This is a genomic window from Mesorhizobium sp. M1E.F.Ca.ET.045.02.1.1, assembly GCF_003952485.1.
Lineage (GTDB): Bacteria > Pseudomonadota > Alphaproteobacteria > Rhizobiales > Rhizobiaceae > Mesorhizobium.
The window spans coordinates 287,357-345,027 of record NZ_CP034447.1 but is presented as its reverse complement, the minus strand read 5'-3'; the positions used below and the strand labels follow the sequence as shown (position 1 = coordinate 345,027).

Here is a 57,671-nt window from a genome sequence, read left to right as displayed (position 1 = left end):
TTGGGCATCAAGCCACGCACGATCGCTTTTCATTTGGACAATGCCAAGAAGAAGCTAGGCGTGCGAACCCAAAATCAGGCTATAGCCCTTTTGGGGTCCGAAGGGTCCTCAATTCTCTGAGAAGCTTTTTGATCCGGTTGTGCTCGGTCCATTCGATCGCGCGGTTTGTATCGAGCGTTGACGGATGCCGAGATCTTCTGTTCCGCCGGCTCGGTCAGGGCGATGCAGCCGTATTCTTCCAGTCCGCGCCGGTGATCTTGTCGACCGTGAACTATCCGCAAGCCATTGATCTGGCATGTTGATTGAGGCGGATAGCGGCTTTGGAATTGCAGGATTTGCGGTTTATGAGCGCTGTTTTCCTGCAATTCGGTTTTGCGATTCCCTTGTGCTGCGGAGCGTGATTCACTCGGTTCGGCGGCGGCGAATCGAGGGGACGGCGAATGTCCAAGCCACGCGAGAAGCGCGAGACGGGAGAGCAGGATCTGTTCCGCTCCAGGTTCGATCAGATCATCAACATGAAGCACGAGCTGGTGCGGCTGGCGCAGGCGATCGACTGGCCGGTGCTGGAGGAGCGTTTCGGCGCCGTCTATTCGGACGGCCCCGGCATGCCGCCGCTGCCGACCCGGCTGATGGCGGGGCTGGCGATCCTCAAGCACACCTTCAACCTGTCGGATGAGGTGCTGTGCGAGCGCTGGGTGGAGAACCCTTACTTCCAGTATCTCACCGGCGAGACGTTCTTTTGCCATACGCTGCCGTTTGACCGCTCCTCGATGACGCGTTGGCGCAGCCGTATGGGCGAGGAGCGGATCGTGGCGCTTTTGCAGGAAAGCCTCAGCATTGCGGTCAAGACCGGGGCGATGAAGCCGGCCGACACGCGCCAGGTCATCGTCGACACGACCGTGCAGCCGAAGAACGTCATGTTCCCGACCGACGCCAAGCTCATCCACCGGGCGCGCGAACGGCTGGTGCGGCTGGCCAAGAGGAAGGGGCTCCATTTGCGCCAGAGCTATGTGCGGGTCGGCAAGCTGGCGCTGATCAGCCATCAGCGCTATGCCCACGCCAAGCAGTTCAAGCGGGCGAACAAGGCGCTGCGCAGGCTCAAGACCTATCTCGGCCGGACCATTCGCGACATCTCTCGCCAGATCGCCGGCGATGCGGGGCTGGAAGCGCTCTTCAAATGGCCGCTCTACCAGGCGGCCACCGTTCTCGAGCAACGCCAGCGCCAGCGCGGCCGCAAGATCTACAGCCTGCACGCACACGAGGTAGAATGCATCGGCAAGGGCAAGGCGCATATGCCCTACGAGTTCGGGGTGAAGGTGTCGGTGGCCACCACGCTGTAGCGTTCCAAGGGTGGCCAGTTCGCCCTGCATGCAAAAGCACTGCCCGGCAATCCCTATGACGGCCACACGCTGGCAAGCGTCATCCCCGACATGGAAAAGACCATCGGCAACGAGATCGACCGCATCCTCGCCGACGCCGGCTATCGAGGCCACAACGCACCGCAGAGCCACAAGTTCAGGGTCTTCACCGCCGGCCAGAAGCGCCGCGTCACCCCAGCCATCAAGCGCCAGATGCGGCGGCGGTCGGCGGTCGAACCCGTCATCGGCCACATCAAGAGCGAACACAGAATGGGCCGCAACTACCTCGCCGGCCAGCAGGGCGACGCCCTCAACGCCATCCTGGCCGCCGCCGGCTACAACTTCTCCCTCCTGCTCAGGTGGCTGAAGGATTTTTTGTCGCTCTTGATCGCCCTGCTTCAACTTCGGCCGAAGTCGGTCGCCGCTTAGGGCCCGGATTGTTCACGGTCGACGATCTTAGTCTATCGGTGCTCGAGCGGGTGTTTCGTCGCTGACGAGCTAGTCGTGCGGTTTTATAGTTTCCGAGGATGGCCCGCTTGCATACCTGCCTGCCGGTAATCTCTAACCGTTGACTTAGGGCGATGGCTTTCGGTTATCCGGCTTGAAAGCGAAGAGGTGGACCATTCTGCGTCGAGCGCCGGCACGATATGGAGTGCTGCTCCGGGCTATTACCATCCAGACAGAGCGGAACCTTCTATCACGTCAGACGCTCGGACAATTGCCAAAACCCATTTCCTGGGAACTGAATTGTGCTCGCCACCGGGTCCATTTTGCCGGCGCGTCTGTGGTGCAGGTCCCGATCAGCCTGACCACTGGCTGCCACAGGAACTGCCTACTTGTATGACCGAGCACTGCGCATTTGTCAGCTGGCGAACAATTCCTTGTAGCCGCTCGTCACCATCCAGTTCGCACGGTCGAGATGACTACGAAGCGCCTTCCTGGCGCGCTCCGGTTCAAGTGCCGGATCAATGCCGAGGATCAGATGGGCCATTTCCTCTTCGGGCGCCTCATCGGCTGAGGCGTCCAGGAGCCTCATATAGATGGTAAAGTGCGCCCTGTCGTAGGCGGTAAGACGGTCAGACCAAGGGACTTCGTCGAGCAGTGTTGAGCTTTGAGTCCTATCTGTTGCCGTTGATCGATTCATGTCTGCCGCGAACCTCGCATGTTGATCGCTGGATCCAAGGCAGAATATCCCAAAATGGGATAATCCGAAACGGGGATTAGTCGCTGAGCCGGTCTCTACCTGACCGGTTCACCTAAATGCCCAAATCTCTTCGATCTCCCCGCCACCAGCGGTTTCTGGCCCAGTTGATCTCACTGCGCAAGGTCAAAGGGCTGACGCAGGCGCAGGTGGCTGAGAAGCTTGGTCGTCCGCAATCTTTCGTGGCGAAATATGAGGGTGGAGAGCGGCGTCTCGATATCATTGAGTTTCTCGACGTAACTGCGGCCCTCGACGCTGATCCGTGTGAGATTCTGTTGAGCCTGCGTGCGTAGTGGGCGCCCGCGCCCATCACCGCGCGTGCCGGGTGCCGGTGGGTCGATCCCCGCTTTTCTTGGCTCAGGGCGTCTCGACCATTCCGCTGCGCCTCCTAGCGTGTCGTTAGACTCTCGCAATTCTCTCTGTTGTGCCTTTCCCAGCAGGGGCCGCCGCATCCTTCTAGGCCCGCCGCGGCGTCCCGCAACCCTTAGCTAGCTGTGAGCTTTTCGGGAGGTTGTCCATCCGGTCCTTCGGATGCGGTGCGGCTCAGACGGCGGGTCCGTTCCTGTCATGACTCGCCGCCGCACCGCTTCCTGGGAAGCAGCCATTGGCGAGCGAAGGACAAAACGATGAGACAGCGAAGCGCTAGGCCATCGGCGCCGACTGGAAGTCTTCGCGATCATCTTCGAGCGCATCCGCGCTGGGTGATGCGTCGATGCATGGTGGTTACGCGACTTCGTTGCTTGAAGCGAAGCGACCGCACCGCCCATTTCGTCAATTGGCGAACAAATCCTTGTAGCCGCTCGTCACCACCCAGTTTGCACGGTTGAGATGACTGCGAAGAACGTTCCGTGCGCGCTCCGGTTCGCGTGCCGGATCAATGCCGAGGATCACATGGGCCATTTCCTCTTCAGTGGCGTTGTCGGCTGAGGCGTCCAGGAGCCTCATATAGGTTGTAAAGTGGTCCTTGTCGTAGGCTGTAACGCGGTCTGACCAGGGGACCTCATCGGCAAACGGCGTGTTCGATTTGGGCTGTAACATCGCTAATTCTATCTCCGGCCAATGGACCCGCGAAGCCCTCTGCCTGCTAAATGTGGATTACATATTTTAGTTGATAAACTCAAGCCGCCTGATCCGCTGGCTTGCGTGCATGGATATGCGCAAGTTGGTCGGACGGAATGTGCAGAGGATCAGGCAAAGGAAGCGTCTGACGCAGGAGCAGCTTGCGGAGATTTCCGGGTTCAGTCAGCAGTACATCAGCGGCTTGGAGAAAGGCCGAAGAAATCCGACAATTATCACGATCTATGAACTGGCATTGGCCCTCGGCGTCAGCCATATGGATCTGGTTCGGCCCGACAAACAGGCCTGATACACCCGCCCTCCAAGTAGCTAGCGGCCTGATGGCGCGCGCCGGGTGCTCGTGAACCCACGCTTTTCTTAGGGCCCCCCGGCAGCCCCTGCCATTTGGCTCGCCCTGGCGCGGCGCAACCTATTGGACAGTCGGCCGCTGCGGTTTTTGTCAGCCTTTCCTGGGGCCTGGGGGTTGGTCGGCATTGCCTTTTAGGCCGCCGCGACCTCCCGCAACCTTCGCTCTCGCTTCAGGTCCTTCTCTTGGTTACGGTCCTTCGGATGCGGTCCGCCTCTTTCAGCGGGCCTAATCGCTTTCTGCCGCCCACCCCACGGGGACAGGCACGCGAGACTAGTATGGAGCGTTGCGGTTAGCGCACGAACAGCAAAGGAACCGAAAAAACAGGCAACTGTCGCAGCATGGCTGAACCAGCCATCGTGTCGGCATCTAGGAGCCGCGTGTTCGCCTTGCGCTGACACGAAGCTCAGACATGACGTCCGGGAGACGATGCTGGCAAATAGTCTGGCTGAAGCATTCCACCCACAATGCCAAAGCCCGTCCCGATCCAAAGCGCTTCTAAGCACTCCATCTCAGGCGCAAGGCCGGTTGGCCAGTGCACCTTCTTGGTCCGCCGGAAGAGAACCCCGCCCGACAATAGCTTCATGAGGTCTTGCGCTGCAGTGTCGACCGTAAAAAAGGGCGCGCGAGGCGCCCTTCATTTTAAACCGGCAGTCGGGAAGCAGACTTCACTCTGATATTCAAAAGCGGTAGGTGACACCTGCGCCTATCAGCCAGGGATCGAGCTCCGCCTTCCCCGTCAGCTTCGCGCCGGCCACCGTGACGTCGAAGTCCGGCTTCAGGAAAAGCTTCTTCACGTCGAAGTTGACGCCCCAGTGCTGGTCCACCATGTAGTCGAAACCGACCTGCAGCGCCGTGCCGAACGTATTCTTCACCTTGAGAGCGTCGGCGCTGCCGGTGTCCTGGTTATAGAAGATCGTGTAGTTCACGCCGGCGCCGACATAAGGCTTGAACGCGCCGAAATCGGTAAAATGGTACTGCAATGTCAGCGTGGGCGGGAGCAGCCAAACCTTGCCGATATTACCCGCCGAGCGGATCGTTCCCTGACCTTCGATGTTAGCATAGGTGGTGCCGAGTATGAGTTCGGCGGCGATATTGTCGGTGAAGAAATACGAGATATCGAGTTCCGGCGTCACCGTGTCCGAATAGGAAAGACCGGAGCCGGGAAGCGTATCAACGTAGCCCAGATCTTTCGTAACGACGCCCAACCCCCGCAGGCGGACCTGCCAAGGGCTTGGCGCTTCGGTGACCGAGGCTCCCGTCTCCGCCAGGACGGTCTCTGCTTGCGCAGGCTCCGCGGCGACGGCCTGCTGTCCCACGATGATCGGGGCCACCGCCGCTGCTATTGCCCGCGCTACGCCCATTCGCGTTCTCGCCATGATATTCACTCCTTGATGTTCAGAAAGGATGCACTGCACTATTTCGTCTCCTGCTCGAATGAATTGTTGATGGAGCTCAAATGCTCCTCTTGCGTTGCAACGCGTTCCGCCATCTCCGGAAGGTGATCGTTGAAGCCGATTGCGCTGCGGAGAAAATTGGTGCCTAGACTGATGAATGCGGCTTGCTCCCGATTGTCCTTGCCGTAGCCGTGCCCGCCTGCGCTGGCCTCGTAGAAGTAAGCGGGATAGCCAAGAGCCTGCAGTTTTGCGGCCATCTTGCGCGCATGGCCCGGATGGACGCGGTCGTCGCGTTTCGTGGTGGCGATCAGGATAGGCGGATAGGGCTGTCCCGGCGCCGCGGCGTGATAGGCGGAGATTTCCTTCAGGAAAGCCCAATCGTGAGCCTTGTCCGGATCGCCATATTCGTCGATCCAGCTCGCGCCCGCCAAGAGCTTGGTGTAGCGACGCATGTCGATAAGCGGAATTGTGCAGAACAGAGCCCCGAAATGCTCAGGATAGCGGGTCAGCATGTTTGCGATCAGCAGGCCGCCATTTGAGCCGCCCTCGGCGGCAATCCGCCTCGGCAGGGTGATGCCCCTTCGCACGAGGTCGGCGGCAACGGCGGCGAAATCGTCATGCGCGAGACGCTTGCCCTCCCTGCGCCCGGCATCGTGCCAGCGGGTGCCGAACTCGCCGCCGCCGCGGATGTTCGCCTCCACACACGTGCCGCCGCGCTCGAGCCACAGCTTGCCCAGCGGGGAGTTGTAGTAGGGCAGGAGTGATATGCCGAACCCGCCATAAGCGGAAAGGTGAATCGGAGCATCTCCGTTCCCGTTCGCCGGACCAACCTGCGTATAGGGGATCAGCTCATGATCGATAGAGACTACCTCGTGGCGCGTGACCACCAGTCCGGATGCATCGAAATTCTCCGGGCTGCGCTTCAGGATTGCTGAAGCGCTGAGAGACGGCGCGGCATTGAGATCGAATAGCAAGAGCTGCGGCGGCGTGATCGGATCCTGAGCGCAGACCAGGACCTCTCCATTGGTCTCGTGAACTGCCGCATCGAATGACCAGACGTGGACAGTCCCTTCGGCGGGCAGGGTGTCCAGGACTCGGCGCGTCCATTCCTGGTGGCCGGGAGTGAACATCTCCAAACGCGGTACGAGATTGACGAGGTAAGAGTTAATGAGCTTCCCGTCATTCCAGAAGAATGACTGCAGGGAGCGCCTTTCCGCTGGTTGAAACAGGGTCTCAAAACGGCGTCCGCCTGCGAGGAAAGAGGAAAGCGAGATGACGATCAGCGCGTCGGCGGGATGGGTGGTGCCTCCCACCGTCCAGGGCTTGCGCGGCCTTACCGCCAGCCAGTCGCCGAAGACCCGCCACGACGCGTCGCGAGGAAGATCGATCTGCGTCCTCGGCCCGCTCCTGTCGCCGATCCAACTGATCTTCTCGAAGAAGGCCCGTTTCTCAATGAACCAAAGGCGTTCGCTGCGGCCGGTGCGGTCCGAATGACCAGACACCTTGAGGCTCTCGAACCCGGCCTCGAAGATTACCGGCGTGGTGAGGGGATCCGCGTCACGCTTCCACACTCGCACGGTGCGCGCATAGCCGGAGCGGGTGGCCATGCCATTACCAAGCGCACTGGAAAGCAGAAGCGTGTCAGGGTCTAGCCAACTAACGTAGCCTTTGGCCTCGGGGAGATTGAAACCGTCGGCGACAAAGCTCAGAGAGATCAGGTCGAATTCGCGATGCACGACCGCGTCGCTGCCGCCGCGCGACAGGCGCAGAACGGCTCTTTCCCGTCTCTCCGGCTCGATGGACGCGCCGTCCCAGATCCAATCCTCTCCGTCGCTAGCCGCGAGAGCATCCAGATCGAGCAGTAGCTCCCATTGGGGATCCGCCTTCATGTAGGCGGCAAGGGTGGTCCGGCGCCACAGTCCGCGTGGATTTCCGGCATCTCGCCAATAATTGTAGAGGTACTGACCACGGCGCGCGATCAGGGGAAGGTTGTCGCGATTGTCGAAAATGGCTGTCAGAGCCGCGCGGTCGCGCTCGAACTGCGTTTCACTGAAGTGCTTCAGGGTCTTTGCCGACTGGCCGGCGGCCCAGGCAAGTGCCCGCTCGCCCTCTACATCTTCAAGCCAGAGATAGGGATCGTCTTCGGGAGCATCCAGCGTTGGACGGACATCAAATGCGTTCATGTCCGGACAGCCTTCAGAAAGAAGGGATAGATGCTTCCGTCGGCTCGGGAACGCTCAGTGTCGGTAGCGGCGCCCACATGTTCGAAAAGCGTGATCATTGATGAGTTCTTCCAGTCGGTGCGGCATCGCAGTGCTTTTGCGCATAGGACCGCAACCGTCGTGCCAACTGGGAAAATCGTTTCGGAACAATGCGATCGCTCTGGAAGCGTTGTGTCACATGTCCGACATCGTCGAGAATCCGACAACGAGTGCTCCTCCTAATCACCGGATCAACCTCCGGCGCCAGTCGGTGACACCGTGCAGAACTCGAGCAGTGAAGCTCATTGGTGAACTTGGTTGACGCCCAACATCTTCGCTCTGGAGCGCTTCACGCACACGGATTCATGGCAGACACCATGAGGCGATCGATGCGGTTAGCGACCAAGCTGGCTGCCTGTGGGTTTCAGCCGCCAGCTGGAAGCAGCGGAGTTCTGAGGAGAAGGATGGGGCACCGCTTGGGCGACCTGATGGTTGCCCAAGCCCTGCCGCAATCTTGGCCTGCACCGTCCCCTTGATTGCATTCCTTGAAGTCTGTCGATCAAGCCAGGAAGCTGCATTCGGCGAACGAGTTGTGTGCGTCAAGTTCTGCAAAAAATGGCGTGGCATTCAGCGGTGACATTGGCGTGTCCGCCGCGCAGCCCCGTGTTTAGCGGAGCGGCGGACACGGCGGCCGCGTCTCCCGCGCGCATGCGGTGCTGCGAACCCGCCGTCGCATTTTGTCGCAAAAGGCGGACTGGGCGCTCAGTCGCGACGGTTTTTTGGCCCTGACCGGCCGGGGTGGCGCGATGCCGGCGGCGGGACAAAAAGGCTGGGAAGGGCAGGGGGTGTTTGTCCCCAAAGCGGATACCAATGCGGCGATGGAGGTGCAGGAGCTGAATCCGCTGGCCCTAGAATTTGCCGAGATCGATGCTGTCCTGGCGCGCTCGTCGAAGATTCTGAGCGGCGCCGACGTGTCTGCTCGAAAAGAGGAAACGTCACGACGTGACCGGCCGAACCTGATCTACGATCTCGACTGGAATGAAGAAGAGCGGCTGGCCGAATGGCGGGATGTGATGGTCAGGACCCGCGATCTGCCGGTCATCCTGCGCGCCGCGGTCCTCCTCGAAGCCTGGTCGGACATCGAGGTGCTGCAGCATGCCACGTGGCTCGGGCCGCTGTTCGTCGCCGCGCTGCTGCGGCAGGAGGGTCTTGCCGCCAATCATCTCGTCAGCCTGCAGCTCGGCGCCAAGAACATTCCACGAGAGCGGCGGCGGGCGCGCAATCGCTCGGATCGGTTGTTGGCTTTTGTCGATGCCATCCACGAGGCAGCGCTCGCCGGGTTGAAAGAGCATGACCGGCTGGTGATGGCAAAAAGCCAGATGGATCGGCGGCTGCGGGAGCGGCGCGTCAGTTCAAAACTTTCCGACCTGATCGAGCTGGTGATGTCGCGGCCACTTGTCTCGACTGGCATGGTTCAGAAGGGGCTAAAAGTGACAAAACAGGGGGCGCTGAATCTGGTCGGTGAGCTTGGGCTGCGCGAGATGACGGGTAGGGGAAGGTTTCGCGCGTGGGGCATCGTGTGATGATGGGCTTTTTGGACGATAGACGGGCTGACGCTGGCGACTTGTCAATAGTGTGGTCGGGGATTGCAATGCCGTCACTAAAAACAAACCTAGTTAAAGAAATAGATCGGCTCCCACAGCCGACCAATACGGGCGCCATGCAGCCGCTTTTCGAAGCGGTCAGCAACTCGATTCATACCGCATCCCGGCAATCGAATCCTTACGGCCCGCACCCCCTGTCCGGATGGCTGACCAAGGACTCCCGGGCCACCGGCCTGAATGGGCATCCGGCCTGAGGGGCCGGATTCGGGTCTTTCGGCTGATCCGTCAACAAAGGAGCGATTTGCAGGCCATACAGCGCGTTCGTCGACGCCTTGCAATACTCTCAGGTCAGGGGGAAAGAGGTCACCTGTGCATGTGGCGTACACCGTGCTAGTGCAGTCTTGGGACGGCATGGGGCTTCGCATGGACAAGCAAACTAAGGGCGCATGGGTCATCCATCACGGCAGGAAGATTTCGGGCGACCAGCGTGGCGCGTCGGAATACAGCGCGATAGACCTTGCGGCGAAGGCGGCTTCGCTGCTGGTCAGGCTTGCGGAGAGCAAGCAAGCGGATCTGAACAAGAGCCAAGTGGTAGCCGCTGCAAGGATCGGCGGCCTGAATCCTAAGACAGAGCTGCAGGCATGCCTGACCCAGCTTCAGGGTCGCCGGGTCATCGATGTCGCCGCTGACGGTTCGATTTCGGTCATTGGCGTGACCGGTCGCACCGCGCTTGGTCACGCCTCGGACCTTTTCGACGAGAACGAGCCTCAGCCCTTCGAGCTGGCCTCTATAGGCCTGGCGGAGCTGACATCGTCCGCGCCCGTCGGCGTGAAGGCTGCGTCCGAGTACATCGGTGACACCTATAAGCTAACCAAGAACGATACCTCCGATTTCCTCGGCCAGGCTTATGGCATCGGGTTCGTTGACGCCGAGGGAGAAGGCGATGACCGCCTTCTGTTCAACGGCAACCTGTTCCGCCGGAACACAGCCCAAAAGACCAAGAAGGTGCTCGACTCGCTGACCCCGGCCGAACAGGCAAGCCTCCAGCAGTTCGAGCAGCTGCTCAAGGTGAAGGGCGCGGTCGTAGCCACCCACGCCAAGAAGATGCTTGGCGCTCTACTGCTCTCGAAGCTCCAGTCCGCTGCCGTCTTCGACATCAACGTCGTTTCCAACGAGGCCGGCGAACACGCGTTCATGACGTCGCCAGGCGCATTCCACAAGTTTACCAGTCCGCTGATCGACGACGCGTTTGATCATGCCAAGGCGCTGGTTTCCGCTCTCAGCTACGGCATGTCACAGAGCACGCCTGTCCGCGGCCGAATTTGGGGAGTTGAATTGATCCTTGCCAAGCTGCTCCGAGGCGAGGCGGTCGGCCCAGCTCCTGCCATCGGGAGCGACTACCGAGCGCTGGAGTTCGAGCGCGTTGTCCAGATAACGCATACCGGAAACGGCTATTTCACGATGCGCCTCCTGAAGATGGAGGTCGGTCAAATCGCCTTGCAGGTTCTGAAGGGTGGCGATGCCGCCGCAGCGGCGCTGGAAGTGCTTCCGAGCGCTGGCATGAGCGGGTACACTCCTCCGGAAGCCGCTCGGACGGATTTCCGGACAAAGAAACAGGGCCCTCAAAGCAAGTCGCAGATGCGGACGCTGTTGAGCGCCGTACGCGGTGGAGGCAGGCTATGATGGCCACGGCAAGCGGTGCAAAGGGTCTGAAGACCGAAGAGCTGGTCAGAGCATATTTCCTCCGTGCCGGGTTCTTCGTCATGCGCGGAATCAAGCTGCGGCATGATGGCGTCGAGCTGACCGACATCGACATGTGGGTATACGAGCGTTCAGCGACGCTGGCCCGGCGGCGCACTATCATCGACATCAAGGACAAAAGAACTCCGCAGGCAGCGGAACGGCTGTTCTTCGTCAAGGGAGTGGCAGGCGTCATCTCCGTCGAGGGCGCAGGCGTGGCCACGACCGACAACCGCCCCATGCTCCGGGAGCTGGCGCGGAAGCATGGAGTCCTGTGGATTGACGGGGCGGACCTCCAGCGCCTCAAGGACAGCGACGCGCTTTCCGGACTGAACCGCATGACCGAAGAGGAGTTCAACGGCGAGATCGCCGATATCGATAACGCGAGAAACGGTCGCGTCTTAAGGGACAAGATAGATGAGGTGAAATCCGCTGTCGCCGACAGGTTCGGGCCATCATGCGCCAATACCGCGCTTGAAGGCTTTCAGCTGTTCGCCCGCGAGGCCGTGAACGCGCATCCTGCTTCCGCCGCCGCTCGGGGAGCCGGACGCCTCACCTATCTCGCCGCCGCGATCGCTGCCGCCGCCTTCGATTTCGCTTCTGCGGACACCGCCCTCAGACCCTCTGCCGAACGCGTTCGACACATGACCGACGCCATCCGTTTCGGGGCGAACACCGAGGGAGCGCTCGCTAACCTGCGGTGGACTGAGGCCGCGATCAGGGAATACTTGCCGAACGGCGCCGGGCTGGCTCAGGTGGTCCGGGAGAAATTCACGGCGGAGCTCAATGCGGTTTCTGCCGAAGGACTGGCGGAAATCGTCATCAGGCTGAGCAATTCGGAGAAGCTGTTCAGCATCGCCAAGTCCCTTGAGAAGGTCGCCTACGCGTCACATCTCGTTTCCTTCGATCACCTCGATGCGGACACAAAGGGGTTTCTCGGTGCGTTGCTCGACTTCGCCGATATCAGCCGACCGAAATTCGCGGAAGGTTGGACAGGCCGTCCGCAGGCTGACACTGGCGTTTCCGGCAGATTCATGGAAGTTAAGAACGACGGTCGAAAGGTACCGGATAAGAGCGAGGAAGGCTCTGATAAGAGGAAAACCCCTCCGGCCCTGGGAAAGAATCAACGCCGTCTGCTGTGACGGCCCGCCTCGTCGATCGTGCGGCACGCTGTCCGAACAGCGTCCCGCGCGAACTCCACGGTCGCGAGGGCGACGTCCTGGTCGGTCAGCCCGCATGTCGGATGGTTCGTGGATCATCTGCGCCGCAGCAGACCGGCAGCGTGTTCGCTGGAGCGCCGTCGCCCGCCTCCGGTGACGGACGGCTCCAGAGTCGACCGTGAACAATCCGGGCGCTAAGCGGCGACCGACTTCGGCCGAAGTTGAAGCAGGGCGATCAAGAGCGACAAAAAATCCTTCAGCCACCTGAGCAGGAGGGAGAAGTTGTAGCCGGCGGCGGCCAGGATGGCGTTGAGGGCGTCGCCCTGCTGGCCGGCGAGGTAGTTGCGGCCCATTCTGTGTTCGCTCTTGATGTGGCCGATGACGGGTTCGACCGCCGACCGCCGCCGCATCTGGCGCTTGATGGCTGGGGTGACGCGGCGCTTCTGGCCGGCGGTGAAGACCCTGAACTTGTGGCTCTGCGGTGCGTTGTGGCCTCGATAGCCGGCGTCGGCGAGGATGCGGTCGATCTCGTTGCCGATGGTCTTTTCCATGTCGGGGATGACGCTTGCCAGCGTGTGGCCGTCATAGGGATTGCCGGGCAGTGCTTTTGCATGCAGGGCGAACTGGCCACCCTTGGAACGCTACAGCGTGGTGGCCACCGACACCTTCACCCCGAACTCGTAGGGCATATGCGCCTTGCCCTTGCCGATGCATTCTACCTCGTGTGCGTTCAGGCTGTAGATCTTGCGGCCGCGCTGGCGCTGGCGTTGCTCGAGAACGGTGGCCGCCTGGTAGAGCGGCCATTTGAAGAGCGCGTCCAGCCCCGCATCGCCGGCGATCTGGCGAGAGATGTCGCGAATGGTCCGGCCGAGATAGGTCTTGAGCCTGCGCAGCGCCTTGTTCGCCCGCTTGAACTGCTTGGCGTGGGCATAGCGCTGATGGCTGATCAGCGCCAGCTTGCCGACCCGCACATAGCTCTGGCGCAAATGGAGCCCCTTCCTCTTGGCCAGCCGCACCAGCCGTTCGCGCGCCCGGTGGATGAGCTTGGCGTCGGTCGGGAACATGATGTTCTTCGGCTGCACGGTCGTGTCGACGATGACCTGGCGCGTGTCGGCCGGCTTCATCGCCCCGGTCTCGACCGCAAGGCTGAGGCTCTCCTGCAACAGCGCCACGATCCGCTCCTCGCCCATACGACTGCGCCAACGCGTCATCGAGGAGCGGTCAAACGGCCAGCGTATGGCAAAGAACGTCTCGCGGTGAGATACTGGAAGTAAGGGTTCTCCACCCAGCGCTCGCACAGCACCTCATCCGACAGGTTGAAGGTGTGCTTGAGGATCGCCAGCCCCGCCATCAGCCGGATCGGCAGCGGCGGCATGCCGGGGCCGTCCGAATAGACGGCGCCGAAACGCTCCTCCAGCACCGGCCAGTCGATCGCCTGCGCCAGCCGCACCAGCTCGTGCTTCATGTTGATGATCTGATCGAGCCTGGAGCGGAACAGATCCTGCTCTCCCGTCTCGCGCTTCTCGCGTGGCTTGGACATTCGCCGTCCCCTCGATTCGCCGCCGCCGAACCGAGTGAATCACGCTCCGCAGCACAAGGGAATCGCAAACCGAATTGCAGGAAAACAGCGCTCATAAACCGCCAATCCCGCAATTCCAAAGCCGCTATCCGCCTCAATCAACATGCCAGATCAATGGCTTGCGGATAGTTCACGGTCGACTCCAGACGAAGCAGGCTTACAGGCAACGACCTGCGAAGGATTGGCCGCGATTGGGCGTTGAATGCGCCATAGAGATACCGCTAGGTGCTCCAGCCTTGAACAAAGTCACTTTGAAGGGAGCCGATCTTCTTAGGCAACGCGCTTCCGACGCATGTAAGCCCGAGATAGGTCGCGGCACGGGTTGCGCCCACATAGAGAAATTTGTCGAACAGCTCGGGGCGCAGTGTCGCCAAGGTGTCGATGCCAACAAAAAACACGGCTTCAAATTCCAGGCCTTTGATGTGCTGAACATCGAAAATCCTGATGTCGCTGTCCTGCCCAACAGACTGGCCTTTGTAGCACGCGATCACGTTGAGATTCTGATCTGCAAGCGCAGTTTTCAATCTATCGGCAAGTGGCCCAACTTCCGCCTCGTCATTCACCAGGATTGCGACGGAAGGGAGGGGCTTCGTCAACCGCTCGATCTCAATGATGCGAGCGGCAAGCCACGATACGGTCTCATCACGCCCAGTGAGGTCAACGCCCAGGACTGGAGCCCAACCGTCGTTCTCGACGTTTTTAGGGAGAACCGCTTCGACAGTCTCGCCGGAACACAGACGGACAATCTCCGATGCCAAGCGATTGAGCTGCCGCGTGTGACGGTATGAAACCTGGATCGGCTTGAGGTCGATTTTGGGGAAAGCCCAACGCATCTCGTCGGCACTCCTGCTTCCCCAACTTGTTATCCTCTGATTGAAATCGCCGCAGGCAAAAAATGACTGAATAGCCGGATTGCTGAGTGCGCCCATACAGGCAAGCGTTATCGGCGAAAAATCTGTTGCCTCATCGACCATGATCTGATTGCGAACGACGCTCTGAAAGTCCTTTAGAATGCCGTAAGCCGGCTGATCGATATTGCGTCGAACTGTGCGGTCCTGGACCAGGCTCGACGCCGTACGCATCGTACACAACAACAGGATATCCACCTCTTGAGGGTCGACATCACTCACGGGAATAGGAGCTGCGACATACCAGGCACCTTCCGACTGGCGCAGACGCCGGAACCGACGATACCTTGCCGGTATGCCGTTCAAGTATCTCCGGATAGGATTGGTGAACTTTCGGAGCGCCGTCTGGATTTGCAGGCTCTCGCCTATCGCACGGAGCTCGTCCTCGGATAAAGTGCGGTCGCCTATCCATTCCGCAATACGGCCAGATCGCGTGGTTCGGCCCAATGTACGTCGACCAAAGCGCGCCCGGGCCTGGCTGCGCAGATTTCGCATATAGGCTGCCGCAGTTGCCGCCATGCGCGGACGAGGTGCCTGGTTCTGGACATCTTCGTCCTCGTCGCCGTCTTGCTCGTCATTGTCGTCGTCGGGCGTATTGAGCCCGTCGATAAATGCCGCCAGGCCTTCGAGAAATTTTCGGTCCTGATTGACCTGGGTATTGAGGCGCCGCCGCAACGCGGTGTCGGTTTCTTCCCTCATGCTGGAGAGGAAACCTTCAACGTCAGAGGAAACGCTCACCAGTTCCAGTAAGGCGCGAGGAAGCGAAATGGTAGGCGCTTCCGCGACGGCTTCTCTAAGCCTCCGCCCGAGGCGCGCGGTTTCCGAGTTTCCATTCTTTTCAAGGAGGTCGGCTGCACCGCCTAAATCCTCCCAGTAGTCGCCGGCCTGCCAGCTTACAAAATCCTCATACCAAGCTGTTTGCCTGTTGAGCACGTCAGGAAGGACATAGGATTCACCTTCCTTCATGATGAAAGGTCCGCCGCCGTCAGAAGCTTTGAGGATGCGAAACCTGTTTCGCGCCAGGCCTTGCCGAAAGCTTGACCATGTCGCGATCTTCTGGTCGGGCGCAGCAATGTTTTCGCGCGCGAAGGCCTCCTTGAGATACTGCTTGAGCAGGTCCGTGGGAGTGAACATCAGCCAACTGTGAGAGTGATCCACGGCATTGTCGGCACTGCTGTTGTCGGTCAAGCGCCGTTCATCGTCATCAAGATAGATACGATCGACCTTCTGTCCCAAACGCCGGATCAAGGTCGTGGTCTTGCCCGTGCCGGGCGGTCCTATAATCAGCAACTGAGTGTTGAGGGGCAACCGGAAAATCTCGTCCTGATAGCGATCCAGGATCGGTTGGTCACGCAGGCCCATCTTCGTGACGACACTGCGCCGGATGCCTTCAATGATGTTGGTTGCTTGCTCATCGATAGCCAAAATACTGTCGAGGATGGAGCTATCTTCCCCGACGGCAATATGCACGGCGAGTGCATCGAGCATGGAGATGACGGTAATGGGCCCGTAGGATTCGCCCTCCAGAATGGAGTTACGCGAGTCCCACTGGCCCTGGCGCTGATGAGGATGAAGGATCGCCTTCTCGATGATCTCGACAGACTGAACGCCACCAGGGGTTCGGATATCGAAATCGTCGCCCACATCCAAGGACGCCAGCCGGCCCATCAACGAATTGCGTCCAGCGAAGCGTTTGTCTCCGCCGGGTCTTCCTGAAGCCGTTCCACGGCAGATGTAATAGATGACGATCTTTCCATCGTCCTGGCGTGCTACCACCCTGGCGATGGCCGGTTCTTTGGCGAGCAGTTCGAGAGCACGGCGGTTTGCGCTGTCGACGTTGCCCAGGGCCTTGACGGCTTCGCCTGACGTAAAGGTGTTCACGCTGGCGAGCGCCGTCGGGCCGGTGGAGTAGGGCTCGCCAAGCGCCGAACGTGCGTCCTTGGAAATTCTCTCGAAAACGTCGAGGCTTTCGCTCGAAACCCGTTCGATCTGATCCTGGTAGTTCGTGACCATTCCCATCTCCCTGCCGATTGTTCTTATTCTTTAATTGGGCTGCTATGTGCAACCAAATACGGAAGCGAGAACCGTAAAATATTATATGGAAAGCTGCGCCCAGTGCCGCCTAACCTTTGCAGGCGTCATTGCTGGCTAAATGTAGTGCCGAAACGATAGCGGTTTCGACCCCACGCCCGGTATCGCGGTCAAGATTTCCCCGATGTCGTCGGCAAATCGGAGAGTGTCCGGCTAACCGTCGCTGAAAAGGCACGCATTGAAGTTCAGCTTCGTCAGAGCGAGAACATCAGCCAGCACCTGATGGAGCCGCGTGTCACCAAAAACAATGAGCACCTTCAAGGGCGTTGGAACCTCTCAAAATGCGTTGCGATGGTCGATCTCAAGCGCCAGGCCCCGCAAAACTGCACGCCGCCTTTGCGAAAAAGCTTGAGGTCATTCGGCTTGGTAATCTGGATGCCGGAAATAGTCGTTCCCGCCGGAACCGCGCTGCGGAAGCCCTCACTCTCCGCACCATTGAACCGGGTGCGGCCGTGGATAAAAATCTCCTGCGGCGGCTTGCCGTGCCCACTGATGTACCTGTCAGCGCAGCGGCTGACGATCTCCGCAAATCCCGATCGGCAGAGATGTCATTGTGACCGAAATTGGGGACAGTGCCGCGGCGCCGCATCAAAGCGCGCGTGACCACCTGGATTATCATCGCCAAGGCGGCCGCTCGGTTCCCGCCAAACACCTTTTACCTGGACCTGCTGCGGCAAAGACTGACGCGTCCGGTTATAGACGCACTTATAGCGTGTGAAAAGGTCCCGCACTACTTTTCGTCGTGATGACTATGACAGTGTGTGGGTGCTAAGGTTTTCTGCCACTGAAGAACGGTGGACTTTCGCGGCGGAGCGGCAGCGTCTGCTCCCGGGGGACAAGCGATGACATTGCCCGAGTCTCAGGAAAAACATTGCCCCAAATGCCAAAGTGTCATTCCGCTGACAGCCGTGGTCTGTCCCGTTTGCAACGGGCCACGTGTTGCGCTTTGGGTCGCTGCACAACACAACACCGGACCGCTCTGTGCCTGAGATCACAATTCGAGGCAGCGAACGGCCTTTCCAGGCCAAGAACGCGGCGGCTTGACCGGCTGGCTGATCGTTGCGCTTGTTGGGATGTGTTGCTTCATTTGGTTTAGAGGATCGACAATTTCAGCTCAGCCGGCCACAGCGAGTATTGCGATGACCTCCGTAGCTGTGACGTCAAACTCATCAAGAGGGAAATCATCCTTGACGAATGGCCAGCGTTAGCTGGATGACGCCATATGTACTGCCGGGGTTCATACCTATTTTTATTTGAAGTTGCCGCCCGAATACGTGGAGCAGCAGGGTCAATGGTTCTCATTTAAAAGCGAGTTGGGACAAATTTACAATTGCTCGATCGGCAATGGCCGGAGTTCGCTGAATTGGGTCAACAGAGACGGTGCAACGATGCAGTCCAATTCGGCGACATTCACAATCGCCAACGATGTGCTGACAGTCTCCGACACGTTTCAGGAAGAGACATTTGATCTATCTTCTTCACCTTGGCGATTGTTGTCCCAAAGATACACGGATCCTGGCTGAGACATCCACAAGCGCCTGTCGCTCATCGGCGTCGCCCAACTTGGCCGTTCTGGTGATGGCGGTGTCGATAGCGCGGTCAACGAACACCTCTCGGCCCGGATCGCGTTTACGTGCAGACCGAGCGGCCAAGCGACATGCTGAAAAGTAACACTCTGGGCGCCCCCTTCTCTGCCTCGGATTCGCGCCGACTTCACCCGGTTATCGAGCGGCAGCCGATGCCGGTGCTCGCCTTAGCCATAGTCCTGCACAACTGCCACGTGATAGTCTTTGAGCCGTCGGGCAAAGGATGAACGTTCAGCTTATTTCCCTTCCACTACATCCCTGAGTTCTTCCACCATGAGCATGGGTTTGCGGTGTAGCATCTGGTGACAGTTTGAGGAGACCGCCCGAAGGTCGCTCAATCGCGTCTTTTCGCCGGGCCGTATTTCTGCCACGGGCTTCGTATGGTGGCATTCGATGAAGCCAATGCCGCGCTCCTTATAAGTTCTCTCGAAATCAAAGCCGCAAACCGTGCATGCGAATGAAGTCAGGCTCGCCTTGAAAGCGGCGACCAGTTGCGGCTTCCGTTCAATGGCCCAATGAAGCCTGAGCCTGCGTGCGCCTTCTTCTTCGGAACGCTCACCCTCTCTTCCACTAGCATCTGCTCCTAGCTTCGTGATCGCCCTGAACTGCTCTTCGGACAAGTTGTACGAAGTTACCATCCTTTGCCGGCCGGGCTCGAAAATGTTTGGCGGTATTGGTAGCGACTCCCGGAATACGACAATCCGATCTTTTGGGACCGCCCAAGCGAAAGTACACAAAATCGCTTCGGATGGAGTTCTCTATCTGGGTAAGTGTTTGGTTCATGTATCGATGGGCAACCTGATTGATTTTGGCGAGTTCGAAAACATCAATCGCCATCTGCTCCACCGCTGAGGCTGACGGAGCGGCGGGTTTATCAAGTAATATGGCTCCGTCGTAATAGCCTGCCGCTCGCCACCCGCCAGCATCGAAGGTCGCTAGGACCAGGCCAAATCTCTGGCCCTCATATTTCTTGGCAGGAAGCGCTACCGTGTAGCCGACGACCTGTCCATCGATCGCGAAATCAATATTGAAATTCCAGTCCTCGTGCCCGAACCCGTGTTCATGAACGTAGCTGCCGACCCCCTTCTGGCTCAATCTGCCGCGTGACGGCTTCTGAATTGGGTGCGATCCTGTGTAGCTTGTATTCCATATTATCCCTCCAAAATGGTAGTTGCTGCGATTAGCCTAAGATGAACCATCTCAGTGCCCTCAGCCTCCGCATTGGCGCAGGGTCGTAGCGGAGTCGGTGCATATGGGCAGCTTAGAACCGCCTCGTATTCTGCAATCTCCGCTTGACCAAGAAACCACCCGTTGTAAGCCTGCCATCTCAAAAATGGTGAGCTCTGAAAGCGTAAACGTTGAGTCCAGAACCACGTCGCATTCTGCTATAGGCAAGCAGGGTATATTATCTGACGCTCCATGAGTCAGTTGCCGCGTTGACATCAAAATCTGTCGCTTTGGCAGTTAACTGTAAGAAAGCAGTAGTTTCGACCATGATTGGCATATAATTTAGGAATATTGAAGTTCGGATTCTCGAATTTCAATCGTATTTTCCGAAAGCCTTGAACCATTGAATTCCATAAGACGTTTTCGAGAAATACTAGCCCGATAAGGTGTTGACGTTGATTCTCAAATTAAATGCCAATGGCCGGGCTCCATCATCAAATTAAGTGCACATTCTCAAATTAGGTGTATAGCTAACATACTGAAAGCGTTGACAAGCAACTCTCATCATTAACTGCAAAGCGACAGTGCTGCGGCCCGCGCTTAGTGCTCTCTCCCGCATCGGTTCAGAGTGTACCCGTTGTCAATGAGAGAGGCGGGCGCGAAAGCCAGAACTCCTGACAAATAATAGCCGCGAACATCGTTTTGTTGAGGCCGACTCTTTGCAGTCCGTCCCTCACATCATTATAACGCTTGAACACATCGCGTCGGCCGGCGCGTTAAATACCGGCGATATGGGGGGATTAATGGCTGGTGAAGAAGCTGCACCATGTCGCCATCGGGGGCACCGCCGGAGGAGGTGGTAAATCGCGTTGCCGAAATCGTCAGCGGCATCGCCGATGACCCGCAGTACCTTTATCAGCGAGGACTCTCGGCGGGCGAGTTTAGATTGGCCCTCCCTGCCGCGATCGAGAAGCTTCGCGGCAGCACGGCCGCCAGCAATGCCGATCGGCGTGACTTTCTGGGTATGATCTTCGATCATATGTTGGCTGTGGGCGCGATAGCCAGTGTGGTTCGCCCAGTCTACGGAAAGGATACGGTTTACCAACTGGCCGTGCCTGACATTGGTAACGTAGCCATCATCCAGAAGGGGTGTCCCGACGGCGCTCACAGCAGCGTTGCATGGTCTGTTCCCTCATGGGCGGTCGAGACCTACCTTTGGTGGTTGTGCCCGAGTCTGGCCTCGGAACCCGGAGAACATGTTTTCAAAGGGGTCAACCGACTCCGCCGTCGCTTTTTCTCGGATGCACCAGATACGCTTGATGGCATCATCTTCCACAATGACCTCTGCGGGTCAGACCTTCGACCGTGTCCGAAGATGGGCCGGGCAGTGGAGATTGGCGGAAACCGCATTCCTCCTCCGTGTATCTGGATCATGCCGGAGCGGGGCCAAGGACCTGACTTCAACTGGCACGGTCGCCGCCAACGGCGATTCCCGGCAGTTCTGCTCTCTTCGTTCAATGTCGATGCAGGCAATGCAAGTGTTTTGACCGGGTACATCGGGTTTCACCAAGGCGTCCGCGGCATCAGGACCACAGTCGCCTCCCGGTTTGGTCCGGGACGGTTGACCACCTTCAGGAGCTAAAAATGATGAACCCTGTGTTAGATCAGGAACGAGTCCAACACCTTGTCGCGCGCCAGAGCTCGTCGAAACGACGCGCGCTGCTGGCCGCCTGGTCGCGGCCAGATCGCGAACTGCCGCTGGTGGACCTGGAGGTGACGTGGGTGCGGCTCTCCACTCTGAACCACCGGACTAAGGCTGAACAGATGCGAGAGATTGAGACGAAGGGGCGCCCAGACCTGTTTTCGGCGGACCCGATGGGGTCGGAAGCACAAGCGGCACAGCTTCGTATCCTGAAATCTCAGCCGGGCTTCTATGATCTCAAGGCTGATCTGAGAGAACGTGGTCAGCAGGAGCCGGCCGTAGCTACTGCGGAGGGCGTTCTTGTAAACGGCAACCGTAGGTCCGCTGCGCTTCGTAGCCTCTATTTAGACAATCAGCATGCGCCTTCTCGATATGTCCGCTGCCTCGTCCTTCCGGCCGATGCGACCATGGATGAACTGGTCGATCTCGAGACTGAGCTGCAGATCGCACGTGACTTCCGCGAAGACTATTCGTGGGTCAATGAAGCGCTCTTGATCGAGGAACTGTTCAACCGCGAAGCCCAGAACTGGGATCGAGTCGCGGCGAGGATGCACAAGGATGTACCCAAGGTTCGGGCGCAGTATGAAAAGCTGCAGCAGCTGCATCAGCTGGTGGCACTGTCAGACGGCACTCGCCACCACGCCGACTTTGATGAGAACGAGTCGGCTTTTGAGGAACTCACTAGGCACATCCGAACTAAGCCTAAGGCTGAGGCCAATTCCGTTCGGGGCGCCTACTTCCTTGGCACGCTGACCGGGGTCAACTACCGCGATCTTCGCCACCTTCAGCGGCCGGATGCCGCCGCACTAGTCAGGCAGGAATTGGAATCGGATCCGACAATCGCACCGCTGCTTTGTGCCATCAGGCATGATGTGCCCAACAATGGCGGCGATGTTCTCGATGACGCCCTCGGTGATGCAGCACAGGAAGAGGACCTTTCCGATATCCTCGCCTTCTTCGCGCGCAAGCGCAGCGAAGAGATAGTGACTCTCGCAGATGGCAAGAGCGCTGTCGTATCCGATCTAATTGCTTCCGTAGGGGCTGCCATCGCCGTCGCGGCACAGGAAGCCGATGAGGATTCTAAGGACGCAAAGGCGCTCGTGGCTCCATTGAGCCGTCTTGCCGCCGCCAAGGAGCAGGTTGGCCGCGCAGCTGCTGCGCTTGAACGGGCGCGTAGCTTTGACGGATGGAATGAAGCCGACTTCCAAACCAAGGTGGCCGCGCTCAAGGCCGAAGTGAGCAAGCTCGAGGCACGCGGATGATCCGTGCCGAGCTCTATCGGCAGGACCGTCCGACGGTCGTCGTCGATCGCTTGGACGATACGAATCCTGGTGCCTGGGCCCGGCTGCAGGAAGCCTTTGCACGCGGCATCCTCACTGGATCGGCACGGCAGTCAGTGGTGCACCCGGATGTGTTCATGGCGGAACTCGATGTCCTGCGCGACATTCGGGCAGTGTTTGCAGAGCGGGTTGAGTTAGGACCGACCCTCACATCACAGTTGCGATTAATGGCTGATGATCGCCGTGCCCGTTCCGTGGCGATCGAAGCCGGTGAGGCAAGCGAAACCGAGCTTGAGGCCCTCGCGGCCGAGCTTGAGGCCGCCGGGTTCAAAAGGAATTTGAAGCCCTTTCAACTGAGAAATCTCGCCCGCCTCATGCGTCTGCCGCATGCTGCGGACTTTTCGGTTCCTGGAGCGGGTAAGACGACGGTGGCGCTGGCGGCATTTGCTTTGGGTCGCGCTCGAGGAAGTATCGACCGTCTTATGGTCGTTGCGCCAATCGCCGCCTTCGGAGCCTGGGATGAGGATGCAGTCGCTTGCTTCAAAAAGCCACCGCGCGTTGTAATCTTTGGGGGTCCCGAAACAATTATCCCGCAAGACACGGAGATCCTGCTCTCAAATTACAATCGCGTCGCAAGCGATTATGACATTATCAGAGCCTTCGTGGCGAATGGGGCTACCAAGGTTGTGCTCGACGAAGCCCATCGTGTGAAGCGCGGCGCTTCGGGGGTGCATGGTCGTGCTGTGTTGGATTTGGCCTATGCGGCTCATCGCCGAGACGTGCTAACTGGTACGCCGGCCCCCCAAGGCGCGCACGATCTAGTGGCTCTGGTGAAGTTCCTATACCCGGGCCAGGATCGCCAGATTCTTCCGAGGTCTGCTTACATCGAAAGGCTGGGGCGCGATCCGAATGTTCTCGGCGAGACTCACGCAGCGATTACGCGGTACTTCGTTCGAACTCCCAAGAGCGAGCTGGAGCTGCCTCCCATAACGTTCGAGGTTATCCGCAGACAAATGGGACCCATTCAAAGCGCGATCTATGATACGCTCGTGGGTCGCTACCGCGCCACTTTTTCGCTTCCCGACCGCGGTCGGCACGAGATGCAGCGCCTTGGCCGCATAGTAATGTACCTGCTCGAGGCCGCGACAAACCCCATGCTGTTAACGGCCGGTTCGGATGAGAGTGATGATCCAGGATTCCTTCACCCGCCGCTCGAGTTGTCGAGCAGCGAGCCGCTCGTCAACCTGCTACAAAGCTACAAAAACTTTGAGACGCCGTGGAAATACCAACAAGTGCTTTCCATTGTAGCGGCAGCAGCCGAACGCGGCGAGAAGGTCCTGATCTGGTCCAACTTCGTGCGCAACCTAAAGGTGTTGGCTCGAATGCTTGCGCAATATCAGCCGGCAATAGTGCATGGAGGGGTTCCCTCCGACGACGGTGCTCCCCCTGGCGACCTAACGCGCGAGAATGAATTTCGGCGGTTCCGACATGATGCCCACTGCGTTGCGCTCCTGGCAAATCCTGCAGCCTGCGGCGAGGGCATCAGCCTCCATCACTGGTGTCACAACGCTGTGTTCCTGGATAGGACGTTCAATGCGGGCCACTTCCTGCAGAGCCAGGATCGCATTCACAGGCTTGGGCTGTCGGCGGATGTAAAAACGCGCTTCACGCTACTCATCAGCTCGAACACCATCGACAATACGGTTGACGGAAGGCTTCACGACAAGGTCAGGGCGCTTTCCCGTTTGATGGATGATCCCGGCCTAGTCCAGATCTCACTACCTTCTCCAGATGAGGGCGAAGGCGGTGCACCTGCGTTCGAGGATGATTGGCAGGCCGTAGCCGCACACGTCGGAACCATAGATGTATGAGTTGCCAAGTCGCGGACGCTGTCATGCTGCCTTCCTGCTGGCCTACAGTGCGCGGCTGAGGCCTTCAGGTGACTTCAACTCTTGGGTGATATCCGCGAGCGGGAAGTCGACCATCATGGCCGCCTCAACTGACGTCCTAGGTACCGCGAGGCTGCTCGTAGATATCAACCTCGCTAGCATAACCGATGTCGTCGCGATCAATCCCGTACTTGCCGCTTTCGACAGCAAGGCTGATCGACATAGTCTGTTGGGCATTGCCCGTCTCTTGCTGCAGAGATGCCCTCTGGCGTGGATTGGAGCTGCAATTGTCGACGGGCGTCTGGCCCCAGAATTCATTCCCGACAGTGACCTAGAAGCCCTTTCCTGGCTTGGGCCGGACCTGGAACCGCTGCTCGTCGAAATACATCATCGGCTAACACGTGCGTCCTTTGACGAGCGCAGAAAGATGCTCGGCAATGCTGGCGAACTCGCAATCATGTCGGCCCTTCGTTATGAGAGATACTCACCGGTGCATGTGGCGCTCCTCTCTGATTGGTACGGCTACGACATTGAGAACCGTCGGGCCTCTGCTACCGAGCGCTTGGAGGTGAAGGCGTGCGTAAGAGCCACCGCAGACCGTGTATTCGTGTCGCGCAACGAATTCGACAAAGCAGCAAAGTTCGGGTCCGAATGGCGACTCATTCAGGTGATATTTTCGTCAAGTGTAATGGTGGAACGAACCATCATAGCCGCTCATGTAGAGGAGGTCCGTGAACTTAGCAGCGGCGCGCTCCAAGCGTTGGCTCCTGATCCATCGCCGACGTTCCAATGGACCGATTCCGCTGAATTTCGCCCGACCCCCGATATGTGGATTCCAAGCGCACTGCGCGTGGATAACACCTTCTCACTGGAGTGTAGGTAAGATGTGCGCGCCTCGTTGTCGCTTGCGCGTCCGGAGAACTGTAAGACCATCCATCTGGAAAGACCGCACATTCATAAAAGGCCCCGGTGCCTAGCAGTGTGATAGCCCGGGAGCAGATGGAGCGACGCATCGAGCTCAAACTGCCGCGGCTGATCGAGTTGCTGTTGTCGCGGCCGCTGGTCTCCACCACCATGATCCAGAAGGAGCTCAAGGTGTCGCGACAGGGTGCCAATTTCGTTGCCGAGTTCACCCTGTCAACCTGCGCGAAATCACGGGAGGGCGCGATATCGGGCGTAGGGGTCGTTTGGCTATTCAGGTCGGATTTCATTGGTCTCCGTGGGCGCGAGATCGAGTGTCACGTGGCAACGTAGTAATCCTTGCTTTGCCTTGCCGGCGGCACGGCATGGGCCGTGATCAGACCGTCTCAGATGAATGAAGACCTTTTTTCGCTTTGGGCCAAGGTTTGCCGAAGACTGTCAGGAAAAGGGCATCTGTCGCATTCATATCGCCATGAGGCAGTTTTCGGCATCCGTCACCGTGAGCTCTACGCCAACTTTCGGATGCATTATCTGATTCCGCGCTGTGATCGCTGCGGAAAGTAAGGGCCACCATGCCCGATTTGTGTCGAATTGTTTGTGCAAAAAACGCCACAATAGAAATGCAGCCTTTCATCAATTGAACGGTATTTATGACGCAGTAAGATTATTGACGAACATGTTAGATCTTGAAACCGAGGTAAGAAAGGGAGTCAGCCACTCCGGGATTTTTAAGAAGCATGCTTGCCCAGGAAGTCGGCGAGTCGGCGAGCAAGGCGGTCCGCGTCTTTCATCTCGCATTCCCAGATCACTAGGACCCGCCATCCGTCGGCCTCGATCGCTGCGACGCTCGCGGCATCGCGCTCGACGTTCCTCGCGATCTTCGCCGACCAGTATTCCCGGTTCTTTTTCGGCATACGCGCGCCGCGCTTGCACCCATGTCCGTGCCAGAAGCACCCATGTACGAAGATGACGGCCTGTCGCCGGGAGAACACCAAGTCGGGCTTCCCGGGCAAGTCCTTGCGGTGCAGCCTGAAGCGATAGCCGAGTGCGTGCGCGAGGCGGCGGACGGCCATCTCCGGTTTTGTGCCGGTTGACCGGACCAAGGACATTTGTCGGCTTCTGGCAGGATCAACGTTCGCAGTCATGGAAAATTCATGGTGAGCATGTTACGGATGAGAACAAACCGTAAACCATTTTCGGCGTGGGGTATGCTAGCATTACGCGCGAATCACGGGGAGATCATGCGGACATTTTATGAGTTTTTCGCCGGCGGAGGGATGGCGCGTGCCGGACTTGGTCCAGAGTGGCAGTGTGCCTTCGCTAACGATTTCGATGTAAAAAAAGGCCTGACGTATCAGGTCAACTGGGGGACCGGCGGCGAGCTGACTATCGGTGATATTCGCCAAGTCAAGATCGACAAGCTCCCCGGCACTGCCGACTTAGCTTGGGGGTCATTCCCCTGTCAGGATCTGTCGCTTGCCGGAGGCGGCGCTGGATTGAAAGGCGAGCGTTCGGGAACCTTCTATCCGTTCTGGACGATTATGAACGGCCTGATCGCAGAGGCCCGCGGTCCGAAGATCATCGCGCTGGAAAACGTTAACGGGACTCTGACCAGCCACGGAGGCGCTGACTTCGTGGCGATCGCCGAGACTTTCGCGAAAGCGGGCTACCGCTATGGCGCTATGGTCATCGACGCAAAACTTTTTGTCCCGCAGAGTCGCCCAAGGCTCTTCGTCATCGGCGTCCGGGGGGATTTCGAGGTGCACGAGGCCATGCTATCGCCGGAGCCGGTGGCGCCCTTCCATTCCCGCGGCCTTCAAAACGCGGTCGCAAGGATTCCTGCAAAGGCGCGGAAGCGGTGGCTGTGGTGGAATCTTCCTTCTCCGCCTGTCCGCAACACATGCTTCGCCGACCTCGTCGAAGAAAATCCCTCGAGCGTCGAATGGCACACCACGGAACAGACCGCGCGGCTGATCGCCCAGATGTCTCCGGTGAATATCGCGAAGCTTGAGGCCGCGAAGCGGGCCGGGCGCCGCATGGTGGGGACCGTCTACAAGCGGACGAGACCGCAGAATCCTAACGGGAAAGCTGTAAGAGCGGAAGTGCGCTTCGACGAGATCGCGGGCTGCCTGCGCACACCGACGGGAGGGTCGTCCCGGCAGACGATCATGGTCGTGGACGGCGCCCGTGTCCGGTCGCGCTTGATCAGCGCGAGGGAGACCGCACGGCTCATGGGACTTCCGGACGACTACAAGTTGCCTCGCGCATACAATGAAGGCTACCACCTTACAGGGGACGGGGTGGCAGTTCCGGTCGTTCGCTTTCTGGCGCAGCACCTGTTCGAGCCGGTCCTCCGAGCGACCGAGGGACAACATGGCGAAACTCCCGAACAGCACAACAGACAGCACGAAAACACCGCCGCTCGAAACGGACGAGCTGCGTAAGGCCATTCGGAAATTCTTCCGCGAAACTCTCTACGACGACCCCTCGGGTGAGAAGCGTCCCGTCGGCAGCTATCGCTGGGGAGTATACGCGTTCTACGACTACGACGGGGAGCCGATCTACGTCGGCCAGACCAAGGAGAAGGTTTCCGGCCGCGTCGGGCGCCACCTCACGAACCAGCGCACCGACGCTGTGGCGATGTCGGTGTTGGACCCTTTTGAGGTGGCGGAGATACAGGTCTGGCCACTGCCGCAGTTCGAGGCCGTGGGGTCGAAGCACTCTGACTTTAAAACGGCGAATGCGCACCTAAACGCGCTCGAGCACCTTGTCTTCACTCGGCTACGCAACGAGAGCAAGTTCAAGGCGATCCTGAATGAGAAGGACCCGCCGGCGCCGACTGTAGAAATCACCGAGCCGCCTTCCATGCGTGGTTCGATTGTCTCCGACCGGATCCAGGAGTTGCGCGGCCATCCGGACACCCGTTTGGCACGTCGGGCGCTCATCGTGTCCAAGCTGTCGCAGGTCATCTCCGAACGCGAGGTAAAGATGGGCCTTCGACGTGTGCTCGTGACCCAGACTAGGCGCATGAACTGGCTGGCGGAAAGACGCTTCGAGAAACTCGGCGGCGAGAGCCTAGTAGAGGAAGGAGCCGAGGACGAAGAGGACACAAAGGGAGACTTGGACGGGGACGGAACTGCGATTCCACACTGACGAACTGAGTGCATCGCGTCGAAAGTGGGTTAAACATAAACAACAATTATGCGCGATGCCCTTGGTCACCGTCGGCGTCGGGTCATCTGCGTCAGGGGAATTGGGCGACATCGACCTTAGCGACGTCGCCGATCGTCAATCTCGCCGCCCAAGTTAGCGGCGTAGCCCGCCGCTTTTCTCGGATCAAGGCGAATAGGCAAGACCACACCCAATCCGGCCCGCGCCATCCCGCCCCGCAAAAAATTCATAAAATGCGCCAACATGCATTGCGTCTCTCTCGCCGGCATTGTCGTCAAACAACACTGAAGTGTTTACTAAAAACTGTGGGGCAGCTTGCTTAGATAGTATCCTGAAGGTTCTGCAAAAAGCTCTGGAGAGAGAACAGCCCTTACTCTGAGGCGAGGGGCGGCCATGGCACGCTGGTGACGTTGCGATCACCGATTCCCGTGGAAGGGCAAGTGCCATGACCAAGCGAGACGTTAGACTGAGCAGAGGCGAGTTGAAAGCGTTGCTGTTGTCAGATGAGGACGCCTTTCGCAGAGTTTTGCAGACTGTCGTGCAGGAGGCTTGGAAGCCGAGATGACGGAGGCGATCGGGGCCGAGAAAGGCGAGCGAACGGCGGAGCGGGTTGGTTACCGGTCCGGCTATTATGAGCGCAAGCTTGTGACGCGGGTTGGGGTCCTGGAACTTCGCTTTCCGCAGGATCGGGTCGGCCGGTTCTCCTTGTTCGAGTGCTACCAGCGCTCGGAGAAGGGACTGGTATCGGCGCTGGTCGAGATGTACGTGCAAGGCGTGTCAACCCGCAAGGTCAAGGCGATCACCGAAGAGCTGTGCGGCCATTCCTTTTCGGCCTCGACGGTGAGCGAGGCGACGGCGCGGCTGGATGAGGCGCTGAAGGCGTTATTTGAGCAGCGGCTTGCCGAACCTTATCCATGTAGCGGTGGCAGTCACAGTTCGAATCATCCCAAGCTATCACTTTGGACGATCCCAGATTCTTGTTTTGTTCGCAATGCCCGGTGCCGCCACGAGGTATCCTCGTGCGTCAACTGTACGTGCACGGGTTTGAGTTGGGGCTAACCCAGCTTAGGGAAAAGACCGTATCTGCCTTCACCGTCCACGCCGGTAAAGGTCTCAATTTTGGCTAGAGGCCGAATTCCGTTCGGGGGGTCGGAATTCTCAATTATGATGATCTGCGCCAGGTCTTTCAGGCCAGCGAGATGTTCATAGAAGTGCGTCGCAAGGCTTGTTTTCTTAAGTTCTTCCTCGTCGGCTGAAAGCTCGCCGTGCTTGCTCTTCATCGGCTCGCGATATGTGAGAAGCGGTGTGTCTAGAACCAAAAAGCCGGGATGTGGCAAATCTCGGCGCCGGCAGAAGAGAAGCACCGCAACATTGAATGCGGCATGCAAGATGGCCCGGACGCCTTTTCCGTTCGCCGACCTGGGCTTACCTCCGATGGTAACATCGTTCGTTTCAATATCGAACTGCGCGCGGTCGGCTTGTGGAAATTTCCAAGCCGTCAATACTTCTCGCACGACCTCTCCGAATGTGTAGGCAATTGTGCTATCCACACCCACGTCGAGTTTGTCTGCCTTGCCCTCAGAAACCTTCTTCGATCTGGGATCGACGAACCACGAGACGGTCCCTTCTCTCGTAAAGGTCTTCCGCTCGATCAAGCCGTGCCTTGGTGGCAGAGAGTTCTTCGTAGAGGTGACGTGCAGCGATTTCTTTGGGCCGAGCGTCCTCTATTCTTTTCCCAGCACGATCAATCTCGTCCGACAACTTTGCAGACCTGCTTCGCAAGCCCGTTGCCTCGGCCTCAAGCGATGTTATCGTCTGACCTAGTTCACGCTGCTCAATCTGAATCTTCCTCACCTCGGCGGCAGCAGCCCTGTGAGCAAGGGCGATCTCATCTGCGGCATGATTGTGCCGCTGGACCGCAGGCGGCGCCCCGCAGACCGGACAATCGCGTTCCGCCATAGTGACCAGTATGAATCCGCCCTCCTCCAAAGCCTGTAGCCGGGCAATGTCGGACTTGTAGACCTCACTAAGACGGCCGAAGCGCTGCAGCGTCACTTCGAGTTCCGTAAATCGAGGAACCAGGTCGCGTTGGGTTTCCACAAGCTGCCGACGCTCGGTCACAAGGCTGTCAAGATTGTTTTGAGCCTGACGCAAGTTGTCATGCAGGGAGCCTAGGGATCCTTCGATCTTTCTGATCTGTTCGGTGAGCTCCTCACGCGTCGGCCCACCCTCGCCAATCTCCTCATCAAGTTGAGCGATCATCTCATCGACCAACTCAACCTTTGCAGTTCGGGCGACACTTTTCTCCTTTTTACCTGCAACGGTAACAGCCGCGCCATCGTCGTTGCCGGTTAGAAGCAGACGGAACAAGTTCCGTTCAAACGTCCGCTGACTGGGAATTCCAGAATAGAGGACGGGACTTCTCTCGGAAATGATGTCTTCCTCCGACACAACGACGTACGGAGATAGCAAGCGGATCGAGAGAGTATCTTTTTCCGCGTTCGCGCTTTTGACGATTACCTTGTTCGCAAGGCCAAGCGTCTCCAGGAGGAAATATGAAACGTTGTCGCTTCGCTTGGCGTCGAATTTACCTTGAAGGATGGCCCCCGCCGCAGAGGGTGTATTCTTGATCATCCCATCGTGCACACGGAACGCGCCGCCCTTTGTAGCCCGATAAAGTGTGACGTCTCGGGCGCTAGAGAGCGTCAGTCCTAGCCAAACAGCATCGTAGTGCGTGATTTCCTCAGTTTTGGGCAATTCCTTGGTCGCTGCCAGCATGAAGTTTAGCGCCTTGGTCGTAAACGACTTGCCGGTGTTGGAGGCTCCGTAAACTATGTTGAGGCCATCGTTGAACGACAGTTCAGCCGGCGCGACTGATGGTCCTGTGAAAACCAGGTGACGAATCGTGATGCCGCTCGCCATTATGCGCTACTGCCGGTGGGGGCGTGATCTGCGCGGAATTCGGCGGTCCAGCGGCCGATCTTGGCCTCAATCACAGCTTTGATTTCGACCGTCGCCATTCCAGCAAAGCGCTGGGCAATCCAGCGGGCACGCTCTTTGAGTGCCATCGAATAGTCGGACTGAAGCAGGTCTAGGTAGGTTGGCGCATCTTCGCTGGCGACAAACGTGACGCCAAGGTCTGTTTCCACGACGTCAACGAGATGCACCTGCTGCATGATGCGCAAGCTCTTCTCCACCAGCTGACGACGAACGAAGAGTTCACCGGTGCGATTCGGCAAGTCCGGATGGAGACTGGGGGGCACGTCCTCTCCATCGAGGTCAGCCGTATGAACGACCAAGTGGTCCAGCCAAGTCATTTCGATCAGATCACACTGACGCGGATAAAATGCTTCCAACAGCATCACCGCTCGGATGCCGGTCTCGAGGGTGCTGTTGAAAGGATGACTCGGTTGCCGTCCCTCGCTGATCACTTCCACGGAAGCCGCCCCTCATTCGCGAAATGATGACAGGTACCTTGTTTGACCTGCACCCGCGCGTGGCGTCGTAACACCCCGGAAGCTTGGATGGTAGCCGCCTGCGACAGCACCCTTGTCACACGATCCAGGCCGTCACCGTTGGACTCCGTGTAGACATCCGAAACCCCGTGATAAACCTCATCCTTGAACGTCGAAAGATAGTCCGGAGGGGTCGAGTCACGATAATAACGATCGAACTCGGCCGCGTCGAAGTACCGAGTTCGCTGATCACGCAAATGGGTGCCCCACCGAGCGTCCTGTAGAACCGCAGCCGGGTTCTCGAACTTTGATCCGGCGCGCTCGCCATAAATATCGACCAGCTGACTGATGTAAGCAGATTCGTGATCTTGCAGCTGGTCAGGTGCCACGCCAAGCGGCGAAGGTCCCGGATCATCGTTGAACCATTTCACGAGCACAGTCTTCGCGTGGCTGTCATCGACGAGACGGACGGCGTCCAGAGAATACCTGGGTAAAGTCGAAAGCATTTATTGCCGAGCGGATCTCCTCGCTCAAAGGGACGGTTGCATTCTCGACCAACTCCCCGGCTATGTCGGTGGCCCACCGATCGAGGAAGGCCTGCCTGAAGCGTTCCGGATGTGCAATGAAGGCCTGAACGTTGCGCACAACCCCTCGAGGGGCGACGAACGTATAGGAGCGCGGCAGCGTGTACTCACCCTTCGCTGCGTGCATGAAGATTTTGCCCAGCTCAACAAACGCCGCCTTTTCCGATAGACGGGCACCGAGTTGCTTGCACTGGAAGTTGTCCCAAGGGCCTTCATGCCGCTGATCTGTGACGTAAGCCACGACATCGCGTCCCATATCGCCGGTGCCGGACCAACGCTCGTGTGAGTTGTAGTCCTTCGTACGGTTCGCAAGCCAATCGTTGACAAAGGCTTCGAGACGTTCGTTGGGCAATGCGGTGAGCTGGACGGCGTAGTTTGGGCGCAAGATATCGCTCTAGGTTCGAAACGGCGGAGCAAGGTTCGCCGTTCCTTGTTCAATTGACAAGCCAGCGCACAATACATGCCCGATAAAAATCCAATGGGCATCATTTGCCAGTCCGGTCAAAGCTTATTCGCAAGAGGTCAAAGTTACATCAACAAGCAAACAAATCAGGCTGGCATTCATCGGGTTTGTCACGTACCCACCCGGCCCGCAGACGGGAATATTCCTCATCGAAACGCTCGCGCTCGAAGAACCAGATGCGCATCAGCGGATAGATGCGCTCATCGTATAAGGGGCCAACACGTACAACAAGTCGCTGTGCCTTCCCTCCCGGTTGATCAGTGCGCCATCGGTGGCGATGTCGAGGTGAAGCCTATCCGTCCGCGACCTGTGGCGAGCAGGGACCGGATCAGGGGGTTGGTGCTCTTGCCCGGATCCGCGATCAGGCCGGCGCAGTCGTAGACCCGTCCGGCCCGAATCTCCTCAAGCGCGGCCATCAGGACGCAGCTGGCACCGCCGCCGATGATTCGCAAGGGACCTGATCGGAGCCGTGCCGGCAGTCGGGTCCCGATACGCGGAAATGGCGGCTGTCATGATCGCGCGGGTCTCCCTGGCGGCCCCACAAACTATTATGTGTTGGCGTAACGCTTTGAGGTTGAATGCCCGATGCGAAGGTAGCTCAGGCGGTCGCCTTTTGCGGCCAGCTGAACGTATTTTCCGGGCGCGGCAAACCGAAATGGTCCCTCAGCGTTGGCCCGTCATAGTCGTGCCGGAAAAGTCCGCGCTTGCGCAAGAGCGGCACCACTTCCTCGGCGAATATGTCGAACCCGCCCTGCAGATACGGCGGCATGATATTGAAGCCGTCCGCGGCGCCATTGTCGAACCATTCCTGGATCTTGTCGGCGATCTGTTCAGGCGTCCCGGCCTGGACCCAATGGCCGCGCGCCCCGGCGAGGCGGTGGAGCAACTGGCGGATTGTTGGATTCTCGCGCTCGATGATGTCGAGTACGACGTGGAAGCGGCTGCTCGCACCGCGCTCGCCCTCGACGCGGATAAGCTCGCGCGGAAATGGCCCGTCCAGATCGTAGCTGGAAAGGTCGGCGTCTACGATGCGGCGTAGCTGGTGAAGGGAATATTCCGGCTGCGTCAGCTCATTGAAGTCGTCATGCAGCGCGCGGGCTTCCGCCTCGGTTGAACCGATGAAGGGGCTGATGCCGGGCAAGACCTTGACGTGGTCAGGGTTGCGGCCAACCGACTTCACGCGCGCTTTGATGTCAGAATAAAATTCCTGCGCGTTGCCGAGTGTCTGATGTGCTGTAAATATCGCCTCGGCATAGCGGCTCGCGAATGACCGTCCGTCTTCGGACGAACCTGCCTGGACGTAGACCGGACGCCCCTGCGGCGAGCGCGGAAGCGTGAGCGGTCCCTTCACCCGATGGTATTTGCCGATGTGGTTGATTGGGTGGATCTTGTCGGTGTCGGCAAAGATTCCGGACTCCCTGTCCGAGACGAGCGCGTCGTCCTCCCAACTGTCCCAGAGCTTCGTCACCACATCAACGAACTCGCCGGCGCGCTCGTAACGATCGGCGTGGGTTGGATGTCGGTCAAAGCCGAAATTCAAAGCTGCGGACGCATCGCCCGTCGTGACGATGTTCCAGCCGGCGCGCCCGCCGCTCAAATGATCGAAAGAAGCAAACAGCCGGGCCAGGTTGTAGGGTTCGTTGTAGGTGGTCGAAGCCGTGGCGATGAAGCCGATGCGTTCCGTCACAGCAGCGAGAGCCGAAATCCATGTCAGCGGCTCCAGTCTGAAGCGGCTTGCGTAGCGAATGTTGTCGGCAAGCGCGGGCCCATCGGCAAAGAACAGCGCGTCGAATTTGCTCGCCTCGGCCTTTTTCGCCAGTTCCTGATAATAGGAGATATCCAGCACTCTCTCAGGGGCGGAATCCTTGTAGCGCCAGCCGGCTTCATGATGGCCGCCAGGATAGATGAAAAGGTTGAGATTCAATTGTCGTTTTTCGGCGGGCATAGTTCGTCCTCCTGGGTGGTGATGCTGAGCGACAGATCTTGGGGGGCCGTTCAGACGGGCAACACAGGCTTTGTCTCGATACCGAGATGACGCAGAAGTTCGGAGCGGATCTCGCCGAACCGGCGATCGCCATGTTCGCGTGGGGTGGGAACATTGATTGCGATGTCGGCGACGATCGCGCCCTTGTCGAGCACCAAAACACGGTCCGCCAGCGTCACGGCTTCGTCCACGTCATGGGTGACCAGCAAAACGGCCGGCTGGTGACGGGCGCAGAGCTGGCGCAGCAGATCGTGCATGCGCAGGCGGGTCAGCGCGTCGAGCGCGCCGAACGGCTCGTCCGCCAGCAGCAGCTCAGGATCACGAACCAGCGAGCGCGCCAATGCCACCCGCTGCTGCTCGCCACCAGAGAGTTCAACTGGCCATGCGTTCTGGCGGCCGCTCAGGCCAACCTCTTCGAGAGCTACCCGTCTGCATTCGGCGGCGTCCGGCAGGTCGAGGCCAAGAACCACATTCTCCAGCACTCGTTTCCAGGGCAATAGTCGGGCATCCTGGAACACCACCGATTTCTTGTCGGGTGTTTCGAGCCGGCCGGAGCCGGAGACTTTGTCGTCGAGATCGGCGAGAGCGCGCAACAATGTACTCTTGCCCGACCCGCTACGGCCGAGAAGGGCGACGAACTCCCCCTTCTCGATGTCGAGGCTGAGGCCGTCGAGGATGGTTCGCGGCCCGAAACTTCTCACAAGGCTTTCGACCCGCACAACGGGCGCGCCGCTCAATCCGCCAAGGTGCGACGCCATGACAGCGACCTTTCCTGGAAGAAGCGGACGATGCCGTCGGAGACGAGCCCGAGCAATGCGTAGACGACGAGGCCGACGATGATGATGTCGGTCTGGCCGTAGTTGCGCGCGAGATCGATCATGTAGCCGATGCCGCTGGTGGCATTGACCTGTTCGACCACCACCAGAGACAGCCAGGCATAGGTCACCGCAAAGCGCAGGCCAAGGAAGAACCCTGGAAGGGCGCCGGGCAGGATGACCTCGCGGATGAATTCGCCGTAGCCCATTCGCAAGGTCTGGGCCAGTTCGACAAAACGGCTGTCTATGCTGCGCAAGCTGCTGTGGGTCTGGATATAGATCGGGATCAGGACAGCCAGCGCGATGGCCGTTACTTTCATGCCCTCGCCGATGCCGAACCACAGCATCAGCAGCGGGATCAGAGCGAGCGTCGGTATCGCCCGCTTGATCTGAACGGGGCCGTCGATAATGGCCTCGCCAAGCCGCGACAAACCTGAAATGAGAGCAAGGACGGTCCCGATCAGGACTCCGAACACCAGCCCCTGTGCCGCCCGCCAGGCAGACGTCATCAAATGATGCTGAAGCTTCTCTTCGGCGATGAGATCGATGGCGGTGCTGACAACCGACCAAGGCGCCGGCAGCGTTCTTGGATCGATCAGGCCGGCGATACTGCCGATGGACCAGATCACAAGAAGAAGTGCGGGCCCGATCAGCGCGCCAAACGGGATCGTTCGCCCAAGTGCGAGTCGCCTCGTCTCGGTCTTGCGGGGCTCGGCCGCAGGCGAAATCAGCCCCCTTTCATCCGTTGCGTAGGGAATGTTGGGTGCAACCGCAGCGGTGTTCGAGAATGCGTTCATCGGTGTCGTGTCCGGTCTCGGGAAGCAGGCGTCAGGAGGCGTTCAGCGCGTTTGTGGCGATCGCCTCGAAGCGCCTGTCGAACAGGTCCTCGGCCTTGATCGCGGGCTGTTCAACTCCTTGGCCAGGAGATCGATCGTCGCCTGCTGGCGCACGATCACGTCGTTCCAGTCGGCGGGGATGTCGAACTGACCATCCGTCGACCAGATACTGGCCATCTTCTGTGTTGAGGCCCTGGGTGGCGACGTAGTACCCCTCGATCCACTCCTTGGGATGCTCTTCCACCCAACGGGCGCCTAGCGCCCAGTAGCGCACATATTCGCCGAGAGCGGCGGCTTTGGCCGGGTCGTCAAGCACGGCTTGTGGGGCATAGAGATGGGCTGGATCATCGCGCAAGCCGTGCGGGATGGTGGCAGCGCCGTCGGCGCCATACTGGCGCAGATAGCGCTTGATGAGGACGCCCGAGATCGGCGCGACGTCGACTTGCTTGCCGGCAAGTGCCACTGGATAGGCGTCGCCTTTGCTGGGCAGTTCGATGAGATCTACATCCTCCTTTTCCAGGCCGGCGGCCTGCAGGACCCTCAACACCAGCGCGCCTTGTGCCTGACCGGGGCTGAAATCCGTTTGCCGCGCAAATCCGCGAGCGTCTTGACCTCGACTCCCGGTGCAATGCCGAGTTGATAGATCGGGTGCGCAACCGGATCATTGCGGAACTTCGCGGCAATGATCTTGACCTTGAGCCCCGTCCAGGTCGCGTGGATGGGTGGAATGTCGGCAACGGATCCGACGTCCAATGCGTTGGCGCGAAAGGCTTCGATTGTCTGTGGGCCGCCGCTGATATTGGCCCATTCGACCTCGAACGGCAGTTGATCGATCAGCCCCGATAATTCCAGCGCCCTTTGCGTCTCGGGATCGTCGATACGAAGCACAGTGCCCGCCGGGATTTTGGTCGGCAGCTTGCCCGCGTCCGGACTACCCGCCTGGGCAATGAGGGGGGAGGAATAAGCGGCCAATGTGACCGCAAAAGCGGTCACGAACCCACCAAACCTCCTTCTCGACAATTTCTCCACAGCAAATGTCATCGTCCTGCTCCAGTTTGGAATGGCTCCTACTTTCGCTGTGCAGTATGTCTACCAATTTTGTAGACTAAAAAGTATCGGCTGCTGTTCTTTGCCACCCGAAGGAAACGCTGTTCGTCTCCAATGCTTATTTGGAGCACGTGCCGCTCAACAAGAGGCGGGTTGGGGCGCGCAGAGCAGGTCGCGCTTCTAACCGATGCCAACTCGCATCGTCGCCAAAAGCGGTTCCAGTGGCCCTATGCGCCTTTGCAGCGAGCTTTGGCTTGGAACAGGACCCAGCGTGAAGCTGCCTAGCAGAAAAATCGCTTCGGCTCCGGTCGTGGAAGGAAAGGCACCTGTGGCCTGCGATGATTACCGGCCGATAGGAACGGCCGGGCTCGCAATCTGCTTTCTCTAACAGAGCGAGAGGCCGGCTTCGTAAGGACCGGAAGAGCTACTGTTTCCTTTTTGAAGGGTCCCCTGAAAAGTCTTCTGCCTAAACCTCATTATTGTGGTCCAGCTGTCGTATTTTCCAAGGTCATTGCAAGGTAGAGTGATAGCACCTTGCCGCCTGCGCGGCAGGGAAGGCCATTGCAGAGCCGGAACCACGGTAAGACGGCGCAGACCGTCAGGCTCTTCAAAAAACCATTCAGAGGGGATCGTCATCATTGATCCGGCGACTGGGAGGCTCGGCCGGTTGAAAAGAGGACGTTGGCAATGGGGCGGCCACGAGATAGCTGGGGTGATCCACGCCACGCACTTGCACGGATCACCTGCCAAAAATGGCGGATCGGTCCCGGAATCGAGCCGCCGCCGCGGGTTTTTTGCGGCCGTAGCAGCCTCGCTGTCTGCTGTGCACCTGGCGAACCCCGCAGCAGATGAGAAACCCTGCGTGCGTCGCGCTGGCGCTGATGGTGCAGCCGGAGACACGGCTGCTCGACGAGCCGTGAGGGCCTCTCGAGGCCATGACCAAGATTTCCATACAGGAAGAACTGGCGCGCATCTGAGCGAGAAAAACGTCATCCTGGTGGACAAGGGCGTGCCAGCCGGCGCGGGCGTTTCGCGCCTCCGGCGCGGCATTCATCCCTGTGAGTCAGGCTTGTTTCTATAGCGAAATTCGACAAAAAGTCGCGGATCGGGAGAAGGGAGCGGATATGGTCTTTCGATTGAAAGAGCGACTTGGCAAGAAACTTCAGGAAGAAGTGCAATTCTTCAAATGTTGGCAGAAGGATAAGAAAGGTGTGGGCGCACTCATGCCCACGTCGATCCATGCGGCGCGCCGCATGGCTAGTGTGGTCAACCCGCTTTCTGGATTGCCGGTTGGGGAAGCAACCGTCGGGAGTCGATCAGTGAACGTTTGTCGCTCACATTTCTGATGTGCACATCGCCAGCGGCTCAGCAGGAGCTTCACCGTCACGGGCTTGCCTTGTACCGGCAGATCCTGAAGGCTGCGATTGGACCAGCCATACCGACTTCGACTTCGCCGGCCACAATCGGGGCAAATGTCGATCGCTGGTCCGGCAGCGGAAACAACCCAACTGTGATCATCAGTGAGCGCGACACCCAGAATTCTGACCCCTGGGCCAGGCGACCATTTCGATTTCGTTCGCATGCCCGCCCATAGCGATAGCGTCGCTAACAGCGGATGAACCACACAAATTGAGGAAGACCCTGGTTAAGTGCAAAGCGACACCAGCAGCGCGCGCACCGCGAGCATGCTGATAGCCGGCCCAAGGTGTGACCGAATTCCCGGCGGCAAGCCGGAGCGATGAGGGTGCCGCAAAGGACGTGCCTTCGGTCGCCTCAAGGCCTCAAGCTCAACGGCGCTATTGTCACCGACGACGATGAAAGGCCGTTGGAGACATCTGCAAAACTCAACGAAATCGGCCTTGACCAATCCCGGGCTCCGGCCGGGGCCGATGGCGGTGTAGCCGCATCGTTTCCAGACTGCATCAGGCGCATCGCCTGCTCCGACCGCGATCGCGTTCACGCAGTCAGCCGGGACTTGTGAAGTTCGAGGAGCGGATTTGCGAGCTCGAAGGCGTGCCCGATCTCGAAGAGATCATGGAGCCGCTGCTGGCCGCCCGGCGGAAGCTGCGTGCCGAATTTGCTCGCCTGCACAAAAAAGTGCTCACGATCGCTAGGAATGAGACGACCTGCCGGCGCACCTGATGACGGTTCCCGGAGTCGGCCCCGTTGTGGCGCTCGCCTATGCCGCGACAATCGACATTCCGCAGCGGTTCAGAAGCTCCAAAGCGGTAGAGCCCATCCTGGGACGTCGAAATCGACTTTTTAAGTCGCCGTCGGCAGTCGAAGCTTTCAATCTGGAGCAACTCCGAAAAAGGACTTTTTCAAACGGTGGGAGAAAACAGAAACACTTATTAGAAGCGGTTTGGTAGAATTCCTGCATACAACGATTACTCTTGGGAAATTTAACTATGCCAGCCGCACAATTTGACACTACTACTAGCAAATCGTTCCCGCAGAGGGGCATGATACGCCAGACGATTGAACAAGAATTAGAGCAGCTGCGTTCACAAGATGCGGACCCCAGATCAACATTCGCAGACCGTTGGCTCAACGACCGTGGGCTCCTTGTTGATGACGGCACATTCGAAGTTGCTAAGGCGGCTCACTTTGCCTTCTTTACCAAGGGCAACAACTACCCAGCTGTTGTTCAGTTCGAGCGTGATCTAATACAGATGGCGCTTAGTTTGTTTCACGCTCAAAATGATGCAAATGGAGCCGTGACTAGCGGCGGGTCTGAGAGTCTCTTTCTCGCTACTGCTGCTGCCCTTGCGAACGCCAAAGAACGACGGCCGGATATTACTCGGCCAGAAATAGTTGTGCCGCAGACAGGCTATCCCACATTCGAGAAATATGAACGGTATTTCGGATATACCCTGCGTCGCGTACCGGTCGATGCAAATTTTCGCGCAAATGTCTCGGCAATGTCCGAGGCGGTCAACGAAAACACGGTCATGATGCTTGCGTCGATGCCGTCTTGGTCGCACGGCGTTTGCGACCCCGTTCGTGAACTGGCGGAAATTGCGGACAAACATGGGATTTGGTTGCATGTGGACGCTTGCGTCGGCGGATTCTTAGCGCCGTTTGTGCGCGAACTCGGACGGGACGTTCCAGACTTCGATTTTCGAGTCCCGGGCGTAAGTTCAATCTCGGCCGATTTTCATAAGTATGGCTACAGCGGCAAGGGCGTTTCGGGTGTTTTCTATAGAAACAGAGATATCGCCCGCCATCAACCCTTCGTTTTCGACACATGGGCAGCAGGGCTTTATCGATCACCGGTTCTTACTGGGACGCGTAATGGTGGCGCAATCGCGTCGGCCTGGGCAGTTATGCGTTACCTGGGGCGGGAGGGATACCTTTCGCGGGCAACTCAAATCCTCAAGCTGAGAGACGCCATATCGGGGTTTGTTGAACGGTGCCCTGGCTTAAAAATCGTCGGCGGAGCTGAGCTTAACGTGGTCGGAGTTGGCAGCGATTACTCTGACATCTATTCGATTGCAAGCAAGCTGAAGGAGTACGGGTGGAAGGTGAACCTTCTGAAAGAGCCCGAAGCAATACAGTTCGTGCTCGGACCACTTCGGGATGAATATATAGATTTGCTAGTAAAAGACCTCGAAAGAGCCGTGGAAGCGGTGCGGCGCGAAGGCTTCAGTGCTCCTTCTCCAGCCGTGGTCTATTCCGACGAATTCTTAGACTGAAAGCGGACTAATTGTTGTTCGTGAAGGTTCAGTCCAATATGGCGAAACCGAAATTCCGGTACTTGAGAGGCTGGGCCTCCGGTCGATCGTGGCCGCATCCTCACCGCAGGTGGAAGATTCTGTGACGATCGGTCAGCCTGGGCCTGCTTGAGATCACTCTTCGTCTGCAATCTGCCCATCCTTGAACAATCCGATGCCCAATAGAGCGCTAAGTTCTATCTTAGGTAGATATATACGGCGACTCTTGCGCTCGCACCGATATGGAGAAACCAATGTCACTTTCTGAAACAGTTCTAGCAAAATTGAAAGACAAGTCGTTAGTGACGGACAAAGCTCCTGTAGGGACTGGCTGGGTAGCGGCAGGTTCAAGGGGCCTCACATTCGAGGTCACCAATCCCTCAACCGGCGAAGTCCTGGCAACCCTTCCAGATCTCGGTAAAGAGGACGTCAGGTCGGCGATTGAGGCTGCCCATGTTGCCCAAAAGAACTGGGCGAAGAGGACGGGCAAGGAGCGCGCCGCAGTGCTGCGGAAGCTTTACGACCTCTTAGTCTCGAATGTCGATGATCTTGCCACCATCCTGACTTTGGAGATGGGAAAACCGTGGCCGGAGGCGAGGGGAGAGATCCTCTATGGTGCGTCCTACGTCGAGTGGTTCGGTGAGGAAGCAAAGCGAGTTTATGGCGACACCATTCCAGGTCATCAGCCGGACAAGCGCATCATCGTGATCAAGCAGCCCATCGGAGTTGTGGGGGCCATCACGCCGTGGAACTTCCCGAATGCGATGCTTGCCCGCAAGATGGCCCCGGCAATCGCTGCCGGCTGCAGCATGGTGTCGAAACCTGCGGCTCAGACACCCCTATCCGCGCTCGCTCTGGCTCTCCTTGCCGAACGCGCCGGTCTACCACCCGGTCTTTTTTCTGTACTCACCACGACCGATGCGGAGATGGTGGGTCAGGAATTCTGCGGAAATGAGAAGATCCGAAAGCTCACTTTCACGGGCTCGACCAATGTCGGAAAAAAGCTGATGCGGCAAGGCGCAGAGCAGATCTTAAAGCTCGGCCTCGAACTCGGGGGTAACGCGCCCTTCATTGTCTTCGATGACGCGGATCTCGACGCTGCCGTCGACGGCGCAATGATTTCCAAATACCGCAATGCTGGGCAAACCTGCGTCTGCGCCAATCGGCTCTATATTCAAGAGGGCATCTATGATGCCTTTGCCGCCAAGCTTGCCAAGCGCGTTCGCCAGATGAAAGTCGGCGACGGCTTTGCCGAAGGGGTCACGACAGGCCCTCTCATCGATCGGAATGCGCTGAAGAAGGTACAGGAGCACGTCACCGACGCGGTCGCCAAGGGGGCTAGAGTGGAGGTCGGTGGCAAGCCTGCGAGCCAAGGCGGCCTCTTTTTTGAGCCCACTATATTGACCGGCGCAACGGGGGATATGCGCCTCTCCAGGGAAGAGACGTTTGGCCCTATCGCGCCTTTGTTCAAGTTTTCGATCGAGGAACACGTCATCGAAATGGCGAACAACACAGAGTTTGGCCTGGCTTCCTACTTCTATTCCAGGGATGTCTCGAAAATATTCCGGGTGGCGGAGGCTCTCGAATACGGAATGGTCGGGGTTAACACTGGGCTGATCTCCACGGAAGTTGCGCCTTTTGGCGGTATCAAGCAATCTGGCCTTGGCCGCGAAGGTTCAAAATACGGAATTGATGATTATACAGAGATGAAATACTTGTGCCTGAGCGTGTGATCGGCCTGTGCTCCGCACGAGAAATCCTTTTTCACTTACGACCGTTGCAGCCATGAGCGTGGTCGCTGCAGCGAAGTCAAGCAACTTGCAGGCAGAGCAACTGCATTGCGATGTCTGTCTGACCCAAGCCGGGCTAGATGCAAGGCACTCTCCACTTTGAACGCCGGCACACCATTTGCCACACGTGGCTGATCAGAACCAACGGATTCATGGATTTCAGCGAGCCGCGTTGGCGTGTCCCCGACCTGAAAGGAAGCAATCATGAGGATCAATATTGAGGAAATTACCGAAAAGGACAGAAGCAGCGTCCTGCATCCGTTCACGCAGCTCAAGGATTTCGCCACGGGCAAACTCGGCGAGCCTACCATTGTCGAGACCGGGAAGGGCATCCGCATTCAGGACGCGCATGGCAACCAGTTGATTGACGGGTTCGCTGGTCTCTATTGCGTGAATGTCGGTTATGGCCGTGCCGAAGTCGCCGAAGCGATTTCGCGCCAAGCCTATCGTCTCGCCTACTACCATTCCTACGCGGCCCATACGACGGACGAACTCGCAATCCTCTCAGATCGTCTCGTGCGTATGGCGCCTGGCAAAATGAGCAAGGTCTTCTACGGCATGTCCGGCTCGGATGCCAACGAGACCCAGGCCAAGCTCGTTTGGTACTACAACAATCTGCGTGGCAAGCCGAACAAGAAGAAGATCATTTCGCGTGACCGCGGGTATCACGGCTGCTCTGTCGTCTCTGGCTCGATGACCGGCATGAGCTTCTATCACGACCACATGGACCTGCCGCTGCCGCAGATCGTTCATACAGGAGCTCCGCATTATTATTGGGGCGCAACCCCGGGCGAAACCGAACGCGAATTTTCCGCGCGGCGAGCCGCAGAGCTTGACCAGCTGATCGTACGTCTCGGCCCGGACAATGTCGGCGCCTTCATCGGCGAGCCGGTGCTCGGAACAGGTGGCATCACGCCTCCGCCGGAAGGGTATTGGGAGGCGATCCAAGCCGTTCTGAAAAAGCACGACGTACTCCTCATCGTCGACGAAGTGATCACCGGCTTTGGCCGCACGGGCTCCATGTTCGGCTCGCAGCATTACGGAATTGAGCCCGACCTGATTACAGTTGCCAAAGGCCTTACCTCCGCCTACTTCCCGCTCTCCGGCGCGATCGTTGGCGAGAAGGTTTAGGCGATGAACGACGGCGCTGACAGGGTTGGTGCGTTCTCTCATGGCTACACCTACTCAGGTCATCCGATCGGAGCCGCCGCGGCCAACGCGGTTCTCGACATAGTCGAGAAAGAAGATCTCCCTGGTAACGCTCGTGACGTCGGGGCGTTTTTTCAAGCGCAGCTAAGGGACAAGTTCTCGCAATTGCCTTTCGTAGGTGAGGTGCGCGGGGTCGGTCTTATGGGCGCAATTGAGTTCGTGGCCGACCGCCACAACAGGAAACGTTTTGATCCGGCGCTTAAGGTTGGTGCACGAATTTCGAAAGCATCCCGTGACCGTGGCCTTATCGCCCGCGATATGCCGCACGGGGACATCTTGGGCTTTGCCCCGCCGCTCGTTGCAACCAAGGCTGAGGTCGAAGAGATTGTTGCGATAGCCGAAAGCGCCGTCCGTTTCGTCGCGGATGAACTCGTCCGCGAGGGGCAGAAAATCTGAATGTTAGGCAATGGCCTGGTCCATGGTTGCTGGACCTGAGGGTGGCCCATGCATAGGAAACGGGCCTTATTGGAACATACCCGGTTTGTTGGCTTGGATATTCAAAAATCGGATCTCAATTGCCCTAGCGGTGAGCGGACGTTCTGGGGTCGTCGAATACATTGGCGAGATTGCCAATGATGTTGGGGCGATCATCAAGTTGTGGGACCGTTCTCCGGCCGGCGTCATCGAAGCTGCTTGCCTGGCCCATCTGCGTCGCAAGATATTCGATGTTCACGACAGCCAGCCACCGAGCTGAGCACGACGGCCATGGCCGGTATCCAGGCGATCTACCGGATCGAGGAAGAGAGAGGGGGCTCCCGCCCGCCGAGCGATTGGCCGCTACATATCGAGCCCAGATAGATTTTTGGCATCGTTTTCTTTCGGTTCTAGGCTGTCGACCTTTCCACTCGTCTTCTTTGCAATGATGACTCCCGGGCCTCACTTTTTAGGCTTTGCAGCTCCATTAGCTCGATATAAGGGATATGACAGCGGATGGTGTGTCCGGGTTCAGACTCGGAAAGCTCCGGCTCCAGCGTCTCGCAGATGGCGCCGATCTTGCGCGGGCAGCGCGTGTGGAAGACGCAGCCCGTCGGCGGATTAGCGGCGCTCGGGGTCTCTCCGTCGAGGCGGATGCGCGAGCTCTTTGACCGGTCGAGCTCGGGCACGGCTGACAGCAGCGCCTCGGTGTAGGGATGGTGGGGGCCGGAAAACACCGGTTCCGATGGCCCGAACTCCATGATGCGGCCGAGATAGAGCACGGCGATCTTGTCAGAGAGGTAACGCACCACGCCAAGGTCATGCGAGATGAAGATGTAGCTGACATCTTCTTTCGACTGCAGGTCGGCGAGCAGGTTGAGGATCGCCGCCTGCACGGAAACATCCAGCGCAGAGGTCGGCTCATCGCACACCACGATACGCGGATCGCCGGCGAAGGCGCGGGCAATGGCAACGCGCTGCTTCAGGCCACCTGAAAGCTGGCGCGGCTTAACGGCGAGATGCCGCTCGGTGAGTCGCACCGAGCGGACCAGGTCGTTGAGGCGGGCCTCCAGCGCCTTGCCGGAGAGACCGGCCAGCCGCTTCAGCGCCCGGCCGATGAGATGCCGGATCGAATGCGAGCGGTTGAGCGCCGAGTCCGGATTCTGGAAGACGATCTGCATCGCCTTGATCTGGTCGTCGCTGCGGTTCTCCAGGCGAGGCGCCAGCGCCCTGCCCTCGAGTTCGATGGTGCCGCCGTCATCGGGCGGCACCAGGCCAAGCAGCAGCCTAGCGAAGGTTGTCTTGCCGCTGCCGGACTCGCCGACCAGCCCAAGCGTCTCGCCGGGTCGCAGGTCAAGCGAAACATCCTTGACGGCGCGCAAGGGATGGCCAGGGTTGCCATAGGTTTTGTTCAGTCCCGCGACTCGCAGCACCGGTGCCCCCGCCGGCTTTGGTGCAGGCGCCACATCGCTGGGTGTGGCACGCGGCAGGGCTTGCGCCTTGTGATGATGGAAGCAACGCGACAGCCGGCCGCCCAGATCATAGAGCGGCGGCAGTTCGGTGCGGCAGCGGTCGTCAGCAAGCGCACAGCGATCGGCGAAGGCACAGCCCTTGATGGCCACGCCAATGCCGGGGAGGAAACCCGGAATGGTGTCGAGGCGGCCCTGGTCCTTGCGCTGGCCGCCACGGGGCAGACAGCGTAGCAGCGCCACCGTGTAGGGATGGCGCGGATCGTTGAAGACGTCCTTGGTCGAGCCTTCCTCGACCAGCATTCCGGCATAGAGCACGCCGACCCGGTCGCACATGTTGGAGACGACGGCGAGGTTGTGGCTGATGAATAGGATCGAGGCTGACAGCTCACGCCGCAATTGCTCGATCAGGTCGAGGACCTCGGCTTCCACCGTCGCATCGAGGCCGGTGGTCGGCTCGTCGAGGATCAGCATCGAGGGGTCGTTGGCCAGCGCCATGGCGATCGCCACGCGCTGCTGCATGCCGCCGGAAAGCTGGTGCGGATAGCGCTGCATGACGCTGGCCGGATCGGAGATGCGCACCCGGTTCAGCATGGCGATTGCCTTGTCGCTTGCCGCCTGTCCGGTGATGCCGGCGAGTTCGAAGATCTCGGTCAACTGCCGGTCGATGCGGAGCGACGGGTTCAGCGCCTTGCCGGGGTCCTGATAGACCATCGACACGCTGTCTGCGCGGGCACGCCGCAGCGCCTCGCTGTCAAGCTTCATCACGTCCTTGCCGTCGAGCGCGATCGAGCCGCCGGTGATCGAGCCGTTGCGCGGCAGATAGCGCACCACCGACAGCGCCACGGTCGACTTGCCGCAGCCGGATTCACCGACCAGCCCATAGGCTTCGCCGGTCTTGATGGTCAGGTTGACGTTGCGCAGCACCGCGCGGTTGCGTCCGGCGACGCGATAGGCGACCGAAAGGTCCTTCAGTTCGAGCGCGTTCCTCTCAGTCATTAAACGCCCCCTGGACGCCATCGGTCACCAGATTGACGCCGATCACCAGCGAGGCGATGGCGAGCGCGTCGAACAGCACCGTCCACCAGAAGCCGCCACTGATCATGCCGTAATTGCTGGAGATCGAGAGCCCCCAGTCGGGTGAGGGCGGCTGGATGCCAAAACCCAGGAAGGAGAGCGTGGCGACCGCGAAGATGGCATAACCCAGCCGCACGGTGGTCTCGACCAGGATTGGTGGAATGACGTTGGGCAGGATCTCGACGAACATCGTATACAGCGCGCGCTCGTGCCGAAGCTCGGCGGCGGCGACATAGTCGAGTTCGCGCTCGGTCAGCACCGCCGAGCGCACGGTGCGGGCAATGATGGGCGCGAAGCTCAGCCCAATGACGACGATGACGGTGGTCTTGGAGGTACCAAGCGCGACGATGGCGAGCAGCGCCACGATGACACCCGGGATGGCCATGAAGGCTTCGAGGATGCGGCTGACGACATCGTCGACGATGCCGCGGAAGTAGCCGGTGAGCAGACCCAGTGCCGTGCCGGCCACGGTCGCAAACAGTGTCGCCAGCGGGGCGACGGTCAGGATATCGCGCGAGCCGACGATGACGCGCGAGAAGACATCGCGGCCGATTTGGTCGGTGCCGAACCAGTGTTCGCGCGAGGGGGGTGCCAGCGCATCGATGATGTCGTCGGCGAGTGGGTCGTAAGGCACGAAGCGCTCGCCGAACAGCGCACAGGCGACCCAGAACAGCACGATGGCAAGACCGACGAGGAAGGTTCGCGAGCGTAGTAGGGAGTAAAAGACATCCGCCAGGGGACTGCGCCGGCGCATGTCGTCTTGTGCGGGAGAGGTGGTCTGGACGGCGCTCATTGCTCTGCTCCCAGCCGGATACGCGGATTGAGTACGGAATAGAGGAAGTCAGCGGCAAGCGTCGCCACGGCATAGACGATGCCGATGGTGAGGATGCCGGCCTCCAGCATCGGGAAATCCTTGCCGCGCGCGGCGGTGAAGATAAGCGAGCCGATGCCCTGGTAGCGGAACAGCGTTTCGATCACGACCAGGCCGCCGATGAGGTAGCCGGTCTGTGTGGCGATGACGGTGATGGTCGGCAGCAGCGCATTGCGCAGCACATGTCGCCAGATCACCGTGCGCCACGTCAGGCCCTTGAGCACGGCCGTCCTTGTATAGTCGGAATCGAGCGCCTCGATCATGCCGGACCGCGCCATGCGGGCGATGTAGCCGAACAGCACCAGGAATAGCGGCAGCGACGGCAGGATCAGATAGTAGATCTGGGTGAGGAATCCCGCGCCTTTTGGCCATGCCGCCGCGATCGGCAGCCACCTCAGCCAGACGCCGAAGATCAGGATCAGGATGATGCCGGTGACGAATTCCGGCAGTACCGTCACCGACAGCCCGCCCAGGCTGATGATGCGGTCGAGCGGCCGGTTGAGGTTGAGCGCGGCGACAACGCCGCCGAGGATGCCGATCGGCACCACCAGCACGAAGGCGATCAGCGCCAGTTTCATCGAATTGCCGAGGGCGTCGACAACGAAGGGTGCCACCGGCGCACGGAAGACGTAGGACGTGCCCATGTCGCCGTGCAGGAAATTCCAGATCCAGCTTCCGTACTGGACGAGCAGCGGCCGGTCGACGCCAAGCGAATGGTTAAGTGCATCGACCGCGCGCTGGTCGGCGAACGGCCCCAATATGGCGCGCCCGACATTGCCGGGCAGCACCTGGCCGCCTAGGAACACCATGATGCTAAGCAGGAACAGCGTGACGAGCGATAGCGAGACACGCCGGGCAAAGAAGGAGAGAATGGCTATGACTCCTTATGGAGCCAACCCCACGTGGGGGGCTGGCTATTAGACGATTGGCTTTCGCTCGCTTAGGCCTTCGATGCTTTTTCGAGGAACAGCTGCCCCATGGCGGTCGGCTGCACGCCGGTCACGCCTTTCGCCGTCGCCGTGAGGTAATCGGAGAAATAGCCGAAGATGATAGGTGTTTCCTCGAGCAGCAGCTTCTGGATCTTGCCGGCCGCAGCCTTCTGCGCCTCAAGGTCAAGCGCCGCGATGTAGCTGTCCGCCAGCGTGTCGTAGTCCTTGTTCTTGAAGTGCGCCGCGTTCCAGGTGCCGTCGCTCTTCAGGGGTGCTGCAAGGAACACGTTCGGCACACCGCGGTGACCATAGCCGGTGACGCCCATCACCGAATCCAGCCAGTTCGATTTGCCGAACACTGCGTCTCCGTAATAGGGACCTGAGTCGAGGATGTTGAGGTCCAGCTCGATGCCGATTTCCTTAACCCAGTTCTGGATGAGCTGGGCGTATGCCGGGATTTCGCCATAGCGCTCGGTGGTCAGCGTCACCTTGAAGCCCTTGCCGGCACCTGCAGCTACCATGAGCTGCTTGGCCTGCGCGATGTCCTGCTTGCGCTGCGGCACGCTCGTATTGGTTGACGGATAGACGGGAGCGAACGGACTGTCGTTGCCCAGCGTGGCGCGCCCCTTCAGCAGGCCGGCAACCACCTTGTCGCGATCGATTGAGAGTGCAATCGCGCGGCGCACGCGCGGGTCTTTGAAAGGGTCGGAGTCGCAGCGCATGTGCACTTGCCGATTCAAAGACGACTTCAGGCCAATGATATCTACGTTCGGATCTTTGAGCAGGCCGACGCCACCGAGCGCCGTCACCTGGTTGATGATGTCGACCTGGCCGCCCTGCAGCGCCAGGATCTGCGGCTGGATGTCGTCGAAGAAAGTGAACTCCGTGCGATCAGGCAACGCCTTCGCCCCCCAGTAGTCCTCGTTGCGAACGAAGGAAGCGCCGACCTTGGGCGTGTAGTTGTCCAGCTTGAACGGCCCGGTGCCGTCGAAGCTCTTTTCGTAGTCGCCCTTGTAGCTGGCAGGCAGAATGATGGCGTTGTAATTGTCCGACGCCACCATGTAGGGGAAGTTGCCGTTCGGCGCATCGAGGTGGAACTCAACGGTGTAGTCGTCGACTTTCCTGGTCGCGCCCTTCTGCAGGATACCCTTGAAGACGGACAGTGCATTGGACGAGCCGGCCGGGTCGGCGAGCCGATCGAAGCTGGCAACCACGTCATCGGCCTTCATCTCGCCGCCGCTGTGAAATTCGACGCCCTTTCGAAGCTTGAAGGTCCATACCGTAGCTTTGTGGTTCGGTTTCCAACTCTCGGCTAGCGAAGGCCGCAGTACCAAGTCGGGGCCGTCGAGACAGAGATATTCTCCAACCTGCTGCAGCATTAAATAGCCACCATTATCGGCGATGGTGACGGGGTCTATGGCTCCTGTCGGCACGACGCAGGCAACGCGAATGGTGGCGCCGGGGGCGCCTTGGGCGCGGGCGCGCGACGGCATGGCGCCGAGGCCAGCTGCCATGCCTATGCCGCCAAGCAGCGGCAGCGACAGACCGAGCAGACTGCCGTGGCGCATGAATTCGCGGCGACTGATGCGGCCGTCGACCAGCCCGTCGATAAGATGGTTTTCGAGCGGCGTGCGGTTGCGCCTCATGAGATCGAGAATGCGGTAGTTCGTTTTCACGTGTTAGTCCTCCCCTAACATACGATATATTTCAGCCCACCACCTTTGGGGCGGGCGACCCAAGTGTGAACTCTAGGCTTCGGCCTTTGTGGCCCGCATCGTCCCTGATTGCCACGAGCACGACCAGATTTTCTGACTTGTACTCGTTGTAAGCTTTCGACGCGCGTCGGACAGGTTATTTTTTCACGGCTCCTGCCCAGCGGGTTACTCCTTGGACAATAAGGCAAGGCGCTATGGAAGTGTTACTGACTTGCTCCCATTTCACGAAAACATTTGCTGTGAGAGGCCTTGCTTCCGAAATTTTCCAGCCCAATTGGGGAACGCCGTTATCAGCTTAACTCGCATTCAGGAATTTGCGGCATAGACCGATGTCATGAACACCGCAACCGTCAGCTACCAGGGATCGTGGTTTCGAGGATGCAATCCGCCGGTGGGCATCAAGTTCGGTCCGGATTACGCTCGCCGGAGTGCACGGCCTGCCTGAAAAGCGCGGTGTCAGCCTCACTCGGCCATCTCAGTCGCCCACGGCGGAAAATCCGACGGCAGAGTCGCGAGAATCTCCCGAGCCGACCACTCCCGAGACATTCTTGGATTCCTGTAGATATTGACCTGGCCGGTCGTTCCCATCAGTCAGGTGGACCAATTGCTCGGTCAAACTGCAGCACACTGATTATATCAAACTGCGCAGATGGATAGCCCGATCCTCTTTGGCAACCCGACTCACTATGTCGGTGAAATACCTTTCAACACCAAATTCAGGAGTTAGAAATCTCTCTACGATCTCAGTATAACGTTCAATGGAGGATACAACAAATTTCATGTGGTAGTCAAACTGACCCATTACTTCGTAACACTCGACAACTTCTGGAATGACGCACATATTGCGTTCGAAGAAATCCAAGGCATCTCTATGATGCTTCGAGAGGGCTACATTAGCTAAAACAATCTGGACACTTTGTAACTTTTCAATCGCTATTTCCGCAATGTAACGACGGATAATACCATCTTTTTCGAGCTTTTTGACTCTCTGCCAACACGGCGACACAGAAATTCCGACCCTGTCGGCGAGGATCTTGATTGGGAGGCGGCCGTTTTCTTGGAGCACATCAAGAATCCGGTAATCCATGCGGTCTAGCTTGTTCATATCACTTACTCTACATACGATAGTTCACGCAGCGCTGGCTCGGTGGCCGGCAGAGGATGCCGCAGCAATGCGTCGCCACGGGCAAATGCTACCCTGCCACATTTGCCGAATTGACACAGCCCCTGTTTCTGTCAGGCGATGTGAGGACGGCAAACTGACAGTTCTTCCGTTCAAGACACTGTGTCCCGCCGAAAATTTCGCAGATCAACATCGAGCCAGGCTCGGCCTTGCCAGCAAGCCACCGATTGACCAAGGCTGATATCTACGCCGGATTTGGGAAACGTGGGATAGCTCGTGAGCCTTTGGCACGGGCGCGGATCGCATTGTCGCTCACCGCCAGCCGGCGCGGTGGAACGCACGGCGCAAGAAGGCACGTGGCACGCCGAGAGATCCCACCACTGTCCAATGCCCGAGGTGTGATAGATATCGGGCTCGGCCTTCACGGCCGCAGACGTGTGACATAGGTGACTATCGGCCGTTTGGGATGCGCTGGCGCATCCGACGCACGTCCTCAGCAGTGATGAAGTCCGCCAGCGAACAGCCTGCGTGCAAGTCGGGATGAGCTGTTTCGGGCGTGAAATGCGCGAGCGCAATGACGTCCGCTTTAGTCGGCATCGCCTTGCGGCCAAGCGCCAGACTGTTCCCCACGATGTCGGCGAAGCAGTGGAAGATCTCCGGTGTCTGATAGTATGCGCCAGGATGACGGCGTTGCGCCGTTGCTTAAGGTCGAGGATGGCCTCCACATCCCCGGCAAATATCGACCATCCGATCTCGAAATGACGTTTCGCACCCGGTCGTAAAGCGCAGCCGACGTGCAGAGGTTATCGGCATTGCCAACATATGCTCACCTTGAGCAATAAAGGATGTCATGCGCGGTCGAAGGCGGACCGGCTATGTTGTTCAAGTCTTGCGAGCCGGAATATAGCCGACCGCAGCCGCGGCTGAGCCAAAACTCTCGCCCGCACGAATACGCTCTTCCACTTGCGCATCAATAGCTATTATTCTCTCTGCTTTCATCAAAATCTCCTCCCCATGGGCACGCGGTACGACGATAATCCCCGTGTCATCACCGATCACAAGATCTCCTTGTGATACAGAAATTCCCCCGATCGTGATGTCACAATCAATTGGAAGAAGCTTCACCCGGGTTTTCCCCGTGGTAGGTGCAACCCACCGGCTTGGAAGCCACAGTCTCGTTTCCCGAATTTCATCCAAATCCCGGCAGGCGCCGTCAATCACGACAGCCGTGGCCTGTCGATTTTTTGCCACGAGGGCAGCAAGACCGCCCATTGTAGAAATGGGCGAACCGCTCATATCCACCATCAACACCTTGCCAGGCCCTGTCGCTTCAATCAGCTGGCCGACCGCGAACTCGGCTTTCTCAAAATCGCCTAACCTGCCTGTCAATTCGCGCGCGGTGACCGCGAAACCGATCATACGGCCGCTGCCGCTCTGTCGCGCGATGCCTTGAACAGTCCCCTTGATGCCGCGTTCGTCCAATGCGTCCGACCATGTGCTGACCCCAATCACCGCACCCCGGTCCAGGATCTCGTTCTCGCTCATTGCCACTTGGCTGCTCCTGCTTTCATTGAATTGTTCCGATGTCGACGGCCATCGAGCCCACAGTATCGGCCGATGTTCCGGCATTTGCCAAAGTGTCCGCGACGGCCATCAGTCCTTTGGTGTGCGGAATCTAATTGAAAGACTTGGAAATCTATCTCCCGTGCGCGTTTTTCGAAGGTGTCACCATGCTTGTTACCGGATCGTCACACGCGAATTGAAATGAACGATCACGGCACTTGACGGCGGCCGCAACAAACTTGTCGGCGACGGAAATGCATTGCTTAAAGTCGCAGGCATAATCGACGTCCGGATCTTGATAGTCTCGCCGTCGATCCCCGGGTCGCCTCAATGTCCAATGCCGCCTGCTCAGCACCTTCCTGGAGCTGAGTCCCGAATGCGGCCTGTCCTCGATTCGGCGAGACCGATCATGACATCGGCCCAGGCGGCCGAGCACGCGAAGGGGCAGCAAGCGTTGTTGCGGCCGAAAGAATGCCATTCGTTCCGCCTGCTTCCATTTTTGATTGGTGCACTTGTCGTCGTCTTTCGTGCTGCCATCCTCGTCCATCGAGCAAAAGGGCAAGCGCAAGAACGTCGCTGATGGTTTGCTGGCGAAAAAGCCATCGCCATCTGCGATGTCGACCCCACATCGCTGGCCTGCTTGCGCAGTTCAGCAGCATCGATGGGGCGCGCCAGTGTCACGCCGACAAAGAAGCCGCCTTCGGGCCGCACATAGCGATGGCCAGCCATGAACTCGTCCAGTGCCGATGCCATCGCCTCCAGACGCGGTGCATAGAGGCGCCTCAGCGAAGCAACCTGATCGCCTAGCGGCCCACGGCGGAGCCATTCGCCAGCCACCGAAAGCGCGAAGTTGCCAGGCGTCACATAGGTGCTCTCGCCCAGCTTGGCCGCCGCACTGATGGTGTCCGGAGGTGCAATAAGATAGGCGTCGCGAAGACCGGCGCGATCACCTTGGAGAAAGAATTGAGCTGAACCGTCACGTCGCGTCCGAGTTCGGCGATCGACGGTATCTGCGCGCCCTTGTAGCGAAGAAGGCGGTAGGGCTGTCTTCGACAATGCGGAAATCATGGGTCCTCGCCAGATCGACAAGATGCTGGCGCTTGGCGGCCGACCATGTGGTGCCGGTGGGATTTTGAAAGTCCGGAACTGTATACATGAAGACGGGCTCGCGCCGCGCCGCGACGTTCAACGGCTCAAGCGTCTGTCCGTCCGCTTCCCTCGCTAAATGGCGACGACATTTGCGCCGTAGTGGCGCAGCAGGTGGACCATTCGATCGTAGCAAGGCTCCTCGATGAGCACGGTTTCGCCGGGCTTCAGCCAAACGCGACACAAAATGTCGAACAGAGCGACAGAACCGTCAGCAGCCATCACGTTGGCAATGTCCACACCATGATAGTCGGCGAGCCATTCCCGCAGCGGCAGTGGGCCCGACCGCGGGCCCATACTGGTAGGCGACAACCTGCCCAACGCTCAGGGCTGGCACCTCAGGGACGATTTAGTTCCGGACGAGATCCTCACTCAGATGGCGCAGCTCGGCGTCTTCGGCATCTATATCGATCCCGCATTCGGCGGATTGGGCCTTGGTAAACTTGCCATGTGTGTTGTGACCGAAGAGCTGAGCCAAGCCTGGATTGCCACCGGCTCGCTCGGCACACGCTCGGAAATTGCCGGCGAGCTGATTGCATCCGCAGGAACGCCCGAGCAGAAGCAGCGCTGGCTTTCCAGCATCGCCTCGGGAAAAATCTTGCCGACCGCGGTGTTCACGGAGCCGGACACCGGATCTGATCTGGCGAGTCTGAAGACCAGGGCGGTCAAAACACCCGACGGCGGCCGATCATCCAAGGCAACAAGACGTGGATAACGCACGCTTCGCGCAGTGACTGGTGACAGTGCTGGCCCGCACCAATCCCGCCTCGGCGGGTCATGATGGACTTTCCATGCTGGTTGTTGAAAAGCCACTCGGCACCTGGGACGAGCCTTTTCCGTCTTCTGGCATGAGTGGAGGTGAGATCGAGGTCCTCGGCTATCGGGGGATGCGCGAATATGACATCGCTTTTGACGGCTTCGTCATCCCGCCCGGCGGCCTGCTTGGTGAGGTGGAAGGTCAAGGCTTCCGCCAATTGATGCGAACCTTCGAGGGCGCGCGCATCGAGACCGCTGCCCGCGCCGTTGGGGTTGCGCGTCGCGCGTTCGAGTTGGGGTTGCGCTATGCGCTGGAGCGCAGGCAATTCGGCCGATCGATCGTCGCCTTCCCACGGGTCCACGACAAACTCTCTATGATGATCACCGAGACGGTGATGCCCGCGAGATGACCTATTTCGCCGCCCGCCAAAGGATTTAGGCACACGCTGCGACATTGAGGCCGGTATGGCAAAGCTGCTCGCCGCGCGCGTTGCCTGGTCGAACGCCGACACCGCGCTCCAAATCCACGGCGGTAATGGCTACGCTCTGGAATACGAGATCTCGCGGATCCTCTGCGACGCCCGAATCCTGAACATCTTTGAAGGCGCGGCCGAGATCCAAGCCCACGTCATCGCCCGCAGGGCAAGCCTGCGACGACTATGACGACATCGTTCTGTGGGGGGAACAGGCATCTCGACTTCCTGCGGCGTCTGCAGCCCTACCATTTCGGCATTCCCTGCGCGGATTGGCTGAGGGTGGTGATGAACCGGATCGGGCCGGACCTGTTCGCCTCCTGCTTTCTGGCCTTCGTCGGCGAGCGTCTGCCCGAAGCGGTCGGTCAGATCGCCATTGATGGCAAGACCTCGCGCCGCAGCCACGATCGCGGGCGTGGACAGGCGGCGCTGCACCTCGTCTCGGCTTATGCGACAACCCACAGCCTCGTGCTGGGGCAATTGGCGGTGGCCGACAAATCCAATGAGATCACCGCCATTCCCTTGCTGCTGCAGGAACTGGCCGCGTCCGGAGCGCTTCGGGCAGTCTCGTTTCCATCGACGCCATGGGTTGCCAATCCAACATCGCCGAGACGATCGTCGATCTCGGCGGCGATTATCTGTTGGCCACCAAGGACAATCAGAAGACCGCCCATGCCGAGATCCAGCTCTATTTCGATGCCGCTCCGGCCATGGGATCGATGCGCTCACTGAGGTCGAGAAGGGCCATGGCCGCATCGAGACGCGCCGCCACCTCGTCTCCCAGCGCGTCGACTGGATGAGCGGCAAGCGGCGCTATCCCGATGAGCCGCGCTCAAGAGCCTCAGCACCATCGCCATGGTCGAGACCCGTATCGAGACGGGCACCGAGGTCAAGGTCGAGCGGCGATGCTAAATCTCCTCTCGCATCCTCACCGCAAAGGCCTTCGCCGAGGCCGCCAGAGCCCATTGGGGCATCGAGAACGGCCTGCATTGGGTTCTCGATGTCCAATTCAAGGAGGACCAATCGCGCCTGCGCCGCGGCCACGGTGCCACAAACATGGCGATGGTCCGCCACCTCGCCCTCAACCTCATCCGAGCCATGCCCGGAAAACGCAGCGATGATCTTATCTGGATCGGCGGTCCAAGTGAAGGGTTTAGGTTGCTGGTTGTGCTCTGCAACGAAGCGGTTGATCGCCGCCTGGAGGTGACGACGGAGTGGAAGACACCGCGCCTGAGACGACGCTTCGACAGTTTTGCGAAGAAGCCCTCGACCGCGTTGAGCCATGAGCATGAGGTCGGTGTTAAGTGGAAGGTGAAGCGCTGATGGCGGCCGAGCCAGGCACGCACCTTGGGTTGCGCAGTTTGTCGACGAACTGCGGATCGTTGGAGAGCTTGAACTGGCGCCAGCGGTTGGGCTGCAGCCCGTGCGCCTTCCAGATGCGGCGCACCGCGCTGGCGCTGATGCCGGCCGCGGCCACCATCATGTCGGCGGTCCAGTGCGTCGTCTCGCCAGGCGGGTCCTGCAACGTCAGTGCCACCACGCGCTCGGCGACTTCAGGTCCGAGTGGGCCAATGCGCGAGGGGCGCGTCTTGTCGCGCAACAGTCCCTCGAAGCCTTCCGCGGCGAAGCGCTCCTGCCAGCGCCACACGCAGGTCTTGGACTTACCAGTTTTGCCGCATGATCTCGACTGTGCCCACGCCGTCGCTGCTCAACAGAATGATCTCGGCGCCCCAAACGTGCTTCTGCGGCGCATTGCGATCTCTGATCAGCGCGCCCAGACGCTGACGGTCAATCGAAGAAACGGTGAGGAATATTCCTGTGCGCATGCGCCAGACTCGCATGCGCACTCACAAAAGAGAAT

General features: G+C 59.1%; 40 protein-coding genes and 12 pseudogenes (1 of these 52 cut by a window edge). 23 read left to right on the top strand and 29 right to left on the bottom strand.

Features of this window, described 5'->3' with window-relative positions; translation table 11 throughout:
* Together EJ070_RS01650 and EJ070_RS01645 are read left to right on the top strand one after the other, a co-directional pair.
* Positions 1–120 carry the end of a LuxR family transcriptional regulator gene (locus tag EJ070_RS01650; RefSeq protein ID WP_126043841.1) on the top strand. It extends 618 nt beyond the left edge of the window, so the window shows 120 of its 738 coding nt (coding positions 619–738); its start codon lies beyond the left edge, outside the window; the stop codon is at positions 118–120.
* A 320-nt stretch (positions 121–440) separates the two neighbouring features.
* A pseudogene (locus tag EJ070_RS01645) lies at positions 441–1,787 on the top strand (IS5 family transposase).
* A gap of 433 nt (positions 1,788–2,220) precedes the next feature.
* On the opposite strand, the gene EJ070_RS01640 reads toward EJ070_RS01645, so the two are convergent.
* Positions 2,221–2,502 (bottom strand): DUF2285 domain-containing protein, encoded by a 282-nt coding sequence (locus EJ070_RS01640; RefSeq protein ID WP_126038236.1) that lies wholly within the window; start codon positions 2,500–2,502, stop codon positions 2,221–2,223.
* A gap of 116 nt (positions 2,503–2,618) precedes the next feature.
* On the opposite strand from EJ070_RS01640, the gene EJ070_RS01635 reads away from it, so the two are divergent.
* Positions 2,619–2,852 carry a helix-turn-helix transcriptional regulator gene (locus EJ070_RS01635; RefSeq protein WP_126038239.1) on the top strand — a complete coding sequence of 78 codons (234 nt, stop codon included), beginning with the start codon at positions 2,619–2,621 and terminating at the stop codon, positions 2,850–2,852.
* Positions 2,853–3,330: 478 nt separating this feature from the next.
* On the opposite strand, the gene EJ070_RS01630 is transcribed toward EJ070_RS01635, so the two are convergent.
* Complete coding sequence (locus tag EJ070_RS01630; RefSeq protein WP_126038242.1) at positions 3,331–3,597, bottom strand: DUF2285 domain-containing protein; 267 nt, start codon at positions 3,595–3,597, stop codon at positions 3,331–3,333.
* 109 nt (positions 3,598–3,706) lie between these two features.
* Between EJ070_RS01630 and EJ070_RS01625 the strand changes: the two genes are divergently transcribed.
* Entirely contained in the window at positions 3,707–3,925 is a 219-nt protein-coding gene (locus tag EJ070_RS01625; RefSeq protein WP_029354714.1) for a helix-turn-helix transcriptional regulator, read from the top strand.
* A 737-nt stretch (positions 3,926–4,662) separates the two neighbouring features.
* On the opposite strand, the gene EJ070_RS01620 is transcribed toward EJ070_RS01625, so the two are convergent.
* Both EJ070_RS01620 and EJ070_RS01615 read right to left on the bottom strand, forming a co-directional pair.
* On the bottom strand, positions 4,663–5,361 hold the full coding sequence (locus EJ070_RS01620) for an OmpW family protein (RefSeq protein WP_126038246.1): 699 nt from the start codon (positions 5,359–5,361) through the stop codon (positions 4,663–4,665).
* Positions 5,362–5,399: 38 nt separating this feature from the next.
* Entirely contained in the window at positions 5,400–7,562 is a 2,163-nt protein-coding gene (locus EJ070_RS01615) for a prolyl oligopeptidase family serine peptidase (RefSeq protein ID WP_126038249.1), read from the bottom strand.
* A 725-nt stretch (positions 7,563–8,287) separates the two neighbouring features.
* On the opposite strand from EJ070_RS01615, the pseudogene EJ070_RS01610 reads away from it, so the two are divergent.
* The 3 genes and pseudogenes from EJ070_RS01610 to EJ070_RS01600 all read left to right on the top strand — a co-directional run.
* Positions 8,288–9,163: pseudogene (locus EJ070_RS01610) on the top strand (RHE_PE00001 family protein); the annotation flags it as partial.
* Positions 9,164–9,607: 444 nt separating this feature from the next.
* Entirely contained in the window at positions 9,608–10,867 is a 1,260-nt protein-coding gene (locus tag EJ070_RS01605) for a hypothetical protein (RefSeq protein WP_126043846.1), read from the top strand.
* On the top strand, positions 10,864–12,066 hold the full coding sequence (locus EJ070_RS01600; protein WP_126038253.1) for a hypothetical protein: 1,203 nt from the start codon (positions 10,864–10,866) through the stop codon (positions 12,064–12,066). The genes EJ070_RS01605 and EJ070_RS01600 overlap by 4 nt, the downstream gene beginning before the upstream one ends.
* A 212-nt stretch (positions 12,067–12,278) precedes the next feature.
* On the opposite strand, the pseudogene EJ070_RS01595 reads toward EJ070_RS01600, so the two are convergent.
* From EJ070_RS01595 to EJ070_RS36085, 3 genes and pseudogenes are all read right to left on the bottom strand, one after another.
* Positions 12,279–13,624, bottom strand: a pseudogene (locus EJ070_RS01595) (IS5 family transposase).
* 260 nt (positions 13,625–13,884) lie between these two features.
* Positions 13,885–16,584 carry an ATP-binding domain-containing protein gene (locus EJ070_RS01590; protein ID WP_210211052.1) on the bottom strand — a complete coding sequence of 900 codons (2,700 nt, stop codon included), beginning with the start codon at positions 16,582–16,584 and terminating at the stop codon, positions 13,885–13,887.
* Between the two features lie 2,234 nt (positions 16,585–18,818).
* Positions 18,819–19,343, bottom strand: coding sequence for a hypothetical protein (locus EJ070_RS36085; protein ID WP_127855960.1), 525 nt, complete (start codon positions 19,341–19,343; stop codon positions 18,819–18,821).
* An 898-nt stretch (positions 19,344–20,241) separates the two neighbouring features.
* On the opposite strand from EJ070_RS36085, the gene EJ070_RS01580 reads away from it, so the two are divergent.
* The 5 genes from EJ070_RS01580 to EJ070_RS01560 all read left to right on the top strand — a co-directional run bounded on the left by EJ070_RS01580 (position 20,242) and on the right by EJ070_RS01560 (position 25,540).
* Positions 20,242–21,057: a hypothetical protein gene (locus EJ070_RS01580; protein ID WP_126089940.1), complete on the top strand. Its 816-nt coding sequence runs from the start codon at positions 20,242–20,244 to the stop codon at positions 21,055–21,057.
* Between the two features lie 2 nt (positions 21,058–21,059).
* Positions 21,060–22,379 carry a ParB/RepB/Spo0J family partition protein gene (locus EJ070_RS01575; protein WP_126038261.1) on the top strand — a complete coding sequence of 440 codons (1,320 nt, stop codon included), beginning with the start codon at positions 21,060–21,062 and terminating at the stop codon, positions 22,377–22,379.
* Complete coding sequence (locus EJ070_RS01570) at positions 22,376–24,268, top strand: DEAD/DEAH box helicase (protein WP_126038264.1); 1,893 nt, start codon at positions 22,376–22,378, stop codon at positions 24,266–24,268. Before EJ070_RS01575 ends, EJ070_RS01570 begins: the two co-directional genes overlap by 4 nt.
* The gene (locus EJ070_RS01565) at positions 24,261–25,169 is read left to right on the top strand and encodes a DUF3883 domain-containing protein (protein WP_126038267.1); all 909 of its coding nucleotides are present in this window, start codon (positions 24,261–24,263) and stop codon (positions 25,167–25,169) included. The genes EJ070_RS01570 and EJ070_RS01565 overlap by 8 nt, the downstream gene beginning before the upstream one ends.
* Before the next feature lie 116 nt (positions 25,170–25,285).
* Positions 25,286–25,540 (top strand): helix-turn-helix domain-containing protein, encoded by a 255-nt coding sequence (locus EJ070_RS01560; protein ID WP_126038270.1) that lies wholly within the window; start codon positions 25,286–25,288, stop codon positions 25,538–25,540.
* A 395-nt stretch (positions 25,541–25,935) separates the two neighbouring features.
* Here EJ070_RS01560 and EJ070_RS01555 read toward each other — a convergent pair whose 3' ends face one another.
* On the bottom strand, positions 25,936–26,352 hold the full coding sequence (locus EJ070_RS01555; RefSeq protein WP_126038273.1) for a very short patch repair endonuclease: 417 nt from the start codon (positions 26,350–26,352) through the stop codon (positions 25,936–25,938).
* A 96-nt stretch (positions 26,353–26,448) separates the two neighbouring features.
* On the opposite strand from EJ070_RS01555, the gene EJ070_RS01550 reads away from it, so the two are divergent.
* From EJ070_RS01550 to EJ070_RS36650, 3 genes and pseudogenes are all read left to right on the top strand, one after another.
* A complete protein-coding gene (locus EJ070_RS01550) occupies positions 26,449–27,651 on the top strand; it encodes a DNA cytosine methyltransferase (protein ID WP_126038276.1) in 1,203 nt (400 codons plus the stop codon).
* Complete coding sequence (locus EJ070_RS01545; protein WP_095482962.1) at positions 27,581–28,360, top strand: GIY-YIG nuclease family protein; 780 nt, start codon at positions 27,581–27,583, stop codon at positions 28,358–28,360. Before EJ070_RS01550 ends, EJ070_RS01545 begins: the two co-directional genes overlap by 71 nt.
* A gap of 463 nt (positions 28,361–28,823) precedes the next feature.
* Positions 28,824–29,290, top strand: a pseudogene (locus tag EJ070_RS36650) (transposase); the annotation flags it as partial.
* A gap of 143 nt (positions 29,291–29,433) precedes the next feature.
* Here EJ070_RS36650 and EJ070_RS36645 read toward each other — a convergent pair.
* The 11 genes and pseudogenes from EJ070_RS36645 to EJ070_RS01490 form a co-directional block, all read right to left on the bottom strand.
* Positions 29,434–29,892 carry a hypothetical protein gene (locus EJ070_RS36645; RefSeq protein WP_210211968.1) on the bottom strand — a complete coding sequence of 153 codons (459 nt, stop codon included), beginning with the start codon at positions 29,890–29,892 and terminating at the stop codon, positions 29,434–29,436.
* A 64-nt stretch (positions 29,893–29,956) separates the two neighbouring features.
* Positions 29,957–31,300 (bottom strand): hypothetical protein, encoded by a 1,344-nt coding sequence (locus EJ070_RS01535; RefSeq protein WP_210211054.1) that lies wholly within the window; start codon positions 31,298–31,300, stop codon positions 29,957–29,959.
* Positions 31,300–31,815, bottom strand: coding sequence for an ABC-three component system middle component 2 (locus EJ070_RS01530; RefSeq protein ID WP_245455134.1), 516 nt, complete (start codon positions 31,813–31,815; stop codon positions 31,300–31,302). Before EJ070_RS01530 ends, EJ070_RS01535 begins: the two co-directional genes overlap by 1 nt.
* Positions 31,806–32,264, bottom strand: coding sequence for an ABC-three component system protein (locus tag EJ070_RS36640; RefSeq protein WP_210211055.1), 459 nt, complete (start codon positions 32,262–32,264; stop codon positions 31,806–31,808). Before EJ070_RS36640 ends, EJ070_RS01530 begins: the two co-directional genes overlap by 10 nt.
* 22 nt (positions 32,265–32,286) lie before the next feature.
* Complete coding sequence (locus EJ070_RS36635; protein ID WP_210211056.1) at positions 32,287–32,802, bottom strand: hypothetical protein; 516 nt, start codon at positions 32,800–32,802, stop codon at positions 32,287–32,289.
* 335 nt (positions 32,803–33,137) lie between these two features.
* The gene (locus tag EJ070_RS01520) at positions 33,138–33,332 is read right to left on the bottom strand and encodes a hypothetical protein (protein WP_126038282.1); all 195 of its coding nucleotides are present in this window, start codon (positions 33,330–33,332) and stop codon (positions 33,138–33,140) included.
* A gap of 146 nt (positions 33,333–33,478) precedes the next feature.
* Complete coding sequence (locus tag EJ070_RS01515) at positions 33,479–34,825, bottom strand: LLM class flavin-dependent oxidoreductase (protein WP_126038285.1); 1,347 nt, start codon at positions 34,823–34,825, stop codon at positions 33,479–33,481.
* A gap of 50 nt (positions 34,826–34,875) precedes the next feature.
* Positions 34,876–35,622, bottom strand: coding sequence for an ABC transporter ATP-binding protein (locus EJ070_RS01510; protein ID WP_126038288.1), 747 nt, complete (start codon positions 35,620–35,622; stop codon positions 34,876–34,878).
* Complete coding sequence (locus EJ070_RS01505) at positions 35,598–36,476, bottom strand: ABC transporter permease (RefSeq protein ID WP_126038292.1); 879 nt, start codon at positions 36,474–36,476, stop codon at positions 35,598–35,600. Before EJ070_RS01505 ends, EJ070_RS01510 begins: the two co-directional genes overlap by 25 nt.
* A gap of 31 nt (positions 36,477–36,507) precedes the next feature.
* Positions 36,508–37,556 (bottom strand): annotated as a pseudogene (locus tag EJ070_RS01500) (ABC transporter substrate-binding protein).
* Between the two features lie 1,303 nt (positions 37,557–38,859).
* Positions 38,860–39,144: pseudogene (locus EJ070_RS01490) on the bottom strand (transposase family protein); the annotation flags it as partial.
* Between the two features lie 491 nt (positions 39,145–39,635).
* Between EJ070_RS01490 and EJ070_RS36825 the strand changes: the two are divergent.
* The 5 genes and pseudogenes from EJ070_RS36825 to EJ070_RS01465 all read left to right on the top strand — a co-directional run.
* A pseudogene (locus EJ070_RS36825) lies at positions 39,636–39,793 on the top strand (transposase); the annotation flags it as partial.
* Positions 39,794–40,024: 231 nt separating this feature from the next.
* Positions 40,025–41,257: an aminotransferase class V-fold PLP-dependent enzyme gene (locus EJ070_RS01480; protein ID WP_189350308.1), complete on the top strand. Its 1,233-nt coding sequence runs from the start codon at positions 40,025–40,027 to the stop codon at positions 41,255–41,257.
* 272 nt (positions 41,258–41,529) lie between these two features.
* Positions 41,530–43,008: an NAD-dependent succinate-semialdehyde dehydrogenase gene (locus EJ070_RS01475; protein WP_126038299.1), complete on the top strand. Its 1,479-nt coding sequence runs from the start codon at positions 41,530–41,532 to the stop codon at positions 43,006–43,008.
* A 261-nt stretch (positions 43,009–43,269) separates the two neighbouring features.
* Positions 43,270–44,670: pseudogene (locus tag EJ070_RS01470) on the top strand (aspartate aminotransferase family protein).
* Positions 44,671–44,680: 10 nt separating this feature from the next.
* Positions 44,681–44,968, top strand: a complete 288-nt coding sequence (locus EJ070_RS01465) for a hypothetical protein (protein WP_126089938.1) — start codon at positions 44,681–44,683, stop codon at positions 44,966–44,968.
* Between the two features lie 130 nt (positions 44,969–45,098).
* Here the strand turns inward: EJ070_RS01465 and EJ070_RS01460 are convergent, their stop codons facing one another.
* The 9 genes and pseudogenes from EJ070_RS01460 to EJ070_RS01415 all read right to left on the bottom strand — a co-directional run bounded on the left by EJ070_RS01460 (position 45,099) and on the right by EJ070_RS01415 (position 54,878).
* Positions 45,099–47,156: an ABC transporter ATP-binding protein gene (locus EJ070_RS01460; protein ID WP_126038305.1), complete on the bottom strand. Its 2,058-nt coding sequence runs from the start codon at positions 47,154–47,156 to the stop codon at positions 45,099–45,101.
* Complete coding sequence (locus EJ070_RS01455; RefSeq protein WP_126038308.1) at positions 47,149–48,027, bottom strand: ABC transporter permease; 879 nt, start codon at positions 48,025–48,027, stop codon at positions 47,149–47,151. Before EJ070_RS01455 ends, EJ070_RS01460 begins: the two co-directional genes overlap by 8 nt.
* Positions 48,024–48,977, bottom strand: a complete 954-nt coding sequence (locus EJ070_RS01450; protein WP_126038311.1) for an ABC transporter permease — start codon at positions 48,975–48,977, stop codon at positions 48,024–48,026. The genes EJ070_RS01455 and EJ070_RS01450 overlap by 4 nt, the downstream gene beginning before the upstream one ends.
* Before the next feature lie 68 nt (positions 48,978–49,045).
* Positions 49,046–50,710, bottom strand: coding sequence for an ABC transporter substrate-binding protein (locus EJ070_RS01445; protein WP_126038314.1), 1,665 nt, complete (start codon positions 50,708–50,710; stop codon positions 49,046–49,048).
* 670 nt (positions 50,711–51,380) lie between these two features.
* Positions 51,381–51,854 (bottom strand): Lrp/AsnC family transcriptional regulator, encoded by a 474-nt coding sequence (locus EJ070_RS01440; protein WP_126038317.1) that lies wholly within the window; start codon positions 51,852–51,854, stop codon positions 51,381–51,383.
* Positions 51,855–52,226: 372 nt separating this feature from the next.
* Positions 52,227–52,644: pseudogene (nadA, locus tag EJ070_RS01430) on the bottom strand (quinolinate synthase NadA); the annotation flags it as partial.
* 110 nt (positions 52,645–52,754) lie between these two features.
* A complete protein-coding gene (locus tag EJ070_RS01425) occupies positions 52,755–53,417 on the bottom strand; it encodes a hypothetical protein (protein ID WP_210211057.1) in 663 nt (220 codons plus the stop codon).
* 366 nt (positions 53,418–53,783) lie between these two features.
* Positions 53,784–54,503: a hypothetical protein gene (locus EJ070_RS01420; RefSeq protein WP_126038326.1), complete on the bottom strand. Its 720-nt coding sequence runs from the start codon at positions 54,501–54,503 to the stop codon at positions 53,784–53,786.
* A gap of 153 nt (positions 54,504–54,656) precedes the next feature.
* Entirely contained in the window at positions 54,657–54,878 is a 222-nt protein-coding gene (locus tag EJ070_RS01415; RefSeq protein ID WP_126038330.1) for an aminotransferase class I/II-fold pyridoxal phosphate-dependent enzyme, read from the bottom strand.
* A 19-nt stretch (positions 54,879–54,897) separates the two neighbouring features.
* On the opposite strand from EJ070_RS01415, the pseudogene EJ070_RS01410 reads away from it, so the two are divergent.
* From EJ070_RS01410 to EJ070_RS36075, 3 genes and pseudogenes are all read left to right on the top strand, one after another.
* Positions 54,898–56,000, top strand: a pseudogene (locus EJ070_RS01410) (acyl-CoA dehydrogenase family protein); the annotation flags it as partial.
* Positions 55,997–56,542, top strand: a complete 546-nt coding sequence (locus EJ070_RS01405) for an ISAs1 family transposase (protein ID WP_126089937.1) — start codon at positions 55,997–55,999, stop codon at positions 56,540–56,542. The pseudogene EJ070_RS01410 and the gene EJ070_RS01405, both read left to right, overlap by 4 nt.
* A gap of 180 nt (positions 56,543–56,722) precedes the next feature.
* Positions 56,723–56,905 (top strand): annotated as a pseudogene (locus EJ070_RS36075) (ISAs1 family transposase); the annotation flags it as partial.
* A 15-nt stretch (positions 56,906–56,920) separates the two neighbouring features.
* On the opposite strand, the pseudogene EJ070_RS36070 reads toward EJ070_RS36075, so the two are convergent.
* Positions 56,921–57,636: pseudogene (locus EJ070_RS36070) on the bottom strand (helix-turn-helix domain-containing protein); the annotation flags it as partial.
* Positions 57,637–57,671 lie beyond the last annotated feature (35 nt).

Excerpts from the sequence above, each read along its gene's own strand:
- EJ070_RS01560 (WP_126038270.1), top strand. The coding sequence starts at position 25,286 with ATGGAGCGACGCATCGAGCTCAAACTGCCGCGGCTGATCGAGTTGCTG.
- EJ070_RS01440 (WP_126038317.1), bottom strand. The coding sequence starts at position 51,854 with ATGAACAAGCTAGACCGCATGGATTACCGGATTCTTGATGTGCTCCAA.
- EJ070_RS01415 (WP_126038330.1), bottom strand. The coding sequence starts at position 54,878 with ATGGGCCCGCGGTCGGGCCCACTGCCGCTGCGGGAATGGCTCGCCGAC.
- EJ070_RS01590 (WP_210211052.1), bottom strand. The coding sequence starts at position 16,584 with ATGGTCACGAACTACCAGGATCAGATCGAACGGGTTTCGAGCGAAAGC.
- EJ070_RS01555 (WP_126038273.1), bottom strand. The coding sequence starts at position 26,352 with ATGACTGCGAACGTTGATCCTGCCAGAAGCCGACAAATGTCCTTGGTC.
- EJ070_RS01565 (WP_126038267.1), top strand. The coding sequence starts at position 24,261 with ATGTATGAGTTGCCAAGTCGCGGACGCTGTCATGCTGCCTTCCTGCTG.
- EJ070_RS01425 (WP_210211057.1), bottom strand. The coding sequence starts at position 53,417 with ATGAGCGAGAACGAGATCCTGGACCGGGGTGCGGTGATTGGGGTCAGC.
- EJ070_RS01515 (WP_126038285.1), bottom strand. The coding sequence starts at position 34,825 with ATGCCCGCCGAAAAACGACAATTGAATCTCAACCTTTTCATCTATCCT.
- EJ070_RS01575 (WP_126038261.1), top strand. The coding sequence starts at position 21,060 with ATGATGAACCCTGTGTTAGATCAGGAACGAGTCCAACACCTTGTCGCG.
- EJ070_RS01535 (WP_210211054.1), bottom strand. The coding sequence starts at position 31,300 with ATGGCGAGCGGCATCACGATTCGTCACCTGGTTTTCACAGGACCATCA.
- EJ070_RS01635 (WP_126038239.1), top strand. The coding sequence starts at position 2,619 with ATGCCCAAATCTCTTCGATCTCCCCGCCACCAGCGGTTTCTGGCCCAG.
- EJ070_RS01545 (WP_095482962.1), top strand. The coding sequence starts at position 27,581 with ATGGCGAAACTCCCGAACAGCACAACAGACAGCACGAAAACACCGCCG.
- EJ070_RS01505 (WP_126038292.1), bottom strand. The coding sequence starts at position 36,476 with ATGAACGCATTCTCGAACACCGCTGCGGTTGCACCCAACATTCCCTAC.
- EJ070_RS01620 (WP_126038246.1), bottom strand. The coding sequence starts at position 5,361 with ATGGCGAGAACGCGAATGGGCGTAGCGCGGGCAATAGCAGCGGCGGTG.
- EJ070_RS01550 (WP_126038276.1), top strand. The coding sequence starts at position 26,449 with ATGCGGACATTTTATGAGTTTTTCGCCGGCGGAGGGATGGCGCGTGCC.
- EJ070_RS01405 (WP_126089937.1), top strand. The coding sequence starts at position 55,997 with ATGACGACATCGTTCTGTGGGGGGAACAGGCATCTCGACTTCCTGCGG.
- EJ070_RS01625 (WP_029354714.1), top strand. The coding sequence starts at position 3,707 with ATGGATATGCGCAAGTTGGTCGGACGGAATGTGCAGAGGATCAGGCAA.
- EJ070_RS01480 (WP_189350308.1), top strand. The coding sequence starts at position 40,025 with ATGATACGCCAGACGATTGAACAAGAATTAGAGCAGCTGCGTTCACAA.
- EJ070_RS01570 (WP_126038264.1), top strand. The coding sequence starts at position 22,376 with ATGATCCGTGCCGAGCTCTATCGGCAGGACCGTCCGACGGTCGTCGTC.
- EJ070_RS01475 (WP_126038299.1), top strand. The coding sequence starts at position 41,530 with ATGTCACTTTCTGAAACAGTTCTAGCAAAATTGAAAGACAAGTCGTTA.
- EJ070_RS01640 (WP_126038236.1), bottom strand. The coding sequence starts at position 2,502 with ATGAATCGATCAACGGCAACAGATAGGACTCAAAGCTCAACACTGCTC.
- EJ070_RS01510 (WP_126038288.1), bottom strand. The coding sequence starts at position 35,622 with ATGGCGTCGCACCTTGGCGGATTGAGCGGCGCGCCCGTTGTGCGGGTC.
- EJ070_RS01465 (WP_126089938.1), top strand. The coding sequence starts at position 44,681 with ATGGCCTGGTCCATGGTTGCTGGACCTGAGGGTGGCCCATGCATAGGA.
- EJ070_RS01605 (WP_126043846.1), top strand. The coding sequence starts at position 9,608 with ATGGACAAGCAAACTAAGGGCGCATGGGTCATCCATCACGGCAGGAAG.
- EJ070_RS01420 (WP_126038326.1), bottom strand. The coding sequence starts at position 54,503 with ATGATTTCCGCATTGTCGAAGACAGCCCTACCGCCTTCTTCGCTACAA.
- EJ070_RS01615 (WP_126038249.1), bottom strand. The coding sequence starts at position 7,562 with ATGAACGCATTTGATGTCCGTCCAACGCTGGATGCTCCCGAAGACGAT.
- EJ070_RS01460 (WP_126038305.1), bottom strand. The coding sequence starts at position 47,156 with ATGACTGAGAGGAACGCGCTCGAACTGAAGGACCTTTCGGTCGCCTAT.
- EJ070_RS01580 (WP_126089940.1), top strand. The coding sequence starts at position 20,242 with ATGTCGCCATCGGGGGCACCGCCGGAGGAGGTGGTAAATCGCGTTGCC.
- EJ070_RS01630 (WP_126038242.1), bottom strand. The coding sequence starts at position 3,597 with ATGTTACAGCCCAAATCGAACACGCCGTTTGCCGATGAGGTCCCCTGG.
- EJ070_RS01600 (WP_126038253.1), top strand. The coding sequence starts at position 10,864 with ATGATGGCCACGGCAAGCGGTGCAAAGGGTCTGAAGACCGAAGAGCTG.
- EJ070_RS01455 (WP_126038308.1), bottom strand. The coding sequence starts at position 48,027 with ATGAGCGCCGTCCAGACCACCTCTCCCGCACAAGACGACATGCGCCGG.